Source organism: Burkholderia sp. AW49-1 (assembly GCF_053427845.1).
The window spans coordinates 57,672-113,016 of the sequence record NZ_JBSAXF010000009.1 but is presented as its reverse complement, the minus strand read 5'-3'; the positions used below and the strand labels follow the sequence as shown (position 1 = coordinate 113,016).

The window sequence follows — 55,345 nt, the reverse complement described above, 5'->3', positions numbered from 1 at the left end:
CGACCGGACGGTCCAGCGACGGCGTGAGGGCTTCGACGAGCGTCGCATGCTCGCGAATCACGCCGTGCAGGATCGCGTCGAGCAGTTCCTTGTCGGCCTTGTCGTAACCGAGCGCGCCGCGCAGTTGCGCGTCGATCTCGCCGGAGGCCGCGTTCGACAGCAGCCACTGATACAGGCCCTGCGTCGCCAGCTCGCGCGATTGTCGGCGGGCGCTCTTCTTCATGCGCGCTCCTCTTCGTCGTCCTCTTCTTCCTCGTCCTCGTCGTCGCCGAGCTGGTCGAGTGCCATCGTCAGGTTGGCCATCTCGACCGCGACGCGTGCGGCGTCACGACCCTTTTCGGTCATGCGCGCGACGGCTTGCTCGTCGTTTTCGGTCGTCAGGACCGCGTTGGCGATCGGCAGGTTGAAGTCGAGGCCGATCCGGGTGATGCCCGCGCCGCTTTCGTTCGACACGAGTTCGAAGTGGTACGTCTCGCCGCGGATCACCGCGCCGAGCGCGATCAGTGCGTCGAACTGGCCGCTTTCTGCGAGCTTTTGCAGCGCGAGCGGGATTTCCAGCGCGCCGGGCACAGACACGAGCAGCACGTCTTCACCGGAGACGCCGAGGCGCTCGAGTTCCTCGACGCACGCATCGGCGAGGCCGTTGCAGACGGGTTCGTTGAAGCGGGATTGCACGATGCCGATACGCAGGCCGTCGCCTTCGAGATTCGGTTGGTATTGTCCGATTTCCATGATCTGGTCCGTGGTGTGGATGAACGGTTATAGGGCGAAAGCGTCGTGGCGGGTTACGCGTGGGACGCCGGGCAGGACTTGGCTTCACCGCCGGGCATCGGAATGAAGCCCGTGACTTCGAGGCCGTAGCCGGACATGCTGCCCAGCTTGCGCGGATTCGACAGCACCTGCATCTTGCCGACGCCGACGTCGCGCAGGATCTGCGCGCCGATGCCGAACGTCTTGAAATCGACCGGCCGGCGCTTCAGCGCAGCGGCCTTTTCTTCCTCGTCGAACGCCTTGAAGACGTCGATCAGATGTTCCTTCGTGTCGCCGCAGTTGAGCAGCACGATCACGCCGAGGTCGCGTTCCGCGATCTCGTGCATCGCCGCGTCGAGCGTCCACGAGTGCGTCGAGATGCTCGTCTCGAGCAGATCGAGGACCGACAGCGGCTCGTGCACGCGCACGGGCGTATCGGCGTCGGGCGACGGCGTGCCGCGCACCAGTGCGATGTGCGGCGAGCCGCTCGGCTGGTCGCGGTACAGCACCGCACGGAACGTGCCGTGCGCGGTCTGCATCGTGCGCTCGGCGATCCGCTCGATGATCGATTCGGTGCGGCTGCGGTACTGGATCAGGTCGGCGATCGTGCCGATCTTCAGATCGTGTTCCTTCGCGAACTCGAGCAGGTCGGGCAGGCGCGCCATCGTGCCGTCGTCCTTGATGACCTCGCAGATCACCGCGGCGGGCGTGAGCCCGGCGAGCGCGGTGAAGTCGCAGCCGGCCTCGGTGTGGCCGGCGCGCACGAGCACGCCGCCCGGCTGCGCCATGATCGGGAACACGTGGCCCGGCTGCACGATGTGCTCGGGGCGGACGTCGTGCGCGACCGCCGTGGCGATCGTGTGCGCGCGGTCGGCGGCCGAGATGCCGGTCGTCACGCCTTCGGCCGCTTCGATGCTGACCGTGAACGCGGTGCCGTATTGCGTGCCGTTGCGGTAAGTCATTAGCGGCAGGTGCAGCTGCTTGCAGCGTTCCTGAGTCAACGTCAGACAAATCAGGCCACGGCCGTACTTGGCCATGAAGTTGATCGCTTCCGGCGTGACGAATTCGGCGGCGATCACGAGGTCGCCTTCGTTTTCGCGGTCTTCTTCGTCGACCAGGATCACCATCCGGCCGGCTTTCAACTCCGCGATGATGTCGAGCGTGGAGGCGAGCGTCATAAGGGGGCGAGAAAGAGGAAAGTGCGTATTTTACGCCAGCCGGACCGCGTTTCGGCTGGCACCGGCTGCGCGCGGCCGGCGAGCGCGCCGGAAAGCGGTGCGGCCGGCCGTTGGGACGGCCCTGCCCGGGCCGGCTCGGGCCGCCCGAAGACGGGCCGCCGCAGGCCGGCCGAGGCCCGGCCGTGCGTCACGCCTGGTCGTTACGGCCGCCGAGGTAGTCGAGCTTGCCGAGCTCGACGCCGCTATGGCGCAGGATGTCGTACGCCGTCGTTACGTGAAAGAAGAAATTGGGCAGCACGAAGTTCAGCAGATACGACTGGCCGGTGAACTCGATCGGGCCGACGCGCATCTTGAGCACGACCTGGCGCGCTTCGCTGCCGTCGATCTGCGCGGCGTCGAAGCCTTTCAGATAGTCGATCGTCTTCTGGATGCGCGCGTGCAGTTCGTCGAATGTCTGCTCCACGTCGGGATAGCTCGGGATGTCGACGCCGGCAAGCCGCGCGGCGCAGCCCTTGGCCGTGTCGGTCGCGATATACACCTGGCGGACGAGGGGCAGCATGTCCGGATAGAGGCGTGCGCCGATGAACACCGACGGGTCGATCTGCTTCTCGGCCGCATGCGCCTGCGCCTTGCCGAGGATGTGCTGCAGGTTGGTGAGGCCACGGATCAGGACGGGCAGCGAAGCCTGGTACATCGAGATGGACATGGGGACGACTCCTGGAGGAAAAGGGGCAGCCGGTACGCGGCGCACCGCGCGCCGCGGCGCCGAAACCGCTGCCGTTGCATCTTAGCGCGACGGGATGACCCGTGCGCGTCGTTGGCCATCAGGCCAGGTGCCGGGCCACGCCGCCGGGCGCCATTTCCCACTCGGCGGGCGGAACCGCCTGGTCAGTCCTGATGCACGCCCTGCGATGCCGACATCATCCGCTCCACATACCGCGCGATCATGTCGATTTCGAGATTGACCTTGTCGCCGGCCTTCACGTGACGCAGCGTCGTGACTTCGACCGTATGGGGGATCAGGTTGATCGAGAACTCGCAGCCGTCGGCGCGATCGTCGACCGTGTTGACGGTCAGGCTCACACCGTTGACTGTGATCGAGCCCTTGTACGCGAGATAGCGGCCGAGCTCGCGCGGCGCGACGATCCGCAGCTCGTGCGATTCGCCGACCGGCGCGAAGCGCGTCACGGTGCCGAGGCCGTCGACGTGGCCCGACACGATGTGCCCGCCGAGACGGTCGTGCGCGCGCAGCGCCTTCTCGAGGTTCACTTCGCCGGGCTGCGCGAGGCCGACCGTGCGGTTCAGGCTTTCGCGGGACACGTCGACGTCGAATCCGGTGTCGGTCTTTTCGATCACCGTCATGCACGCGCCCTGGATCGCGATGCTGTCGCCGAGCGCGACATCGGCCAGGTCGAGCCCGCCGGCCTGCACGGTCAGCCGCACGCCCGCCTCGGGCGACGCGCCGAGCGGGTTGATCGCTTCGATGCGGCCGACGGCCGCGACAATTCCGGTAAACATCGTGACGGCTCCGTTCAAAGAGTGGCGGAGGGCGGCGCGACGCGCGCCAGGATCCGCAGATCGTCGCCGATCCGCTCGACGCTGTGGAACGCGAGTCGCGTGCGGGCGTCGAGGCTCGCCGGCGCGGCGAGGTCGAACATGCCGGCCGCGTCGCTGCCGAGCAGGCTCGGCGCGAGGTAGACCAGCAGCTCGTCGACGCACTGCTCGCGCAGCAGCGAGCCGTTCAGCTTGTGACCGGCCTCGACGTGCAGTTCGTTGACGCCGCGCGCGCCGAGCGCCGCCAGCATCGCGGGCAGGTCGACCTTGCCGTACGCATTCGCGAGCGGCACGATTTCCGCGCCGCGCGACTTCAGCACGTTCGCGCGCACTTCGCCGGCGGCGTCGAGCCGGCCGCAGAAGATCAGCAACGGCGCGCCTTCGAGCAGGCGCGCATCGAGCGGCAGGTCGAGGCGGCTGTCGACCAGCACGCGCTGCGGCTGGCGCGGCGTGTCGATGCCGCGCACGGTCAAGAGCGGGTTGTCCTCGCGCACGGTGCCGATCCCGGTGAGGATCGCGCACGCGCGCGCGCGCCATGCATGGCCGTCGAGGCGCGCGGCCTCGCCGGTGATCCACTGGCTTTCGCCGGACGGCAGCGCGGTGCGTGCATCGAGCGACGCGGCGGTCTTCATCCGCACCCACGGGCGGCCGCGCGTCATCCGCGACACGAAGCCGATGTTCAGTTCGCCCGCTTCGTTCGCGAGCAGCCCGCAGCGCACGTCGATGCCCGCGTCGCGCAGCATCCCGAGGCCGCGCCCCGACACCTGCGGATTCGGGTCTTCCATCGCCGCGACGACCTTCGCTACGCGCGCGTCGATCAGCGCGTTCGCGCACGGCGGCGTGCGGCCGAAATGGCTGCACGGCTCGAGCGTCACGTACACGGTGGAGCCGGCGACGTCATGGCCTCGCGCACGCGCGTCCTTCAGCGCCTGCACTTCCGCGTGGTCCTGGCCGGCCGGCTGCGTGAAGCCTTCGCCGATCACGTCGCCGTCCTTGACGATCACGCAGCCGACGCGCGGGTTCGGCGCGGTCGTATACATGCCGCGCGCCGCGAGCGTCAGCGCGCGCTGCATGTGGGCGAAATCGGTATCCGAGAACATGCGTGCGGACCCGGGTCAGGCGGCGAGGGCCGCGAACGCGCGGCGTGCGGCGGCGAGCGTCGCGTCGATCACCGCGTCGTCGTGCGTGCTCGACACGAAGCCGGCTTCGTACGCGGACGGCGCGAAGTACACGCCTTCGTCGAGCATCAGGTGGAAGAAGCGGTTGAAGCGCTCGACGTTGCTCTTCGTCACTTCCGCGAAGCTGACCGGCACGCGCTCGGCGAAGTACAGGCCGAACATCGCGCCGATCGAGTCGGCGGCGAACGGCACGCCGGCCGCGCGCGCTTCGGCCGCGAGGCCGTCGGCGAGGCGTTTCGTCTGCGCGGTCAGCGCGTCGTAGAAGCCGGGCGCCTGGATCAGTTGCAGCGTCTTCAGGCCTGCGGCGACCGCGATCGGGTTGCCCGACAGCGTGCCGGCCTGGTACACGCCGCCGAGCGGCGCGAGGTGGGCCATGATGTCGCGACGGCCGCCGAACGCGGCGGCCGGCATCCCGCCGCCGATCACCTTGCCGAGGCAGGTGAGGTCGGCCGCGATCCCGTAGTACGCCTGCGCGCCGCCGAGCGCGACGCGGAAGCCGCACATCACCTCGTCGAAGATCAGCACGGCACCGTGCTTCGTGCACAGCGCGCGCAGCGCGTTCAGGAATTCGGGCGTGCCGCGCACGAGGTTCATGTTGCCCGCGACGGGCTCGACGATCACCGCGGCGATCTCGTCGCCGAACGCGCCGAACGCTTCTTCGAGCGCGGCGACGTTGTTGTATTCGAGGACGGTCGTGTGTTTCGCGATGTCGGCGGGCACGCCGGCCGACGTCGGGTTGCCGAACGTCAGCAGGCCGGAGCCGGCCTTGACCAGCAGGCTGTCCGCGTGGCCGTGATAGCAGCCCTCGAACTTGACGATGCGGCTGCGGCCCGTGAAGCCGCGCGCGAGACGCAGCGCGCTCATCGTGGCCTCGGTGCCGCTCGACACCATCCGCACCTGCTCGATCGACGGCACGAGCTTGCAGATTTCCTCGGCGATCTCGATTTCCGCCTCGGTCGGCGCGCCGAACGAGAAGCCGTCGGCGAGCACGTTCTGCACGGCCGACAGCACTTCCGGATGAACGTGGCCGACGATCATCGGGCCCCACGAGCCGATGTAGTCGATGTACTGCTTGCCGTCGGCATCCCAGAAGTACGGGCCCTGCGCGCGCGAGACGAAACGCGGCGTGCCGCCAACCGAACGGAAGGCGCGCACCGGCGAGTTGACGCCGCCCGGAATGGTCTTCTGGGCGCGTTCGAAGAGGATCTGATTGTTGGACATGTGCGAAACCTGCGAGAGAAGGGCGCGGGGGGCCTGTGCACGGGCCGCGGCGCCTGGGCGGAACGATCGTCCGATTGTACCGGAGACGCGCAGGACGGGCCCGCCGCGCGGTCTGCGGCCTTTCGGCGCGCGGGGGATTGGCCGGCGCGCATGGCAGGCGTCCGATCCGGCCCGTTTATCGCGGCGGCTTGCGCTTGCCGGTCAGTTCGGCCCAGCGCTTCTCCAGCGGGCCTTCGACCATCGGCTTGATCGACGTGCCGGAGGACTGCGCGTCCCAGGTCTGCACCGAGTATGGATGCACGCGCAGCGCGTCGCGCGGGATCACGACGTCCTGGTGGGCGTCGACCAGCCAGTCGTAGACGAAGTCGATGCACAGCCGGTAGCCGCGCTTCGTCGCCGGGTCCGGCACTTCGTAGGGCGCGCGCGTCACGTAGCCCGAGCCGAACACGCCCTTCGGCTCCTTCGCGACGCGGTGCAGGAACACGCGATCGCCCGGCAGGATGCCGCGCGCGAAGCCGCAGCCCCACACGTCGTGCACGGCCTCGCCGGCCTTCACGCGCGCGGCGACGTCGGGCAGCTCGGGCCACGGCCATTTCTTGGGGCTCCAGATCAGCAGGAAAGCGGTCATCGGTTCGGTCGTGCGTCGATTGGGTCGGACAAGAAGAGCGGGCAGCCGCAAGCTTAATCGAATCCGCGTGCGGCCTCGTGCCGCCTCGTGCGACAGCGGCAGTGATCGGCCGTACGGCGCCGTCCGGCCGTGCGCGGCACCCGGGCGCCGGCACGCGAAAAAGTTGCGCGTACAATCATGGACCTGAGCGCCGTCCGCGGCGCGGCCTCCCGTCTTCACCGCCATGCGCGCCCCGATGCGCGCGGGCCTCCATTCCGGATATCCATGTCCCACGTCGTCCGGCGCCGGCCCGATGCCCGGCTGATCCTGTTGCTTGGCGCGCTCGCCGCTTGCGGGCCGATCGCCACCGACATGTACCTGCCGAGCCTGCCGTCGATCGCCGACGGCTTTTCCGTCAGCCCCGGCGCCGCGCAGCGCACGCTGACGAGCTTCATGGCCGGCTTCTCGATCGGCATGCTGCTGTACGGTCCGATGTCCGACACGTGGGGCCGCCGGCCCGTGCTGCTCGGCGGCATCGCGCTGTTCACGCTCGCGAGCATCGGCTGCTTCGTGTCGAACTCGATCGACATGCTGATCCTCGTGCGGTTCCTGCAGGCGCTCGGCGCCGGCGCGGCGTCGGTGCTGTCGCGTGCGATCGCGCGCGACGCGCACGAGCCGACCGATGCGGCGAAGGTGCTGTCGATGGTTGCGATCGTCACGGCGGTCGGGCCGCTGCTCGCGCCGCTGATCGGTGGGCAGATCCTGCGCTTCTCGGGCTGGCGCGGCGTGTTCGTCGTGCTGGCCGTGTTCGGCGCGGTGTGCGCCGCGACCGCGTACCTGCGCGTGCCCGAAACCTGGCCGAAGGAGCGGCGCAAGAGCGCGGCCGTGCTCGCGTCGTTCGCATCGTACGGGCGCATCCTGTCCGATCCGGTCGCATGGGGGCACATGCTGTGCGGCGGGATGGCATTCGCGTCGATGTTCTCGTACATCACCGCGACGCCGTTCGTGTACATCGAGTACTTCCACGTGTCGCCGCAGCACTACGGGTTGCTGTTCGGCCTGAACGTCGTCGGCATCATGATCGGCAATTTCGCGAACACGCGGCTCGTCGGCCGCATCGGCTCGCTGCGCATCATCGCGGCCGCGTCGCTCGTGAGCTGCGTCGCGTCGCTCGCGGTCGCGCTCGTCGCGCTGACCGGGTGGGGCGGGTTGTGGTCGATCGTCGTGTGCCTGTTCTTCGTGGTCGGCGTGGTCGGGATCCTGTCCGCGAACTGCACGACCGACCTGATGCATCGCTATCCGCACAACGCGGGCGCGTCGGCGGCCGTGTTCGGCGCGATGCAGCTCGCGCTCGGCGCGATCGCGAGCGTCGCGATCGGCGCACTCGCGGACGGCACGCCGTTCGCGATGGGCGTGACGATCGGCGTCACCGGCGTGCTGTGTTTCGTCGGCCGCTCCCTCGTGCTGCGCTGGCATGGCCGGCCGGTGAAAGCGGGCGCCTGAGCCGCCGCGGCATGAAAAAACGCCACCGCGCGATGCGTCGGTGGCGTTCTTTTTTTCGGGCCGGCGGAAGGCGGCCGCCGTGCCGTGTCGGGCGTCAGTCCCGCGCGACGTCCTTCGCCGCCGGCGACGCACCGTGGCTCAGCCATTCGAGCACGTCGGCCGTCTCGTCGTCGCTCGCCCGAGCGCGCGCCTGCGCGACGGCCTCCGGCAGTTCGCCGTTGGTGGACGCGCGACGGATCGCGACACCGACCGCGAGGATGTCGATCATCAGCAGATGCAGGATCCGCGAGATCATCGACAGCTGCGATTCGCGCATTTCGATGTGGTCGGTCTCGAGCGCGACGGTCGCGCGCTTCGCGAGCGGCGTGTTGCTCGACGTGATCGCGATCACCTTCGCGCCGGCCTGCATCGCGACTTCGAGCACGCGCAGCAATTCCGGCGCGCGTCCCGACTTCGACACCGCGACGATCACGTCGCCCTTGCCGAGCAGCGCGGCCGATGCGGCCTGCATGTACAGGTCGCCGTACGCGATCGTCGGAATCCCGAAGCGGAAGAACTTGTAATGCGCGTCCTGCGCGACGATGTTCGAGTTGCCGAGCCCGTAGAACTCGATGCGCCGCGCGCCGTTCAGGATCTCGATCGCGTTCTCGACGTGCTCGAAGTTCAGGTGTTCGCGCAACTGCAGGATCGCGGACACCGTGTTGTCGAGCACCTTCGCGCCGAAGTCGGTGGCCGTGTCGCCGAGATGCACCTGGCTGTGGCTCATCGGAATCGTGCCGGTGAGGCCGGTCGCGAGCTTCAGCTTGAAGTCCGACAGCCCCTGGCAGCCGAGCGAGCGGCAGAAGCGGATCACCGTCGGCTGGCTCACGTCCGCCTTGCGTGCGATGTCGACGATCGGGTCGTTGATGATCGAGCGCGGATGGTTCAGCGCGAGATCGGCGACGCGCCGCTCGGCCGGCGTCAGCGCGTCGCGCATCTGGCGGATCCGCTCGAACACGGCCGACGACGCGCCGCCCGACCGGTTCGACAACTGCTCCGCGAGGATCGCCGACACGCCGAGGAACGCCGGATATTCGGCGGTGATCAGGTAGGTCGGGATGTTCTGGAGATAGTGCGCGAAGCGGCCCTTCGCCTCGAAGCGCGCGCGGAACGACGAGCGCGTGAACAGTTCGCCGAGCTTCAGCGCGACGCCGCCGCCGATGTACACGCCGCCGAGCGCGCCGAGCGTCAGTGCGAGGCTGCCGGCGAACGAGCCGAGGATGCCGCAGAAGCATTCGACCGCCTCGAGCGCGAGATCGTCGCCCGCATGCGCGCGCTCGACGATCTCCGCCGTGTCGACGGTCGCGGCCACGCGCTTCTTGTCGCGCGCGGCGAGCGCGCGGTAGATGACCTCGATGCCGGGGCCCGCGCACACGCGTTCGAACGACACGTGCGGAAACTTCTTGCGCGCGTATTGCAGCACGAGGTCCTCGCGCTCGTCCTGCGGCGCGAACGATGCGTGACCGCCTTCGCTGCCGAGCGCGATCCAGCGGTCGTCCGCGGGAATCAGGCCGGAGACGCCGAGCCCGGTGCCGGGCCCGAGCAGCCCGATCACGCTGTTCTGGCGGCGCGTGCCGCCGCCGATCTGCACGCGCTGCGCATCGGTCAGGCCCGGCAGCGCCATCGCGAGCGCGGTGAAGTCGTTCACGACGAGCAGCGTGTCGAAGCCGAGCGCGCGACGCGTGGCCTCGATCGAGAAGCTCCAGTCGTGATTGGTCATCGTGACCTGGTCGCCGTCGACCGGGTTCGCGATCGCGATCGCCGCGTGGTTCACGCGGCTGATCTTCACGTCCTTCAGATACTTGCGGATCGCGTCGGTGAGCGTCGGGTAGTCGGCGCCGGGGTAGACGCGGATCTGCGTGATCTCGCCGGGGCCGGTTTCCAGCGCGAAACGCGCGTTCGTGCCGCCGACGTCCGCGAGCAGGCGCGGGCCGTCGGCATGCTGGCCCGCGACGACAGCCTTACTTTGCGCACCAGTAGACATCGAGCTTGGTCCCCTTGTCGTTGGCCAGTTGGGAAATCGCGTTCTTCTGCAGCGATGCGGCCGCTGCGTCGAGCACCGCGCGCTTGCGTTCGCCCGCGATCAGCAGGAACAGCCGGTCGACGCGCTTGAGCGCATCGAGCGAGAAGCTCACCCGCGCATGCGGCGCGGCGCCGGGATGCACGGCGACGAAGCGCTCGGGCGTCGCGATCGCGTGGTCCCATTCGGGCGCATCGGCGAAGATCGACGCGGTGTGGCCGTCCTCGCCCATGCCGAGCACGGCGACGGTCGGTACGCGATAGTCGGCGTTTGCATTGAGCGCGGCGACGTGCGCGTCGAGCGACACGCGTGTGTCGACGAGCGGCAGGAAGCGGGCAGGGGCTGCCGCGTGCTGCAGCAGCGTGTCGCGCACGAGCTGCGCGTTGCTGGCTGCATCGTCCTCCGGCACCCAGCGGTCGTCGACCAGCGTGACGTCGACGCCGGCCCAGTCGAGCGCCGCGTGCGACAGCGTTTGCAGGAACGGGCGCGGGCTCGTGCCGCCGGACACCGCGAGCGTCGGGCGCGCGGGGGCGCCGAGCGCGGCGCGCAGCGCATCGCCGACGGCGCGCGCGAGCGCTTCGCCTTGCGCTTCCTGGGTGTCGAAAGCGTGGATCTCGATCACATCTCCTCCGGACTGCTTTGTCTGTTCAATTCGTGCGAATCGTGGGGCACGTTGCCGCGCGCTTGCGCGCACGACAACGGTTTGCTTCAGTTTTCTTCTTCGAGCCAGCAGGTGCCGTGCTGCGCGAGCATCGCGCTCGCCGCGGCCGGCCCCCACGTGCCCGCCGCATACGGCTTCGGCGGCTTCAGCGAGCGGGCCCATTCGTTCAGGATCGGCTCGACCCAGCGCCACGCGGCCTCCTGCTCGTCGCGACGCACGAACAGCGCGAGGCGGCCGTTGATCACGTCGAGCAGGAGGCGCTGGTACGCCTCCATCTGCCCTTCCTTGAAGAAACGGTCGAACGCGAGGTCGAGGTGCACGCTCGCGAGGTTCATCCCTTCGCCGGGCTGCTTCGCGAGACAGTACAGGCGAATCGTCTCGTTCGGCTGCAGCCGGATCACGAGGCGGTTCGAGCCGGCGCGCAGCGCGGTCGGTCCGAGGGCCGAGTGCGGCACCGGCCGGAAGTTGACGACGATCTCCGCGACGCGATCGGCGAGACGCTTGCCGGTGCGCAGGAAGAACGGCACGCCGGCCCAGCGCCAGTTCTCGATCTCGACCTTCAGCGCGACGAAGGTTTCGGTCGGGCTGTCCGGCTTCACGCCCGGCTCGGTCGCGTAGGCCGGCACCTGCGCGCCCTTGATCACGCCCGCATGATACTGGCCGCGCACCGCGACCTTGCCGATGTCGCGCGAATCGACGGGCTTCAGCGCGCGCAGCACGCGCAGCTTTTCGTCGCGCACCGAGTCTGAGTCCATCGAATGCGGCGGCTCCATGGCGACGATCGACAGCAGCTGCAGCAGGTGGTTCTGCACCATGTCGCGCAGCGCGCCCGTATTGTCGTAGAAATCGCCGCGCGCCTCGACGCCGAGCTCCTCGGCGATCGTGATCTGGATGCTCTCGACCCATTCGCGGCGCCACAGCGGCTCGAACAGCGCATTGCCGAAGCGCAGCGCGAGCAGGTTCTGCACCGGCTCCTTCCCGAGGTAGTGGTCGATCCGGTAGATCTGGTCTTCCGCGAAGATCTCGCCGACCGCGTCGTTGATCGCGTTCGACGAGCGCAGGTCGTAGCCGAGCGGCTTCTCGAGCACGATGCGCGCGCCTTCGTTCAGCCCGACCGACGCGAGCGCCTTGCAGATCGGCACGAACAGCGACGGCCCCGTCGCGAGATAGAACACGCGGATGCCGGGAAGTTGCGCGACCGCGTCGCGCAGCACGACGTAGTCCTCCGCGCGACCGAGGTCGAGCTTCACGTATTCGATGCGTTCGAGGAAGGATTTCCACGCGGTGTCGTCGAAGGCCTTGCCGGCCGCCTTCGCCGCGTGCGGCTTCACATGCGTGTCGACCCACTCGAGATAGCCGGCCCGATCCGATTCGTGCCGCGCGACGGCAACGATCCGGCCGCTTTCCGCGAGCATGTTGCCGCGGTGCGCTTCGAACAGCGCGGGCAGGATCTTGCGCATCGACAGGTCGCCGGTGCCGCCGAAAAGTACGAAGGTAAAGCTGGAATCGGTATGCATGTGTCTCCGCCGGTTGGGGTGCTGGGAAGCGATCCGTAGTGCGATAAAAATATTTTTGACACTGAATTGTAGTTTAACTACAATCCGCCGCAAGGGGTAGCACCTGGGTGAAGAAAAAAAGAAGTGCGGTCGATGAACTGCGCGAGCTTCGCCTTCGGGAACGCCTTGTGCCGAATGTTATCGGACATTGATGGTGCGCATCGTCCGCGCCCCGTCGCCCCCGGGCTCGCGCCGCGGCATCGCGGCGGGCCAGAAACACAAAGAGGAGACACGCCGTTGAATCTCGATTCACGCTTTCTGTAAGAGCCCGGCCGGTCATCGGCCCCGTACGCTGCATGCGTCCCGCGGCTCGATTTCCCCGTCGTTTATCAAGAAGCCGGTTCCCCCTCAGGGAACTTCACGAGTTGATTCAGTCTGGAGGAGATAAGTAATGAAAGTTCGCTCGATCATGGGCGCGCTCTGCGCCGCGGGTCTGATGGCTGGCGCCGTGGCGGCGCAGGCGGCCGAGAATGTAACCGTGCTGCACTGGTGGACCTCGGGCGGCGAGTCGAAGGCCGTCGGCGTGCTGAAGGACGACGTGCAGAAGCAGGGCTACGTGTGGAAGGACTTCGCGGTCGCGGGCGGCGCCGGCGCCGCGGCGATGACCGCGCTGAAGACCAAGGTGATCAGCGGCGACGCACCGTCGGCCGCGCAGATCAAGGGCCCGCTGATCCAGGACTGGGCAGACCAGGGCGTGCTCGTCAACATCGATTCCGCCGCTGGCGACTGGAAGCAGAACCTGCCGCCGGAAATCGACAAGATCATCAAGTACAAGGGCCACACCGTCGCCGCGCCGTTCTCGGTGCACCGTGTGAACTGGCTCTATATCAACAAGGCCGCGCTCGACAAGGTCGGCGCGAAGGTGCCGACCACCTGGCCGGAGTTCTTCGCGGTGGCCGACAAGCTGAAGGCCGCGGGCATCCAGCCGGTCGCGATGGGCGGCCAACCGTGGCAGGACCTGACGCTGTGGGAAGACGTCGTGCTGTCGCAGGGTCCGGCGTTCTACAAGAAGGCGCTGGTCGATCTCGACCAGGCGACGCTGACGTCGCCGCAGATGCTGTCCGTGTTCGACACGGTGCGCAAGATCCAGGGCTACTTCGATACCGGCCGTAACGGCCGCGACTGGAATCTCGCGACCGCGATGGTCATCAACGGCAAGGCCGGCATGCAGTTCATGGGCGACTGGGCGAAGGGCGAGTTCGAGAACGCCGGCAAGAAGGCGGGCAAGGACTACATCTGCGCGCCGGTCCCGGGTACGGCGAATTCGTACACGTTCAACGTCGACTCGTTCGTGTTCTTCCAGCAGAAGGGCCAGAAGGACGCGACGCCGGGCCAGATCGCGCTCGCGAAGACGATCATGACGCCGGGCTTCCAGGAGCAGTTCAGCCTGCTGAAGGGCTCGGTGCCGGTGCGCCTCGGCGTGAAGATGGACAAGTTCGACGACTGCGCGAAGAAGTCGTACGCCGACGAGCAGACCGCGATCAAGTCGGGCGGCTTCGTGCCGTCGCTCGCACACGGGATGGCGCAGGGCGACGCAACGGCCGGCGCGATCACCGACGTCGTGACGAAGTTCATGAACTCGCAGCAGGATTCGAAGAGCGCGGTCGCCGCGCTCGCGAAAGCCGCGAAGGTGAAGTAAAGCGCGACAGGCGCCCGGCCGGAAACGCTTCGTCGGCCGGGCGTTTTTGCAAGTGCAGCAAACGGGCTCGCCCGCGGGCCCGTGCCGTACCCGGCGCCGGCCCGGCCTGCGCACCCTCGTTCCAGGAGTCGAATCAAGTGGCTGCCCCTCTTAGCGGAAACGGATCCGGCGCTGCCGCCGCACGGCGCACGTCGCCGCTGTCGGCCTTCGCCGATCGCTGGATCCCGAAGCTCGTGCTTGCGCCGAGCCTCGCGATCGCCGTGGTGTTCATCTACGGCTTCATTCTGATTACCGGCTATCTGTCGCTGACCAACTCGCGGCTGTTGCCGAACTATGAATTCGACGGCTTCGGCCGTTACACGGACCTGTTCCAGAACGACGTGTGGTGGACCTCCGCCGCGAACCTCGGCTGGTTCGGGATTCCATTCATTGCGATCTGCGTCGCGCTCGGGCTGTTCCTCGCGATCCTGCTCGACCAGCGGATCCGCAACGAAGGCGCGCTGCGCGCGATCTTCCTGTATCCGATGGCGCTGTCGTTCATCGTCACGGGCACCGCATGGCAGTGGATCCTGAACCCGGGCCTCGGCCTGGAGAAGGTGATGCACGACTGGGGCTGGACGAGCTTCTCGTTCGGCTGGCTCGACGATCCGGACAAGGCGATCTTCTGTATCGTGATCGCCGCCGTGTGGCAGTCGACCGGCTTCGTGATGGCGCTGTTCCTCGCCGGGTTGCGCGGCGTCGACGCCGAGATTTTCAAGGCCGCGCAGGTCGACGGCGCGACGCTGCCGACCATCTACCGCAAGATCGTGATCCCGAGCATGCGCCCCGTGTTCTTCTCGGTGCTGCTGATTCTCTGCCACATCACGATCAAGACCTTCGACCTGGTGGTCGCGTTGACGGCGGGCGGCCCCGGCACATCGTCGTCGCTGCCGGCCATGTTCATGTACACGTTTTCGTTCAACCGCGGCCAGCTCGGGCTCGGCGCGGCGTCGTCGGTGATGATGCTCGCGACCGTGGTCGCCGTGCTGGTGCCGCTGATGTATATGGAATCGAGGAGCACCCGCAATGCAGCCTAAGATGACGATCAGCCGGGCAGTGATCTATGCGGCGCTGATCCTGTTCGCGCTGTATTTCCTGTTCCCGATCTACGTGATGCTGTCGACGTCCTTCAAGGATCTCGACCAGTTGCGTACCGGCAACCTGCTGACGCCGCCGACGCACTGGACCGTCGATCCGTGGGTGAAGGCGTGGAGCGGCGCGTGTACCGGCGTGCGCTGCGACGGCATGAAGCCGTTCTTCCTGAATTCGCTGCAGATGGTGATCCCGGCCGTGCTGATCTCGTCGCTGATCGGCGCGTTCAACGGCTACGTGCTCACGCACTGGCGCTTTCGCGGCGCGGATGCGCTGTTCACGATGATGCTGGTCGGCTGCTTCATTCCGTTCCAGGTGATCCTGCTGCCGATGGCGCGCCTGCAGGGGATGCTCGGCCTCGCCAACACGATTCCGGGCCTCGTGTTCGTGCACGTCGTGTACGGGATCGCGTTCACGACGATGTTCTTCCGCAACTTCTACGTGAGCGTGCCTGCCGAGCTGGTGAAGGCCGCGCGCATCGACGGCGCGGGCTTCTTCACGATCTTCACGAAGATCCTGCTGCCCGTGTCGCTGCCGATCTTCATGGTGTGCCTGATCTGGCAATTCACGCAGATCTGGAACGACTTCCTGTTCGGGATCGTGTTCTCCGGCGTCGACTCGATGCCGATCACGGTCGCGCTGAACAACCTCGTCAACACGTCGACGGGCGTGAAGGAGTACAACGTCGACATGGCCGGCGCGATCATCGCCGCGCTGCCGACGCTGCTCGTCTACGTGGTCGCCGGCCGCTACTTCGTGCGCGGGCTGACGGCGGGCGCGGTGAAGGGGTAAGCGCGGATTCATCCGATACGACGAACCGGCCGCGCACGACGCGCGGCGCATCGAAACGAACCCGACGCGGCGCCGCAGTGCGCCGCGCGAGACGAGACAGAGGATTCACAGCATGGCAAGCCTTTCCATCCGTGACGTGTACAAGACCTACCCGAACGGGGTGCCGGTCCTGAAGGGTGTCGACATCGAGATCGAGGACGGACAGTTCCTGATCCTGGTCGGCGGGTCGGGCTGCGGGAAGTCGACGCTGCTCAACATGATCGCCGGCCTCGAGACCGTGACGAGCGGCGAGATCTGCATCGACGGCAAGGTCGTGAACGACCTGTCGCCGAAGGATCGCGACATCGCGATGGTGTTCCAGTCGTACGCGCTGTATCCGTCGATGACGGTGCGCGAGAACATCTCGTTCGGCCTGAACATCCGCAAGGTGCCGAAGAGCGAGCAGCAGCAGATCGTCGAGCGTGTGTCGGCGATGCTGCAGATCCAGCATCTGCTCGACCGCAAGCCGGGCCAGCTGTCGGGTGGCCAGCGCCAGCGTGTCGCGATGGGCCGTGCGCTCGCGCGCGATCCGTCGCTGTTCCTGTTCGACGAACCGCTGTCGAACCTCGATGCGAAGCTGCGCATCGAGATGCGCGCGGAAATCAAGCTGCTGCACCAGCGCCTCGGCACGACGATCGTCTACGTGACGCACGACCAGATCGAGGCGATGACGCTCGGCGACCGGATCGCGGTGATGAAGGACGGTGTGGTCCAGCAGTTCGGCGCGCCGCAGGAAATCTACGATTCGCCGTCGAACCTGTTCGTCGCGGGCTTCATCGGCGCGCCGCCGATGAACTTCATCAACGGCAAGCTGGTCGAGCAGGGCAGCGGGATCGCGCTCGAGATCGACACGGGCCTCGCGCGTGGCGCGCTGAACCTGCCGTTCGACGCGAAGCGGATGAACGGACACGTCGGCCGCGAGGTGATCCTCGGCCTGCGTCCGGAGCGCATCACCGACGTGCGTAACGCGCACCACGGCGAGACGTCGCAGCTGCAGCCGATCGACGTGCGCGTCGACGTGACGGAGCCGACCGGGCCGGACACGCACGTGTTCGCGCAGGTCAACGGCAAGCGGATCGTGAGCCGCGTGCATCCGGCCGCGAATCCGCAGCCGGGGCAGACGCAGTCGCTGCTGTTCGACGTGTCGAAGGCGGTGCTGTTCGATCCGGCGTCGGAAGAGCGGATCGCGTGAGGTCGCGTATGCGCTGAACGAAAGAGAAGGGGCCGTCTCGAACGGCCCCTTTTCGGTTTGGCGTGCCGGCGATGCGCGGCGGTATCGCGGTGTCAGTGCGGTGTCAGTGCGGCAACCGCACGTCGAACTTGAACGTCGCGAGCCGCGCGACGAGGATGAAGCCGGTCGCGAGCAGCACGCTGTACACCGAATCGAACTGAAGCCACGCGAGCAGCAGGTAGAACCAGCAGCCGATGAACGCGCAGGTCGCGTACGGCCGCGAATCGCGCAGGATCAGCGGGATGTCGTTGCACAACACGTCGCGGATGATCCCGCCGACCACGCCCGTGATCACGCCCATCATCACCGCGATGAAGCGCGGCATCTCGGCATCGAGCGCGATCGCGGTGCCGGAGATGCTGAAGATGCCGAGCCCGATCGCGTCGGCCACCAGCAGCAGCCGCTCGGCCGACAGCCGCGACAGCATCCGCAGCACGAACGGCGCGAACAGCGCGAGCACGAAGATCGCGATCACGTAGTCGTCGTGCACGACCCAGTAGAACGGCCGGCGCTCGAGCAGGATGTCGCGCAGCGTGCCTCCGCCGAACGCGGTGGCGAGCGCGACGACGAACGTGCCGACCGAGTCGAGCCGGTTCTTGCGTGCCTCGATGAAGCCCGAGATCGCGAACGCCAGCGTCGCGATCGCTTCCAGCACCGCGATCGCGAGCGTCAGCCTAGGATGCGGCACGCGGCCCCCGATCGGCGGGCGCCGCGAGCGGCTGCAGCAGCACGAGCACCGCGCCCGCGCCGCCGTCGTGGCTGCGCGCCTCGCAGAACGCGATCACTTCTTCCTTCTGCACGAGCCACGCGCGCACCTTGCCCTTCAGCACGGGTTCCTTGCCGATCGAGCCGAGCCCCTTGCCGTGAATCACGCGCAGGCACCGCAGCCCCTTCTTGCCGGCCTCGCGGATGAATTCCGCGAGCGCGTCGCGCGCTTCGTCGCGCCGCATCCCGTGCAGGTCGAGCTGCGCCTGCACGATCCATGCGCCGCTCCTCAGCTTGCGCACGACGTCGCGGCTGATGCCGGGGCGGTGGTAGTACAGCGATTCGTCGCTGTCGAGCAGCGTCTCGGGATCGAATTCGTCCGACAGCGTCGCATTCAGCACGTCTTCCTCGTCGCGCCGAGTCTGCTTCGGCACCGGGTCGGGCGGAGTGCGGCCGGACTTCGCGCGCGGCGGCGCGTTCAGCGGCCGGATCGCGCCGATTTCGTTGCGGAACAGGTTCGCGTCGGCCTCGGCCTGGCGGGCGGCCTTCGCGGTTTCGACGCGGGTGCGCTCGCGGCGGTCGGCTTCGCCTTGCAGCGACTTGCGCAACGCGCCGAGGCCGGCCAGACCCTGGCCGCGCAGCGCGGCTGCGTCGGGCGCGGGCGGCGGCGCGGCGGGCGCTGGGTTCGACGGACGGGCGGCGATCTGCCGCTTCGCGGGATCGCTCGGATGGGGCTGGTTCTTTGCCATGATTCGGTAACCGGGCAGGCGCGTTCGGACGCGCGGGCACAAAAAAGCCGCTGCACGGCGGCAGCGGCTTTCCGGTCGAGCCCGCTTCGCGGCAGCGGACGCCATTGTAGCGCCCGGCGCGTGAAGGCCTGGCGCTTACTTCTTGTCGTGCAGGCTTTCGAGGTAGCGCTGCGCGTCGAGCGCGGCCATGCAGCCCGTGCCGGCGCTCGTGATCGCCTGACGATACACGTTGTCCTGCACGTCGCCGGCGGCGAACACGCCCGGCACGCTGGTCGACGTCGCGTTGCCTTGCAGGCCGCTCTTCGTCAGGATGTAGCCGTCCTTCATCTCGAGCTGGCCCTGGAACAGGTCGGTATTCGGCTTGTGGCCGATCGCGACGAACACGCCCTGCACGCTGAGGTCCTGCTTCTCGCCGGTCTTCACGTTCTTGATGCGCAGGCCCGTGACGCCCGATTCCTCGCCCGTCACCTCGTCGAGCACGTGGTCCCACTTGATGTCGACGACGCCTTCCTTTTCCTTCTCCAGCAGACGGTCGATCAGGATCGGCTCGGCGCGGAACTTGTCGCGGCGGTGGATCACCGTGACCTTCTTCGCGATGCCCGTCAGGTAGAGCGCTTCCTCGACGGCCGTGTTGCCGCCGCCGATCACCGCGACTTCCTGGTTGCGATAGAAGAAGCCGTCACAGGTCGCGCAGGCCGACACGCCCTTGCCCATGAATGCTTCCTCGGAAGCCAGGCCGAGATACTGCGCGGACGCGCCGGTCGCGATGATCAGCGAGTCGCACGTGTATTCGCCGGAGTCGCCGATCAGTCGGATCGGCTTTTCGTGCAGTTTCGCGGTGTGGATGTGATCGAATACGATTTCGGTGTTGAAACGCTCGGCGTGTTCCTGGAAGCGCGCCATCAGTTCCGGGCCTTGCACGCCCTTCGCGTCCGCCGGCCAGTTTTCGACGTCGGTCGTGGTCATCAGCTGGCCGCCCTGCGCGATGCCGGTGATCAGCACCGGGGACAGGTTGGCGCGTGCCGCGTAGACGGCAGCCGTGTAGCCGGCGGGGCCGGAACCGAGAATCAGGACTTTGGCGTGTTTGGGCGTGGACATGTGCGAATCCGTAAAAGGCGGCCGCGGCGGGCGGGGTAGGCCCGCCGTACGATCCGGGTTGACCGGGATGCCGTCATAGATGGGTATCAGACGCGCATTATAAAGGCCCCGTTGCTGCGCTGCCGAACGAGAGTTTCAATCGTGGCGATAGCATTGCCCGGCGGTCGCTTCGGCGCCCCGGCCCTCTTATGTAACCGTCATTTACACTTGACGCCCCGGTGCAGCGTTTACAATAAGCGCGATCGAACGACAGGCGGGCGCGCGGCCCGTCCTCTTTATACGGATTCATGGCAAAAGCTCCTTATTCCGCCCAGGCACAGGCGTTGCCGCACCGGATGTCGAAGCTCCTCACGGAGATCCGCTGGATTCTCCAGGTCGCGCTCTGCGCCTTTCTGGTGATGGCCCTGTTGAGCTACAGCCGGCGCGATCCGAGCTGGACGCACGCCGCGCAGGTGGACCACATCTCGAACTGGGCCGGCCGCGTCGGCGCGTGGACGGCCGACATCATCCTGCTGCTGTTCGGCCTGTCGGCCTACTGGCTGATCGTGCCGCTCGGGCGGCGCATCGCGGTCAACTACCGGCGCATCACGCGTCATGAGGCGGTCGCCGACGAGCCCGAGCGGCCGATCGGCTGGCTCACCGAGATCTTCGCGTTCGTGCTCGTCGTGCTCGCGTGCGACGGCATCGAGGCGCTGCGGATGTGGTCGCTGAAGGTGCAACTGCCGCGCGCACCGGGCGGCGTGATCGGCGAGGCCGTGGCGGGTGCGATGTCGCATGCGTTCGGCTTCACCGGCGGCACGCTGCTGCTGCTGATCCTGCTCGCGATCGGCCTGTCGCTGTATTTCCGCTTCTCGTGGCTGTCGGTCGCCGAGCGCGTCGGCGGCGCGATCCTGTCCGCCGTCAACGTCGCGAAGCTGCGCCGCGAGGCCGAACGCGACCGCAAGCTCGGCGAGGCCGCGGCCGTGCGCCGCGAAGGGAAGGTCGAAGAGGAGCGCGTGCGCATCGAGGATCACGAGCCCGTGACGATCGTGCCGCCGGTCGTTACGCCGGCGAAGTCCGAGCGCGTCGAGCGCGAGCGCCAGGTGCCGCTGTTTACCGACCTGCCGGGCGATTCGACGCTGCCGCCGGTGTCGCTGCTCGATCCCGCGCCGAAGACGCAGGAAGCGATTTCCGCCGATACGCTCGAATTCACGTCGCGCCTGATCGAGAAGAAGCTGAAGGACTTCGGTGTCGAGGCGAGCGTCGTCGCCGCGTATCCGGGCCCGGTCGTCACGCGCTACGAAATCGAGCCGGCCACCGGCGTGAAGGGCAGCCAGATCGTCAACCTCGCGAAGGATCTCGCGCGTTCGCTGTCGCTCGTGTCGATCCGCGTGGTCGAGACGATCCCCGGCAAGAATTACATGGCGCTGGAGCTGCCGAACCAGCGCCGCCAGACGGTCCACCTGTCCGAGATCATCGGCTCGGAAGTCTATGCGGCGGCGTCGTCGGCGCTGACGCTGAGCCTCGGCAAGGACATCGGCGGCAAGCCGGTATGCGCGGATCTGGCGAAGATGCCGCACTTGCTGGTCGCCGGCACGACCGGTTCGGGCAAGTCGGTCGGGATCAACGCGATGATCCTGTCGTTGCTTTACAAGGCCACCGCGGAGCAGGTGCGCCTGATCCTGATCGATCCGAAGATGCTCGAAATGAGCGTCTACGAAGGCATTCCGCACCTGCTGTGCCCGGTCGTCACCGACATGCGCCAGGCCGGCCATGCGCTGAACTGGACCGTCGCGGAGATGGAGCGCCGCTACAAGCTGATGAGCAAGCTCGGCGTGCGCAATCTCGCGGGCTACAACAACAAGATCGACGACGCGGCGAAGCGCGAGGAAAAGATTCCGAACCCGTTCAGCCTGACGCCGGACGATCCCGAACCGCTCGGCCGCCTGCCGAACATCGTCGTCGTGATCGACGAGCTTGCCGACCTGATGATGGTCGTCGGCAAGAAGGTCGAGGAACTGATCGCGCGGATCGCGCAGAAGGCGCGCGCGGCCGGCATCCACCTGATCCTCGCGACGCAGCGTCCGTCCGTCGACGTGATCACCGGCCTGATCAAGGCGAACGTGCCGACGCGGATCGCGTTCCAGGTGTCGTCGAAGATCGACTCGCGCACGATTCTCGACCAGATGGGCGCCGAATCGCTGCTCGGGATGGGCGACATGCTGTACCTGCCGCCGGGCACCGGGCTGCCGGTGCGCGTGCACGGCGCGTTCGTCGCCGACGACGAAGTGCATCGCGTCGTCGACAAGCTCAAGGAGCAGGGCGAGCCGAACTACGTCGAAGGGCTGCTCGAGGGCGGCACCGTCGACGGCGACGAGGGTTCGGCCGGCGCGGGAACCGGCGAAGGCGGCGGCGAGTCTGATCCGTTGTACGACCAGGCGGTCGAGATCGTCATCAAGAACCGCCGCGCGTCGATTTCGCTCGTGCAGCGCCATTTGCGGATCGGCTACAACCGCGCGGCGCGGCTGCTCGAACAGATGGAACAGTCGGGGCTCGTATCGGCGATGTCGTCGAGCGGCAACCGCGAAATTCTTGTGCCGGCGCGCGACGCGGAATGAGTCCGCGGCGCCTGCAGCGCCGGCCACCCAGGGAGAAAACCGCAACATGCAGCAACTTTCGTTCGTCCCTTCCCTTCGTTCGACGCGGCGCTGGCTCGGCGCGGCGTTCGCCGGCGCATCGCTGATGCTCGCGGCGACGCACGCGTTCGCGGGCGGCACCGAGCAACTGAAGGCCTTCGTGTCGCAGGTGCGTTCCGCGAAAGGCGATTTCACGCAGCAGATCGTCAATGCGCCGGCCAAGGGCGCGAGCGCCGCACAGGCCACGCCGAAGCCGAACGACAACTCGAGCGGCACGTTCGTGTTCTCGCGTCCGGGCAAGTTCATCTGGACGTACCAGAAGCCGTACCAGCAGGTGCTGCAGGCCGACGGTGACAAGCTCTTCGTGTACGACCGCGACCTGAACCAGGTCACCGAGCGCAAGCTGAATGGCGCGCTGGGCGCGAGCCCGGCTGCGATCCTGTTCGGCAGCAACGATCTCGACAAGAACTACACGCTGCGCGACGCCGGCGAGAAAGGCGGCATCGAGTGGCTGGAGATGCTGCCTAAGGCGCAGGACACGCAGTTCCAGCGGATTGGCATCGGTTTCCGCAACGGCACGCTCGCCGCGATGGAATTGCACGACGTGTTCGGCAACGTCACGCTGCTCACCTTCACGAACATCCAGACGAACCCGCCGCTGAAGAGCGATGCGTTCAAGTTCGTCGTGCCGAAGGGCGCGGACGTGATCAACGGCTGATCGGTACCGCACCATTTTCCCGACACGGGCCTGCCGGCGACGGCAGGCCCGTGTTGTTTTGGGGCGCGGGCACTGGGCGCGGGCATCCGGCCCGGCGGCGCCGTCGTGCGGCTGTCATAATGTCGGGTCCGGCGGCCGGTTCGGCCGCCATCGTTTGATCTGGAGCGAGGGTTCATGTCCGACCTGTTTCAAGTCGAGCCGCGCCGGCCGCTCGCCGAGGCGCTGCGGCCGAAGACGCTCGCCGAGGTGATCGGCCAGACGCATCTGCTGGGCGAAGGCAAGCCGCTGCGGCTCGCGTTCGAATCCGGCAAGCCGCATTCGATGATCCTGTGGGGGCCGCCCGGCGTCGGCAAGACGACGCTCGCGCGCCTTACCGCGCTCGCGTTCGACTGCGAGTTCATCGCGCTGTCCGCGGTGCTCGGCGGCGTGAAGGACATCCGCGAGTCGATGGAGCAGGCGAAGGACACGCTGAACCGCACCGGCCGCCACACGATCCTGTTCGTCGACGAAATCCACCGCTTCAACAAGGGGCAGCAGGATGCGCTGCTGCCGTTCGTCGAGTCGGGGCTCGTGACCTTCATTGGAGCGACGACCGAGAACCCGAGCTTCGAAGTCAACTCGGCGCTGCTGTCGCGGGCGCAGGTGTATGTGCTGCAGTCGCTGAACGACGACGAGATGCGTCAGCTGCTCAAGCGCGCGCAGGAAATCGCGCTCGACGGCCTCGCGTTCGACGACAAGGCGATCGATACGCTCATCGGTTATGCCGACGGCGACGCGCGGCGCTTCCTGAACCTGCTCGAGCAGGCGCAGACGGCCGCATCGTCCGCCAGGGTCACGACCATCGATGCCGATTTCGTCAGCAGCGCGATGACGCTGAACGCGCGGCGCTTCGACAAGGGCGGCGACAACTTCTATGACCAGATCTCGGCGCTGCACAAGTCGGTGCGCGGTTCGAGCCCGGACGGCGCGCTGTACTGGTTCTGCCGGATGATCGACGGCGGCGCGGATCCGAAATATCTCGCGCGCCGGATCGTGCGGATGGCGTGGGAAGACATCGGCCTCGCCGACCCGCGCGCACTGCAGGTGGCGAACGACGCGGCCGAGACCTACGAGCGGCTCGGCTCGCCGGAAGGCGAGCTGGCGCTCGGGCAGGCGGTGATCTATCTCGCGTGCGCGGCGAAGAGCAACGCGGGCTACAACGCGTTCAACCAGGCGATGGCGTTCGTGAAGCAGGACAAGTCGCGCGAGGTGCCCGTGCATCTGCGCAATGCGCCGACCAAGCTGATGAAGGAACTCGGCTACGGTCACGCATATCGCTACGCGCACGACGAGCCGAATGCCTATGCGGCCGGCGAGTCGTACCTGCCGGAAGGGATGCGCGAGCCGCGCTGGTACAAGCCGGTGCCGCGCGGGCTCGAATCGAAGATCGCCGACAAGCTCGCGTGGCTGCGCGAACTCGACCGCGAGGCCGGCAAGAAGGACTGACCGGCCGCGCGCGGCCTGGAGCGCGTCAGCGCTTGCGGGGGCCCGGCCGGCGCTGCTGTCCCACGCTGGGCAGCAGCGCCGCGCAACGCGCTTCGCGGGCCGTCGACGCGCAACCGGCGAAGCGATATTCCCACGCCCGTCGCGCGTTTGCGGCACTGTCCATCCGGCCAGTGCCGTGGCGGCCCCGCGGTGCGTTAGAATTCCCGTCTTACACAACGATTTTCCAAGTCCTCCCATGCTCGACATCCAGTTGCTGCGCAAAGACCTCGACGGCGTCGCGAAGCGCCTCGCCGATCGCGGCTACACCCTCGACGTCGCCGCGTTCTCCGCGCTCGAAGCGGAACGCCGTGCGATCCAGACCCGTACCGAAGAGCTCCAGGCACGCCGCAACAGCCTGTCGAAGCAGATCGGCGCGATGAAGGGGAAGGGCGAGGACACGTCGGCCGTCATGGCCGAAGTCGGCGGGATCGGCGACGAGATGAAGGCGTCGGAGGCCAAGCTCGGCGAGATCCAGACGCGCCTGTCCGACCTGATGCTGGGCATGCCGAACATCGCGCACGAAAGCGTGCCGGTCGGCAAGGACGAGGCCGACAACGTCGAGGTGCGCCGCTGGGGCACGCCGCGCGAGTTCGACTTCGAGGTGAAGGATCACGTCGACGTCGGCACGCCGCTCGGCCTCGATTTCGAAACCGGCGCGAAGCTCGCCGGTGCGCGCTTCACGATGCTGCGCGGCTCGATCGCACGCCTGCACCGCGCGCTCGCCCAGTTCATGATCGACACGCACACGCTGCAGCACGGCTACAGCGAGACGTACACGCCGTACATCGTGAACCCCGAAATCCTGTACGGCACGGGCCAGCTGCCGAAGTTCGCCGACGACATGTTCCGCGTCGAGAAGGGCGGCGCCGAAAACACGATCACGCAGTACCTGATCTCCACGTCCGAGATTTCACTGACGAACACCGTGCGCGAATCGATCGTCGAAGGCGCCGCGCTGCCGATCAAGCTGACCGCGCATTCGCCGTGCTTCCGTTCGGAAGCCGGTTCGTACGGCCGCGACACGCGCGGCATGATCCGCCAGCACCAGTTCGACAAGGTCGAGATGGTACAGGTCGTCGCGCCGGACGCTTCGTACGCGGCACTCGACGAGATGGTCGGCCACGCGGAAGCGATCCTGCAGAAGCTCGGCCTGCCGTACCGCGTGATCACGCTCTGCACGGGCGACATGGGCTTTTCCGCCGCGAAGACGTTCGACCTCGAAGTGTGGCTGCCCGCGCAGAACACCTATCGCGAGATCTCGAGCTGCTCGAACACCGAGGCGTTCCAGGCGCGTCGCATGCAGGCACGTTTCCGCAACGCGCAGGGCAAGCCGGAACTCGTGCATACGCTGAACGGTTCCGGCCTCGCGGTCGGTCGCACGCTCGTGGCCGTGCTGGAGAACTACCAGAACGCCGACGGTTCGGTCACGGTGCCGGAGGCACTGCGTCCGTACATGGGCGGCATGGAGCGAATCGAAGCGCCTGCGCAGGCGTCGTGAGATCGCTCCGCGATCGGTCTTCGAATGCCCTGCAAAAAATTTGCAAAAAGGGCTTGTGAGTTTCAAAGAGATCGTTCTATAATCTTTTCTTTCCCGGACACGACCAACCGGGAAATGAGGCAGCAAGGAAGGAGAGGTGGCAGAGTGGTCGAATGTACCTGACTCGAAATCAGGCGTACGGTTTCCCCGTACCGTGGGTTCGAATCCCACCCTCTCCGCCAAAATACGAAGCCCCGTGATCCGGAAGGATCACGGGGTTTTTCGTTTGGGCCGCGCGTGGGTGAGCGCTGTGTCGATGGCGGTGTACGATAGCGCGCAGGCGTTGGGGGCGGCCACACGAACCACAGAAAAGCCACGATGAGAGCGAGCACGCGAATCTGGGGGATGCTGACCGGGGCGGTATTGCTGACGGCGCTTGCCGCCGGCATGTGTGTCATGCACGCGGATTGGGTCGTGAATCCTGGCAGCGTCGTCGAGTTCGCGCAGCACGTCGCGCTCGGGTTTGCGGCAAGCGCGTTCCTTGCCGTGCTGTCTCGTGTGCGCCGCTATCGCGACATCACGCGAACGCTGCGCTGTCGCGAATTCGCATTCGCGCTTTTGAGCGTGGCGTTGCTCGCAACGCTCAGCGCGGCCGTCGCCGTGCTCGATTATCTTTGCGTGGCGATCGCGCCGCCGTCGATCGAGAGCCATCTCGTTCGCTTCGATGCGATGCTTGGTTTCCATTGGCCGGACCTGTACCAATGGGTGACGGCGCAAGCCGGCCTGCACCGTGTGCTCGACCTCGCGTATCGCAGCGGCATGCCGCAACTGCTTGCGGTGCCGTTCATCCTCGCGGCGGTCCGTCGCGTCGACGATCTCGTCGAGTTCGTCGCGCAGTTCATGTTCGCGGTGATCGTGGTCGTGCTCGTCTCCACGCCGTTCCCCGCCGCCAGTGCGTTCATCCATTTCGGCATCACCGACCCGGGCACCGCATCGACGGTGACGCACTACGGCCTGTTGCGCAGCGGGCAGCTCCGTCAACTGAATCTGGCCGACGCGCAGGGGCTCGTGTCGTTGCCGTCGTTTCACGTGATGCTGGCGCTGCTGTTCGCGTATGCGGTGCGGCATGTCCGCTACGTGTTTCCGGCTGCGATCGTGCTGAATGCGGTGATGATCGCGTCGACGCCGACGCAGGGCGGCCACTATCTCGCCGACGTGCTCGCCGGGATCGTGTGCGGCGCGCTGTCGATCGCTGCGGTGCGTCGCTGGATGGGCGGTCGACGCGCGATCGAGGCGGCCGGACCGCACGCGGCAAGCCCGACCTGATTGCGCGACGCCACAGTCGCAACCTCCCCTTGCTTGCCGGGGGGGGGGGGGCCGGTTCATCACGCGTCGCCGAACCGCCGCCCTCCTCGCGGCCGCTCCGGCGGAATCTCGCTGCCGATGTCCTGCTTCAGCCTTGGTTTCGCGCGCCGTTAACAGTGGGCGGCGGCGAGTGCCTTTTGCGTCGTCGCCGTTTCCCGTCGATTCAAGGTCCCATGAAGCTGAGCTACAAGATTCCCCTCGCATTCGCCGTTGCGCTGCTGCTGATGTTCTGCGGCGCGCTGTACGGCATCCGCATCCTCAATCGCTCGATCGATACGTTCGCGAACGACGTGCAGACCCGGGTCGCCGACGAGCGGCTCGTGTCGGCCACGCTCGTGCAGTTCAAGCTGCAGGTCCAGGAATGGAAGGACACGCTGCTGCGCGGCAAGCAGCCCGACAAGCTCGACAAGTACTGGCAGGCATTCCAGACGCGCGAGCGCACGGTCGATACGCTCGCCGCGCGGCTCGTGAACCAGTTGCCGCCCGGCGAGAGCCGTACGCTCGTCGAAGAGTTCATGCGTGCGCATGCGGCGATGGGCGACGGCTACCGGCGCGGGTTCGACGCATTCAAGGCAGCTGGCTTCGAGCCGACGGCCGGGGATGCGGCCGTCGCGGGCGTCGACCGTGCACCTGCCGCGCTGCTCGAGCGCGCGGCGAAGGCGATTGCCGACGAGAGCGCCGCCGTGTCGGCGCAAGCGAGCCGCGATGCGAGCCACGCCACCGCGGCGAGCGTCGTGCTGATGCTGATCGTACTCGGCATCGCGATGATCGGTGCGTTCCTGTTCAGCCGCGCGATCCTGCGGCCGCTCGATCGCGCCGTGGCCTGTGCGCAGGCGGTAGCGGGCGGCGACCTGACGCGCGATGTCGACGCGGCCGGTCGTGACGAGATCGCCGATCTGCTGCGGGCATTGCGGACGATGCAGGCCAGCCTGTCGGGCGTCGTGCTCGAGGTACGGACGCATGCCGAAGCCGTCGCGACCGCGAGCGCGCAGATCGCGGCGGGCAATCATGATCTGTCGTCGCGCACCGAGGCGCAGGCTGCGTCGCTCGAGGAAACTGCCGCCAGCATGACCGAACTGACGGGTAGCGTGCGTCAGTCGGCCGAGCACGCGCAGCACGCGGCGCAGCTGGCGCAGGATGCATCGGACATCGCGTCCGCGGGCGGCGGCGTGATGACCGACGCCGTCGACACGATGAGCGGGATCGCCGCCAGCGCGGCGAAGGTCGGCGAGATCATCGCGGTCATCGACGGCATCGCGTTCCAGACCAACATCCTCGCGCTGAACGCCGCGGTCGAGGCGGCGCGCGCCGGGGAGCAGGGGCGCGGCTTCGCGGTCGTCGCGTCGGAGGTGCGCACGCTCGCGCAGCGCAGCGCGGCGGCCGCGAAGGAGATCAAGGCGCTGATCGAGCAATCGACGCGGCGGGTCGACGAGGGCGCCGTGCTGATCGCGCGCGCGGGCGAATCGATCCACGAGATCGTCGGCGCGGTGCAGCGGGTCACGTCGATCGTCGGCGAGATTTCATCCGCATCGCAGGAGCAAAGCGGCGGGATCCAGCAGGTGAACGTCGCGGTCACGCAGATGGACGAGGCGACACAGCGCAACGCGGCGCTGGTCGAACAGGCGTCGGCCGCGACGCAGGCGCTGGCCGAGCAGGCGAGCGCGCTGCGACACGCGGTCGCCGTGTTCAGGCTGCCGCAGGCCGCGTGACGATATCGCGGACCGCGACCGCATCGTCGAGCATCACGCCGCGGCCGAATACTGCGCGAGCACGCGCGCGCGGATCGACGGCTTGATGTTCGATTGCGCCATGTTGCCGCCGTAATGCGCGACGACACGCGGATTCATCACGCGATACCAGAGCGGCGGCACGTACGCGAACAGGATCATCGTCGCGTAGCCGGCCGGCAGCTGCGGCGAGTCGTCGAAGTGGCGCAGCGCCTGGTACGAGCGAGTCGGGTTCGCGTGATGGTCGGCGTGCCGCTGCAACTGATACAGGAACAGGTTGGTGACGACGTGATTGCTGTTCCACGAATGCTGGGGCGTGCAGCGTTCGTAGCGGCCGCTCGGCAGCTTGCGGCGGCCGAGCCCGTAGTGTTCGACGTAGTTGACGACTTCGAGCAGCGACGCGCCGTACACGGCCTGGATCACGAGGAACGGGATCACGGCCTTGCCGGCCATCGCGATCGCGATGCCCCACACGACGACGGTCATCGCCCACGCATGCAGCACCTCGTTGCGCCAGGTCCACGGCGAATGCCCGAGGCGCTCGAGGCGCACCGTCTCGAGCCGCCAGGCCGAGCGGATGCTGCCGGTCACGGTGCGCGGCAGGAATGCCCAGAACGATTCGCCGTAGCGCGCGCTCGCCGGATCCTCGGCCGTCGCGACGCGCACGTGATGGCCGCGATTGTGCTCGACGAAGAAGTGCCCGTACGCGACCGGCGCGAGCGTGACTTTCGCGAGCCAGCGCTCGAAGCGGTTGGTCTTGTGCCCGAGTTCGTGCGCGGTGTTGATCGAGATGCCCGTCGCGGCGCCGAGCGACAGCGCGAAGCCGACGTAGTCGTACCACGCGAGCGCATGCGTGCCGACGATCCACACGCACATGAAGAACGCGATGTATTCGACCAGCGTCGCGAGATAGACGATGTAGCGGTAGTAGCGCTCGCGTTCGAGGTGCGGGACGGCGGCTTCGGGCGGATTGTCGCGATCGTCGCCGATCAGCGTATCGAGAACCGGGATCACGCCGAACGCGAACAGCGGGCCGAACCACCAGAACACGTGAAGGCCCGTCGACAGTGCGAGCTGGGCCGAGAGGATCGGTAGCGTGATCGTCACCGCTCCGAGCAGCCATAGATAACGTTTGCCATCCGACCAGCCCGAGGCCGATGCGTCGGTCATTGCCATTGTCTCCCTCCTTGTCGGGGCCGGCTCCCGCGTGTGCGGGCGCGGCGGCCGGGTGACGCGTTTGTCGTCCTTCGAATCGTCGTGGGTCCGCGGCGCGGCGCGCGGCACCGGATCGGTGGTCCGGTTGTGCCAGTTATACGACCGTCGCGCGCGCTTTCCAAACCCTCGCGCTAGGCGTGCAACTCCAAACGGTGGACCGTGCATGACACCGGTCGGGAAGGGCCGGCATGGGGCGATTGAAACAGGCCGACGTGCGCCGATCCGCCCGCGCGGCCTCCGTTCTCATCAGATGAATGCGTGGTGCGACGCGCGCATGCATTCAGCGGCGACGTCCGCAACGAATGTTGCGATGCAGCAGGGGTGGCGCGACACCGCCCGGCCGCGCGGTTCTTTTGCATACATATGTAACGAACCATTACGGCCTCGACGACGAAATGCGGCACCCTTGCCGCATGAGCCCCATGCATGGCAAGGCAAGCGAGGCGACGCCTCCTGTCTCGCAATTCGGGTTGCATGCGTTGCCGCACGTCGACGCATTGATGCTGCACCTGCACACCGGTGCGTGCGCGACATCTGTTGCCTTTCGATCGGCGCTGCCATTTGAAAATTACGATTTGACTCATGCCCCGCTTTCGGTTGAAGCTAGTAGCTTGCTGTCCGAAGGGGGCTGTGCCTGCATGAGTTCGACCTTGACCGTTCGTCGTATCGCTGCCGACCAAGGCCGCGTGTATCGCGAACTCCGCGCCGCATCGCTGCGCGAGCCCTACGCGCCCGGCGAAGCGCCGGAGGCCGAATTGCTGAACGTCGATTCCGACGCGGCGGCGGCCGTCGCCGCGCTGCGTGCCGCGTCCGACGAGTCGACGACTTTCCTGCTGTATACCGAAGGCCATCCGGCCGGCATGATCGGCGCGTATTTCGACAATACGCCCGAGCGGCGCGCGTTCGTCAGCGAGCTGTGGGTCGCGCACGCGGTCCGTCACCTGCGCGGCGGCGTGCTGTTGCTCGAAACGGCCACCGCGTGGCTGGCCGAACGCGGTGCGCAGGACGTCTACGCATGGATCGCCGACGCGAACCGCAACGCGATCCGTTTCTACGAACGCGCGGGTTTCGGCAACACGGGCGAACATGCGCCGATCGCGCGGATGCCCGGCGCGATGAAGTCGTTGTTCGTGTCGCACGTCAACACGCCGTGACGCATGAATCCGCCGGTCGCACGGTGCGATGAAGGCCCGGCCGCCCGTTCGACTGCCCGCCTGCCGGTTGCGCGTTCGCCGCGACCGTCGCCCCTCGGTTCCCCAAAAATAATGGCTGCACGCGTGGACGCCTGTAAAATACGCAAAAATTTTTTGCAGAGTGTCCATGTCGCTTAAAAAATCGCCATTCTTCGAGCTGCGCAGCGGATCGGTCGATACGTTGCTGTTCACCGTGAAGACGACCGATCTCGACGCGTTGCGTACCGAACTGGTCAAGCGCTTCGAAGCGACTCCCGAGTTTTTCGCCGACGATGTCGTCGCGATCGACGTCCGCCGCCTCGCGGACGGCGAACGCGTCGCGCTTGCCGACATCCGCCAGATGCTGAACGACGTGCGGATGCGCCCGGTGGGCGTCGTCGCGCTTGCCACGCAGGATTGGGCGGGGGAAGCCGGCCTGCCGTTGCTCGAGGCGCGCGACCGCCGCGTGTCGACCGCGAAGCCGGCCGAGGAAGCGGAACCGGCGCCTGTCGTTGCCGCGGCCGCTGCCGTGGCGGGCGAACCGGCACCGGAACCCGCGCCGACGCCGATTCCGGCGGGCGGACAGACGCTGGTGATCGACCGGCCGCTGCGTTCGGGGCAGCAGATTTACGCGAAAGGGGACCTCGTGGTGCTCGCGCCGGTCAGTCACGGCGCCGAGATCATCGCGGAAGGCAACATCCACATCTACGCGCCGTTGCGCGGCCGCGCACTCGCGGGCGTGCACGGCAATCACGACGCGCGCATTTTCTGCACGTGTCTGGAGCCGGAACTGATTTCGATCGCGGGTATCTATCGAACGACCGAGAACCCGTTGCCCGCCGACATACTGGGCAAATCGGTGCAGATCCGGCTCGAAGAGGAAAAACTGATGATCGAACCGCTGCGCCTGACGTGATTCACGCGGCACGCTCCGGATCGATCGGCTCTCATTGACGAACACAGGGTATTGGGTAAATGGCAAAAATCATCGTGGTGACTTCGGGCAAGGGCGGCGTGGGCAAGACGACGACCAGCGCGAGCTTCGCGTCCGGCCTCGCGCTGCGCGGCCACAAGACGGCCGTGATCGACTTCGACGTCGGCCTGCGCAACCTCGATCTCATCATGGGCTGCGAGCGTCGCGTGGTGTATGACCTGGTCAACGTGATCCAGGGCGAAGCGAACCTGAACCAGGCGCTGATCAAGGACAAGAAGTGCGAGAACCTGTTCATCCTGCCGGCGTCGCAGACGCGCGACAAGGATGCACTCACGCGTGACGGCGTCGAGAAGGTGCTGAACGACCTGGTCGCGATGGACTTCGAATACATCGTCTGCGATTCACCGGCCGGTATCGAGGCGGGCGCGCTGCACGCGATGTACTTCGCGGACGAAGCGCTGATAGTCACGAACCCGGAAGTGTCGTCGGTGCGCGACTCGGACCGCATTCTCGGCATCCTGTCGTCGAAGACGAAGCGCGCGGCCGAAGGCAAGGATCCGATCAAGGAACACCTGCTGATCACGCGCTACAGCCCGAAGCGCGTGAGCGAAGGCGAAATGCTGTCGCTCGAGGACATCAGCGAGATCCTGCGCATCAAGCTGATCGGCGTGGTGCCGGAATCGGAAGCCGTGCTGCACGCATCCAACCAGGGTCTGCCGGCGGTGCATATCGACGGCACCGACGTTGCGGAAGCGTACAAGGACGTCGTCGCTCGCTTCCTCGGCGAGGACAAGCCGCTGCGCTTCACCGATTATCAGAAGCCGGGCCTGCTGCAGCGCCTCTTCGGCAGCAAGTAACGGAGGCCGCCCATGTCCATCCTTTCGTTTCTCCTCGGCGAGAAGAAGAAGTCCGCGTCGGTCGCGAAGGAGCGCCTGCAGCTCATCATCGCGCACGAGCGGGTCGGCGGCCGGCCGCCGGCCGATTACCTGCCGGCGCTGCAGAAGGAGCTGGTCGCGGTCATCTCGAAGTACGTCCATATTTCGAACGATGACATCCGCGTGAGCCTCGAGCGCCAGGACGATCTCGAAGTCCTCGAAGTGAAGATCGAGATCCCGCAAGCCTGACGCTTCCCTGTCCCCCCGCACGGCGGCGCATGCCGTCGTGCGCGTCTTACGCCCTGTTGCACTTTCGGGCTCGCCGTAACACGGCGCCTGTCGGCCGTTGGTCGACCTCCCGCATTGAACGGATACGCTCGCGTCATTTGTTAATCAGGAGGTTGTAATGGCTGTCTCTACCGTTCGACGTCGTATCGTTTCGCTCGCGCTGTTCGCCACGGGCCTGTCAGCCATCGCCGCGCCGCTCGCCGCACGAGCGGACGAAATTCTCGTCGGTGCGCCGGTGATGGTGCAGTCGGGCCGGATGGTCGTCGCCGAGCCGGTGGTCGCGCCCGCCGAGGAAATCGTCGTCGTCGCGCCGAACGCGCCGCCGCCCGTGCGCTACGAGGTCGTGCCCGACGCGCGCGTCGGCTATGTGTGGGAGCGCGGGCACTGGCGCTGGGATCACGGCCGCTACGTCTGGATCGGCGGCCACTGGGAAACCGAGCGCATCGGCATGCACTGGGTGCCGGGCCACTGGGATCAGCGAGGCCCGAACTGGTTCTGGAGCCGCGGCCACTGGGCCTGACGGAGGCATGCGATGAAGCGAACCGCCATTGCCATCGCGCTCGTCGCGATCACGCTCGCCGGCTGTATCGTCGTGCCGGCCCGTCCCGTCTACTATCGGCCGGCGCCGGTGGTGATCTACTGAGGGTCACGCGGGCCCGTGTGCGCCGGGCCGTTCGCACCGGATGCCGATGAGCCGGGCTCGTGCGGCGTCGCCGGCGTGTGCGTGGCGACGTTGCCGGCCTCTGGGGCCTCCGGCTCGCCGCCCTCCTGCTCGCGCAGCGTGTCGAGCGGATCGGCGGGCGCGGCGGCTGCATCCTGCGGCTCGACGACATCGGTCGCAGCCGCCGGTGCCGCGACGGGTGCGGCGGTGGCCGCAGGCGGCGTGAGATAGCGCTCGGCGAGTGTTTCGTAGAGGGGTGGTGCGAAGAAGCGCGCCATGCGGCTCGATACCAGCGCGGTCGCCATCAGCGAAATCACGAGCGCGTGACTGTTGATCATCTCCATCACGATCACGAACGACGTGATCGGCGACTGCGTGACCGCGGCAAGGTAACCGACCATCGCGAGCGCGATCAACATCGGCAGGCTCATGTCGCCGAACACGACGTGCAGCAGGTTGCCGAACCCCGCGCCGATCGACAGCGAAGGCGCGAAGATCCCGCCCGGGATGCCCGGCAGGTACGACGCGACCATCGACACCATCTTCAGGAACGGATAAAGCATCGACAGCCGTTCATGGCCGTCGAGCAGGCCGCGCGCCTCGGCATAGCCGCTGCCGAACGTCGTCCCGCCCGACACGAGGCCGACGACCGCGATCACGAAGCCGCACAGCGCCGCGAACGCGATCGGGTGCTCGCGATACAGGCCAAGCAGGCGCGCGGGCAGCCAGCGGCCCGTATTGAGCAGCAGCCAGCTGAAAAGGCCGCCCGCGATGCCTGTCACGATCGCGGTGACGAGCACGGCGACGGCAAGCATCTTCGGAAAATGCTGGCCGGCGTCGATCGTGCCGAAGTACGTGTAGTTGCCGTTCAAGCCCAATGCGACGACACCGGCGAGGATGATCGCGGTGATCAGCACGCCGCTTGCGCGGGCGGAGAAGCTGCGGGTCAGTTCCTCGATCGCGAACACGATCCCGGCGAGCGGCGTATTGAACGCGGCCGACAGGCCGGCCGCCGCGCCGGCGAGCACGAGTTGCCGCTCGATCTGCGCGTTCGAGCGCGGGTAGAAGCGCCGCAGGTTGAACATCAGCGCAGCGCCGACCTGCACGGTCGGGCCTTCGCGGCCGATCGTGAAGCCGCCGAGGATCCCCAGGAACGAGATCAGAACCTTGCCGAACAGGATGCGCAGCGTCAGCAGCCGCGCACCGAATGCGCTCGGGCTCGCGTGCAGTGTCGCAATGACCTGCGGGATCCCGCTGCCCTCGGCGCCTCGGAAGAAGCGGCGCGTGAGCCAAGCCGACGCTGCGGCGATCGACGGCGTCAGCAGCAGCGGCAGCCACGCGGCGTGGTCGCGCATCGCGCGGAAGGTGTCGTAGCCCCAGTCGATCAGCCGCGCGTACAGCACGGCCGCGAGGCCGACGGCGATCGCGCCGAGCCAGAATACGCCATACTGGCGCCAGATCCGCAGCGAGCGGCGGGTGAGGGCGGGAAACAGGGTGGGGAGGGTGGGGCGTTGCATCGGCAGCGGGCCGGAAGGGCAAAGAACGCATTATAAAAAGAACGGATATGTCCGGCGCTCGACAAATATTTACAGAAACGTCGCATTTTGTTGCAAATGTAATGTCTGCGTAATGTTCGCGCACCGCAAGCGTCGTTAGCATGGCGCAATGGCCAGCCATTCCTCATAACGAACGTGAAACGCATTCTCATCGTGAAAGTGACGTCGCTCGGCGACGTCGTCCAGACGCTGCCCGTCGTCGCGGACCTTCATCGCGCCTTTCCGGGCGTGACGGTCGATTGGGCCGTGGATGAATCGTGCGCGGAGGTCGTGCGCTGGCACCCGGGTGTGAGCAACGTGCTCTGCGCGCCGCTGCGGCGGTTCAAAAAGCTCCGCAACGGCGGCGACCTGAAGGCGATCTCGGCGTCGATCGGCGCGCTGCGCGCGCACCGCTACGATGCCGTCATCGACCTGCACGGCGTCTACAAGAGCGCGATCATCTCGGCACTCGCGCGCGCCGCACGCCGTGTCGGCTACCAGACGCAGGATCTCGGCGAGACGGGTGCCCGTTTCGCGTACTCGCATCGCTTCGGCCCGCGGCCGGACTGCGACGCGTGGCACGGGATGCGTGTGAGCGCCGGCGAGGCGCTGGGCTATGTCCCCGAAGGCATCGCCGTCTACGGGATCGTCCCGCCGGAAGATGCGAGTCTGCCGCCCGCCGTGACTGACGGCGCGCCGTTCATGCTGCTGTTTCACGCGACGTCCAATCCGGACAAGAAATGGCCGGCCGACGACTGGGCCGCGCTGGCCACCCGGATGATGGCGCGTGGCGTGCGCGTGCTGTTGCCGTGGGGCTCGGCCGCCGAGCACGACGATGCGAAGGACATTGCCGAGCGCGCGCCGGGCGCGATCGTGCTACCCGCGATGTCGGTGCGCGAGCTGGGCGCGGCCATCGGCCGGGCTGCGCTCGTGGTGGGGGTCGATACCGGCTTCGTGCACATGGCACACGCGCTGCAGCGGCCGACCGTGATGATTTTCGTCGCGACCTCGCGCCACCATTGCGGCATCGGCGGCGCTCCGAATGCCCTGTCGATCGGCGAGCCTGGCGTGCCGCCGTCGGTGGCGCAGGCACTCGAGGCGATCGATGCGGTCGGGCCGGCCTACGGCGCGCAGCGCGAGCGGCTGACGGCCTAGGGCGTGCACCGGCCCGCGATCGGCGTGAAGGGGGCCCCGGAAACGGGGCCGGCCGGTTCAGGCGAGCAGCGCTTCGACCGTGACGACCGCGGCGATGGCGGCCAGGTTGGCGAGCAGCGCCTCGAACAGGAGGCCGCGCCAGGTTTTCGGCCGGAAGCGTGCCGCGAGCAGCAGGGCGCCGCCCAGCGCGAGCGCCAGGATCAGCACGAGGTCGGCGTTGTCGAGGCGGATATTCATCGCGGCGGCTCCTTCGAGGATCCGGTGGGCGCGCGACGGCGCCCCCCGATCGAGTATAGGCAGCGCCAGCCGCCGCACAACCCGGGGCGCCCCGGAGGTTCAGACGAGCGATGCGTCACGGGTTTCGCGCATCAGCAGCACGCCGATCAGGCTGATCACCGCCGCGACCGACACGTAGCCGCCGACCCATGACAGGCCGCCGCGCGCGGCAAGCAGCTGCGCGATGTACGGCGCGATCGACGCGCCGAGGATCCCGCCGAGGTTGTACGCGACGCCCGCGCCGGTATACCGGACGTTGGTCGGGAACAACTCGGGCAGCAGCGCGCCCATCGGCGCGAACGTCACACCCATCAGGAACAGCTCGAGCGTCAGGAACAGCGCGACGAGCGGCATCGAGCCGCTGCCGAGCAGCGGCTCCATCGCGAAGCCGGACAGCAGTGCGGCGATCGCGCCGACGGCCAGCACCGGTTTGCGGCCGAAGCGATCCGACGCCCACGCCGACAGCGGTGTCGCGAGCCCCATGAACACGACAGCGAAGCACAGCAGGCCGAGGAAGCTCTGGCGCGGAATATGCAGCGTCGACACGCCATATGACAGCGAAAACACCGTCGAGATATAGAACAGCGTGTAGCAAACCACCATCGCGAGCGCGCCGAGCAACGTGGGCTGCCAGTGTTGCGAGACGAGCGTCGCGACCGGCACGCGCACGCGTTCGTTGCGGTCGAGTGCGGCCTGGAACGCCGGCGTCTCGGTGATCTTCAGCCGCACGTACAGGCCGAGCGCGACGAGCACTGCGCTGACGAGGAACGGGATGCGCCAGCCCCAGCTGCGGAATTGTTCGTCGGACAGCGACAGCGCGAGCGCGAAGAACAGCCCGTTCGACATCAGGAAGCCCACCGACGGGCCCAACTGCGGGAACATCCCGAACCAGCCGCGCTTGCCTTGCGGCGCGTGCTCGGTTGCGAGCAGCGCCGCGCCGCCCCATTCGCCGCCGAGGCCGATCCCCTGGCCGAAGCGCAGCACGCACAGCAGCACCGGTGCGAGTGTGCCGATCGTGTCGTAGCCCGGCACGAAGCCGATCGCGGTAGTGGACACGCCCATGACGAGCAACGACGCGACGAGCGTCGACTTGCGGCCGATGCGGTCACCGAAGTGGCCGAACAGGAACGAGCCGATCGGTCGCGCGATGAATGCGATGCCGAACGTGACGAATGCGGACAGCGCCTGTGCGGTCGCGGAGCCGTGCGGGAAGAACACGGGGCCGATGACGAGCGCCGCGGCGGTCGCATACACGTAGAAGTCGTAGAACTCGATCGCGGTGCCGATGAAGCTCGCGAACACGATGCGCCGGTGGCTGACGGCGCCGGCCGAACCGGTTGCGTGTGCAACGGCCGGGGGAGATGCGGACATGGATGTCTCCGTTTTATCGTTGGGGCATTCGACTGAGCGTGCGCTCGGGCAGGCAGGTCGACGCCTGCCGGGAGAGAGCAGCCGGGCGGATGATGCGGTAGCGGCGTGGACGCGCGTCGTGGCGCGGACGTCACCCGCCGGTCGACGATGGAGACGGATAGGTCGCCGCCGCCCGGTGCCGGCATGGTCGGCTCGCATGCCGGGTGCGGCGCGCGAACGCGCGCGCGGGAGGGTGGCCGCGCGATTGCGGAAAATTATAGCCAGCGCCGCGACATAGCGGCAATCGCGGCCGGGCGCGGGCTCAGTCGAGCGATTGCGCCTGTGCGGATGCGGTGCTTTGCAGCTGGAAATGGCCGTCGTCGTTGAACAGCCAGCCTTCCATCATCTCGAGCCTGCCGTTGCCGTCCAGCAGTTTCGACGGCGGTGGCGGCAGCGGTGCCGAGCGGCGCAGCGACGCGAGCGCGAGCCCTTCCGCTTCGCTGTCGCCGTTGCTGCGATAGACGGACGCGTTGACGAGGCGGCCGCTGCCATCGACGGTGTACGCGACGACGACGAGCGAGCGCAGCATCGCCTGCGGCGTACCGCGCGAGACGCCGGACGGATTGTGCTCGGCGACGCACCGCGCGACTTCGACGCGATACTGGTCGCGATTCGCGCTTCGGATGACGGACGGGATCGTCAGCACCGAGCGCAGCGACGGCGGCGGTGTGATCGTGCAGGCGGCAAGCAACGAGGCGGCGACCAGCGCGGCAACACGCAGCCGGCTGGCGCACGGGAGGGGAAGAGGGGACATGGCGGAGTGCCGGAGGGTGACTATAAAAAAAATGATAGGCGTCCGGGCGCGACCTGTTATCGGGAGAAACACATAGTGCGCGAAGCGCGACGTGGCGATTCGCGGATGACCGCGCGGGCGCGATATGTGCACGCGCATCGCGCGCCGTGGCGGTGGGCGTGGCCCGACCGCCCCGCTTAGTAGCCGTGCGTGACGAGCGACAGAACGGACAGGTCCGGATGCGTGCCGTCGATGATGCTCTTGCCGATGTGCACGGCTTCCTGAACCGCTTCGTCGACGCTCGCGAAGCTTTCCTCGCCGTCCGCGTGGAAGGGCACCGCATGATCGGGCAGCGCGGGATTCACGCCGGGATGGCAGACATAGCCGGTGTAGGTGTAACGCGTGTCGCTGCCGGGAGCGAGGCCCGGCACCACATGGATCTCGAAGCCTTCGTAATCGACGTGATCCGTCGCTGTCGACAGTTCGGTCATGGCGGTCTCCGTGGGCCGCACGCACGGATGGCGCGGGCGGCATCGAGTCGCGGCGGCGGTCGTGTCGCCGTGCTGATCGAATTCTAGGCGATGGCGGCCCGGCTCGTGAGGCTCGCGCGCGTCGTCGGCTGCCACGGTGTGCGTGCCGTGTCGCGGGTTACCGCGTGCAGCGCGCGTCCTTGCGCTGCACCACGAGGATCACGGGATACTTCTCGCCGTGCTCGAGTTCCACCGGCGCGACGACCGTCAGCGTCGCCGGGTCGGAATCGTCGTACACGCTGACCTGTTCGTTGCGGATATAGGTCACACCGGTGCAGTTCGATGCGCGCCCATCGTCCGACACCTTGCACTGGATCTCGTTTTCCTTCAGGTAGTTGTACGGCGTCGGGCTCGCGAGATATTCGCGCAGGCTGCGCGGCGAGCCGCCGACGCCCTTCACGTACGCGATCGCGCACGATGGTGTTTGCGCATCGGTGCCGGAGGTGGAATCGGCGGCCGCGGCGTGCGTGCCGACGGCAGCCAGCAGGGCGACGAGCGACGAGGCGATGAAGGGCTTCATGACGTGGTTTCCCGTTTCGCGAATCGGAGCGCCGGATTGTAACGGCATCGGGCGAGATGCGTCGGCACGCGGGGCGGGCACCGTGCGCGGCCCGCGGCGGACAAACAAAAAACCCCGTCATTCGATGAATGGACGGGGTTTGGCGAACTTCCTGGCGGAAGCGGTGAGATTCGAACTCACGGACAGTTTCCCGTCGCCGGTTTTCAAGACCGGTGCCTTAAACCGCTCGGCCACGCTTCCACACGAGGCGGCATTGTAACCGAAATGCCGCCTCGTTCCGCCTCAATCGTCGCGCAGGAACAATTCCTGCAAGTCGTTGAGGAAACGTTGACCAAGTGGCGTCGGTGCGATCTGCGCAAAATCGCGCGTGATCAGTCCGCGCTGCTCCGCTTCCTTGAGTGCCGGTTCGATCGTGCCGATCGGCAGGCCCGTGCGTTCGACGAAGCTGTGCACGGGGAAGCCCTCGACGAGCCGCAGCGTGTTCAGCATGAACTCGAACGGCAGGTCGCGCGCACCGACTTCACGTTCTTCCTGCACCGGCGTGCCGGCTATCGCCTGTTCGATGAAGGTGGCCGGGTGCTTGTAGCGTGCCTGCCGCAGGATCCGGTTCGGGAACGACAACTTCGTGTGCGCACCCGCGCCGATCCCGAGATAGTCGCCGAAGCGCCAATAGTTCAGGTTGTGCTTGCACTGATGATTCGGCTTCGCGTAAGCGGACACTTCATAGCGGTCGTAGCCGGCCTCGGCCGTGCGCGCGTGGATCCATTCCTGCATGTCGGCCGACGCGTCGTCGTCGGGCACCGCGGGCGGAAACTTCGCGAACAGCGTGTTCGGTTCGAGCGTCAGGTGATACAGCGACAGATGCGGCGGCGCGAACGACAGCGCGGTCTCGATGTCCGCCCGGCATTCGTCGAGCGTCTGGTTCGGCAGCGCGAACATCAGGTCGAGGTTGAAGTTGTCGAACGTCTTCGCCGCGATCTCGACGGCCGCACGTGCCTGCGCGGTGTCGTGAATGCGGCCGAGCGCCTTCAGATGGCCTTCATTGAAGCTCTGGATGCCGACCGACAGGCGGTTCACGCCGCTCGCGCGGAACTGCGCGAATTTCGCGGCTTCGAACGTGCCCGGGTTCGCCTCGAGCGTGATCTCGGCGTCGGCATCGAGCGGCAGCAGCGCGCGCACGTCGGACAGCAGCCGGTCGAGACCGGCCGCGGACAGCAGGCTCGGCGTGCCGCCGCCGATGAACACCGTATGCACCTGCCGACCCCAGACGAGCGGCAGCGCCTGTTCGAGATCGGCGCGCAGCGCGTCGAGGTACTCGGTTTCCGGAAACCGCTCGCCCTTCCACTCGTGCGAGTTGAAATCGCAGTACGGGCACTTGCGCACGCACCACGGAAAATGCACGTACAGCGCGAGCGGCGGCAGCGACGTGAGCCGTACCTGGCCGGGCGACGTGAAGGCCGCGACGACGCGCGCGCCGGTTTCCGCCGCCTGGCTCATGCGGCCTCCGGTTGCGAATGCGTGACGAAGACGATCATGCCAGTTCCTCCGCGAGCCGCGCGAGCAGTGCCTTCAGCGCGAGCGCGCGATGGCTGTGCGTGTTCTTCACGGCCGGCTCGAGTTCGGCCGCCGTCGCGCCGAGCGACGGCAGGTGGAAATACGGGTCGTAGCCGAATCCGTGCTCGCCGCGCGGCGTGTCGACGATCTCGCCCGCCCAGCGACCTTCGGCGAACAGCGGCTCGGGATCGTCCGCGTGGCGCACCAGCGCGAGCACGCAGCAGTAGTATGCGCGCCGGTCGTCGACCCCGCGCAGCTGCTCGACGAGGTACGCATTGTTCGCCGCGTCGCCCTTGTCGCCGCCCGCGCGCTGCGCGTAGCGCGCCGAATAGACGCCCGGCGCGCCGCGCAGCGCGCGCACGCACAGGCCGGAATCGTCGGCGATCGCCGGCAGGCCGGTGAGCCGCGACGCGTGCCGCGCCTTCGTCAGCGCGTTCTCGATGAACGTGCCGAACGGTTCGTCCGCCTCCGGCACGGCCAGGTCGCCCTGCGGCACGATCTCGATGCCGACCGTCGAGAACAGCGCGGCGAACTCGCGCAGCTTGCCGGCGTTGTTCGACGCGAGCACGATGCGCGACAGCGGCGCGAGGGTGCGATCGTCAGACATGGCCGGCGCCCAGCACGTCCTGCTGCAGCTGCACGAGCTGGCCGATCCCGCTTTGCGCGAGGTCGAGCAGCGCGTTCATCTCGGCGCGCGAGAACGGCACGCCTTCGGCGGTGCCCTGGACTTCGACGAAGCCGCCGGCGCCCGTCATCACGACGTTCATGTCGGTGTCGCAGCGCGAATCTTCCGCGTAGTCGAGATCGAGCACGGGCGCGCCTTCGTACACGCCGACCGAGATCGCGGCGACGTGGTCGGTGATCGGCGAGCGCGCGAGCTTGCCGGCCGCGATCAGCTTCGACACGGCGTCGTGCGCGGCGACGAAGGCGCCGGTGATGCTGGCCGTGCGCGTGCCGCCGTCGGCCTGGATCACGTCGCAGTCGATGTGGATCGTGCGCGGGCCGAGCGCTTCGAGATCGAACACGGCGCGCAGCGCGCGGCCGATCAGGCGCTGAATTTCCTGCGTGCGGCCCGTCTGCTTGCCGCGCGCGGCTTCACGGTCGCTGCGCGTGTGCGTCGCGCGCGGCAGCATCCCGTATTCGGCCGTCAGCCAGCCCTGGCCGCGATCGCGCAGGAATTCGGGCACGCGTTCGGCGACGCTCGCGGTGCAGATCACCTTGGTATCGCCGAATTCGACGAGTACCGAGCCTTCGGCGTGTTTCGTGTAGTTGCGCGTGAGCGCGACCTTGCGCAGTTCGTCGGCGCGGCGGCCGCTCGGGCGGGACAGGGAAGACGTCATGGGGGAATCGTGGACGGAAGAGGAAACCCCGATTTTAGCGCCGAACGGCTGCCTTGCCCGGCGGGGTGGGGCGCAAAAATGGGATAATGCGCGCTTCCCGCCCCGCGCCTTGCAATGCGCCGGGCGCCTCGACATATTCCCGCCCGAGAAGGGCACCCAGACGGCGAGACGAACCATGATCTACAGCATGACGGGCTATGCGAGCGCGACGCGCGAACTCGCGACGGCTACCGGCAACGGCGGCACCAGCGTGTCGGTCGAACTGCGCACCGTGAACTCGCGCTTCCTCGATCTGAATTTCCGCATGCCGGACGACGTGCGCGCGTGCGAGCCCGCGCTGCGCGAGATGCTGATGAACAAGCTGTCGCGCGGCAAGGTCGACGTGCGCATCAACCTGCAGCGCGGCGAGCAGAGCATCGGTGCCGGTGCGCTGAACCAGACGGCCCTCGGCCAGCTTGCCGAACTCGAGCGCTCGGTGCTCGATTCGTTCCCGGGCGTCGGCCGCCTGCGTGCGGGCGAGATCCTGCGCTGGCCGGGCGTGCTCGCCGAGAGCGGCGTGTCGGCGGAAGCGATCCGTGACGCGGTGCTCGCGTGCGGCAAGGAAGCGATCGGCGAGCTCGTCGTCGTGCGTTCGCGCGAGGGCGCGCAGCTGGCGACGATGCTGCTGTCGAACGTCACCGAAATGGAAGCGATCGTCGCGCGCATCACGCCGCTCGTGCCGGAGCTGATCGCGAAGCATCAGCAGAAGATCGTCGAGCGGCTGCAGGAAGCGCTCGGCCTCGCGGTGCCCGAAGGCAGCGCGCCGATCGTCACGCGCGAGGAAGCCGCGGAACGCATTCGTCAGGAAGTGACGATGTACGGCATCCGGATCGACATCGCGGAAGAACTGTCGCGACTCACCGCGCACCTGAACGAAACGCGTCACGTGATCGAGAAGGGCGGCCGCGTCGGCAAGCGTCTCGACTTCATGATGCAGGAACTGAATCGAGAAGCAAACACGCTCGGCTCGAAGGCGGCGGCGAAGGAACTGGCCGACGCATCGATGGCGCTCAAGCTGTTGATCGAGCAGTTGCGTGAGCAAGTGCAAAACCTGGAGTAACGCAACATGACCCATCCCACTCACGACGGCCACGCGTCGCATGCGCTGCACGGCGGCGTCTATCCCGGCAACCTGTTCATGGTCATCGCGCCGTCGGGCGCCGGCAAGTCGACGCTCGTGAACGCGCTGCTGTCGAAGGACAGCGACATCTGCCTGTCGATTTCGTACACGACGCGCAAGCCGCGCCCGGGCGAGCAGGACGGCCAGCACTATCACTTCACGACCGTCGAGGATTTCCGCGCTCGCCACGCCGCGCACGAATTCCTCGAAAGCGCGGAAGTGCACGGCAACTACTACGGCACGTCGCGCGTCTGGATCGAGGAGCAGATGATGAGCGGCCACGACGTGCTGCTCGAGATCGACTGGCAGGGCGCGCAGCAGGTGAAGAAGCAGTTCCGCAACGCGGTCGGCATCTTCATTCTGCCGCCGTCGCTCGACGCGCTCGAGGAACGTCTGAAGAAGCGCGGCCAGGACGAGCCGAACGTGATCACGCGACGCCTGCTCGCCGCAGGCAGCGAGATGGCGCACGCGTCCGAAGCGGAATACGTCGTGATCAACGAGAATTTCGATCGTGCGCTGGCCGAGCTCGAATGCATCGTCGCCGCAACGCGCCTGCGCTTTGCTTCGCAGTACGCGCGACATTCCGAGCTGTTCATCGAGCTCGGCATCCATTTGCCCCACGCGGAATGACGCGGGGGTAGAGGGACATAAGGTAGAATAGGGACTATATTCAGAAGGAATTACCAACATGGCTCGCATTACCGTCGAAGACTGCCTGAAGCAAATCCCCAACCGCTTCGAACTGGCGCTCGCCGCCACTTACCGCGCGCGGCAGCTCGCGCAAGGCCATACGCCGAAGATCGAGAGCCGCGACAAGCCGACCGTCGTCGCGCTGCGCGAGATCGCCGCCGGCCAGGTCGGCGTCGAGATGCTGAAGAAGGTGCCGGTGTAACGCGCATCCGGCCCGTTCCAGCCATGTAGTCCACGCGCGCAACGACTCGACCTGGAGGCGAATATGAGCACCACCCCATCGTCCGCCTCCGCGGATTCGACCACCGAAGCCACGGCCCAGTCACCTGCGCGCCAGTACATCGACGCGGTCCTCGAACAGTCCTTCCGACATCTGTTCGGGCCGACCGCCACTCCGGAGCAGCCGCGCAAGCACGGCGTCGTTTCGATCGCGAAACTGACGGCCGCGCTTGCCGAGTATCTTCCTCCGGAAGAAATCAAAGAGGTCAAGGCGGCGTTCCACTTCAGTGACGAAGCCCACCTCGGTCAATATCGCCAGAGCGGCGAACCCTACATTACTCACCCCGTCGCCGTCGCCGAAATCTGCGCCGGCTGGAAGCTCGACGCGCAAGCCGTGATGGCAGCGCTCCTGCACGACGTGATGGAAGACCAGGGTGTGACCAAGAGCGAGCTGGCCGAACGGTTCGGCCCGAAGGTCGCCGAACTGGTCGACGGCCTGTCGAAGCTCGACAAGATGGAGTTCCGCAGCCGCGAGGAAGCGCAGGCGGAAAATTTCCGCAAGATGCTGCTCGCGATGGCGCGCGACGTGCGGGTCATTCTCGTCAAGCTCGCCGACCGTCTGCACAACATGCGCACGCTCGGCGCGGTGCCGATGGAAAAGCGCCGCCGCGTCGCACGCGAGACGCTCGACATCTACGCGCCGATCGCGCACCGCCTCGGGTTGAACAACACGTATCGCGAGCTGCAGGACATGAGCTTTGCGAACTTCAACCCGCATCGCTACGCGACGCTCGAGAAGGCCGTGAAGGCTGCGCGCGGCAACCGCCGCGAAGTGATCAGCAAGATCCTCGAGGCCGCGCAGCGCGCGATGGGCGACGCGAAGCTCGACGCCGAAATCACCGGCCGCGAAAAGACGATCTACAGCATCTATCGCAAGATGCGCGACAAGCAGCTGTCGTTCTCGCAGGTGCTCGACGTATACGGCTTTCGCGTCGTCGTCGAGAATCCGCTCGACTGCTACACGTGCATCGGCGCGCTGCACGCGCTGTACAAGCCCGTGCCCGGCAAGTTCAAGGACTACATCGCGATCCCGAAGATCAACGGCTACCAGTCGCTGCACACGACGCTCGTCGGCCCGTTCGGCGCGCCCATCGAGTTCCAGGTGCGCACGCGCAAGATGCACGAGATCGCCGAGGCGGGCGTGGCCGCGCACTGGCTGTACAAGAACGGCGGCGCGGATCTGAACGACGTGCAGAAGCGCGCGCATCAGTGGCTGAAGTCGCTGCTCGACATCCAGAGCGAAGCCGGCGATTCGAGCGAATTCCTCGAGCACGTGAAGATCGACCTGTTCCCGGATGCGGTCTATGTGTTCACGCCGAAGTCGAAGATCATGGCGTTGCCGCGCGGTGCGACGGCGCTCGATTTCGCGTATTCGATCCACAGCGATCTGGGCAACCAGTGTGTGGCCGTGAAGATCAACAACGAGTTGCTGCCGCTGCGTACCGAGCTCAAGAGCGGCGACATCGTCGAGGTCATCACCGCACCGTATTCGAAGCCGAACCCCGCGTGGCTCGGCTTCGTGCGCACCGGCAAGGCACGTTCGGCGATTCGTCACTACCTGAAGACGATGCGGCTGAACGAGTCGGTGCAGCTCGGCGAGCGGCTCGTCGACCAGAGCTTGAAGGGTTACGGGCTCGCGCTCGCCGATGTCGCGCCGGAGGTGTGGGAGAAGCTCGTCCAGTGGACGGGCAACAAGAGCCGCCAGGAAATCTTCGCGGACATCGGCCTCGGCCGCCGCGTCGCCGCGGTGATGGCCAAGCGCATCGAGGTGCTGATGAGCGGCCGCGATGCGGACGACGATCTGCCGAAGTCCGAGCGGCATCCCGCGCACAATGCGCCGCCGGTCGTGATTACCGGCACCGAAGGGATGTCCGTGCAACTGTCGGCGTGCTGCCGGCCGATTCCGGGCGATGCGATCATGGGCTATATCGGCATCGGCCTCGGCATGGCGATTCATACGACCGATTGCCGGGTCGCGCAGCGCATTCATCGTCGCGATCCGGGCCGCTGGATCGACGTCGAGTGGGCGCCGCAGCCGGGTCGTTTGTTCGACGTCGCGGTGAAGGCGCTCGTGAAGAACACGAAGGGCATCTTCGCGCGCGTTGCGGCGGACATCACGTCGGCCGACGCGAACATCGTGCACATCGCGATGGACGAGGATCTGACGCACGAATCGACGGTGCTGCGGTTCGTGATCCAGGTCAGCGATCGCGTGCATCTCGCGAATGTGATGCGGCGCGTGCGGACCAATCCGGACGTGATGCGGATCATGCGCGAGCGCTCGACCGACGACAGCGTGCATGCGCGTCACGACGGCGGCATGCGCATCGAGCGCGAGCGGCAGGATTACTGACGCCGCGCGTTGGTTTGCGGCGGGATACGACGGCGGCCACGGGCCGCCGTTTTCGTTTGTGCCGCGGGTCGGGCGGTGTCGTGCAGCGGCAACCCGGCTCGAATCGAGAGGGCGGCTGATGAAGAGAAGAGGGGGCGGAAAAGAAAAAGGGCCTTCCCGGAGGAAGGCCCTTCTGAGGTGGCGCGGCTGGCAGGATTCGAACCCACGACCCCTTGGTTCGTAGCCAAGTACTCTATCCAACTGAGCTACAGCCGCACGCAAAGCGGTACTGCTTCAACTGTCGGAACCTTCTACGATGGGAAGGCCCCCAAAAAGGTGGCGCGGCTGGCAGGATTCGAACCCACGACCCCTTGGTTCGTAGCCAAGTACTCTATCCAACTGAGCTACAGCCGCACGCAACAACAAAACGCTACAACATCGAACTGAAAGGGCCTTCGGTTTGGAAGGCCCTCGAAAAAGGTGGCGCGGCTGGCAGGATTCGAACCCACGACCCCTTGGTTCGTAGCCAAGTACTCTATCCAACTGAGCTACAGCCGCACGCAGAAGCGGAAGTATAGCAGGGTTGTATAAAAAGGGAAGCCTTATTCGCAAAAAATGTCACCCGATCTTGGGCGGCCGCGTTCGTGTACCCTTGATGCATCAATCATCCATGTGTTGAATCTGCATCATGAACAAGGCGTTTGTCAAAGAGTCGGACGGCGACGACGACGATCTCGACCCGAGTCAACCCGCGATTCCGGCGGGCACGAAGAACTACATCACTCCGGCCGGCCACAAGCGGCTCAGGGACGAACTCCTGAACCTGATCGACGTCGAGCGTCCGGAGGTCGTGCGGCTGGTGTCGTGGGCCGCGTCGAACGGCGATCGGTCGGAGAACGGCGACTACATCTACGGCAAGCGGCGGTTGCGCGAGATCGACCGCCGGATCCGCTTCCTGACGAAGCGGCTCGATCTCGCCGAAGTCGTCGACGCGAGCCGGCAGGAGAATGTCGACCAGGTGTTCTTCGGCGCGACCGTCGATTACGCGACGCCGGACGGCGAGGATCACACCGTCACGATCGTCGGGATCGACGAGGTCGATCTCGATCGCGGTTGTGTCAGCTGGATCTCGCCGGTCGCGCGGGCCCTCATCAAGGCGAAGATCGGCGACACCGTCACGCTGATGACGCCGGCCGGTCCCCAGCCGATCGACGTGCTCGACGTTCGCTATCCGGCACCGGGCAGCGCGTGAGCAGCGAGCGGCGCATCCGCGCAGTGCCGCGCTGAAACGACGAGCGCCCCGGGGTGGGGCGCTTGTCATGATGCTCCTGGCAGAAGGGCCCGGACCGATTAACGTTGCTCAGAAGCGGTGGCGCATGCCGGCCGTGACCGCAATCTGCTTGTTCGTCGACGACGCGGTGCCGAGCCCGTTGATGTTCGCGCCGACCGCCAGGCCGTCCGCATTGACCCGCTGGTACTCGCCCTGCAGATACAGGTCGGTGCGCTTCGACAGCGCATAGTCGGCCTGCAGGTTGAACTGGTGCCAGCTCGGCGTCTGGCCGTCGAGGCGGCCGTCGGTGTACGTGTACGAGCCCGCGAGCGAGAACGCCGGTGTCAGCGCGTAGCGGCCGTTCACTTCGTAATTGTTGAAGCGCGTGCCGCCGGCGAGCGGGATGCCACCCGACACACCGGACTGCCCGGCGCTGATCCTGGCCGAATCGGTCAGGCGCGTCTGCGTGAACACGAAGCCGGCCGTCGCGGGCCCGAACGTGTAGTTGAGGCCCGCGCCCCAGGTGCGCTGACGGCTGGCGGCGAACGTCCAGTCGCCGGCCACCGCGCCGGGGTCGCTGGCTGCGAGCGACAGCGCGTTGATGTTGTTGTTGAGCTGCATGTACGCGGCCGCGACGTTGAAACCCATATAGCTGTACGACGCGCCCACGCTGTATGCGCGGTTGTTCGAGAAATCGCTGGAATTCGAGAAGCCGTACAGCGCGCCGAACTTCAGGCCGCCGTAATTGGCACTCTGATACTTGACCGAGTTGTTGATCCGGAACGAGTTGTTCAGGTTGTCGTTGTCGAACGGGTGCGCGAACTGCGTGCCGCCGTATTGGGTGCCGGTCAGCGACAGCGGGCCGAGGAAATCGACGACGCTGTCGTACTGGCGGCCGAGCGTGAGGGACCCGTAGCTCTCGTGCGCGAGGCCGACGAATGCCTGACGGCCGAATTCGCGGCCGTTCTGCTTGAGCGAACCGTTGTTGATGCCGAAGCCGTTTTCCAACGTGAAAATGGCTTTCAGTCCGCCACCGAGATCCTCGGTGCCGCGCAGGCCCCAGCGGCTGCCGTTGATCGAGCCGCTCGTCTCCTGCCACGCGCTGTGGCCACCCTGGTTGTTCGTATAAGTGATGCCGGCGTCGATCAGGCCGTACAGCGTGACGCTGCTTTGCGCATGGACGGCAGTGGCGCACACGCCGGTCAATGCGGCGACGATCAGGGGCTTTTTCATGATCTGTCTCCAAACAGGATGATGTCGATCGAACCTGCTGCGGGCATCGGCGGCGTCGCGGGTCGGCGACGCCGTGCGCGTGGAGCGCGGCACCCTCGTCGTAAATCCATTTGCAGTGTACGGATGGGGCCGGGTGCGGAAGAAAACTGCTTCCGGCAATACTGTATTTTGAATCCCGCAAGAATGAGTGTAGGCGCCGGAAGCCCCGGCCATCAAGACTTTGCGGCAGTGCAGAAGATTGAGTAAGTGCTCAGGACTACATAAAGGGTGTCGTGGACGTTGCGCGATCGCGACAGGCAATCAATGGCGAGCGGAAGTAGACCTAGCGCGATTATTGACACATCGGCAATAGAGGTTTGTGTGGAGCATGGATAATGAAAGGATGTTCTCTCGCTATACTGCGATCTCTGCTTTCCGAAGCAGACTTTTTCGTTGACGGAAAAGATCTCCAAACCTTTGTCGGCGCGACTTCCCAGTCGCGCTTTTTTTTGCCCGCTTCCCGGATCCCTACTGCGTATACGAGCGTCGCTTGCGCTTGCCCGTCGGCTGAGTGTCGTCGGCTTCGGTCTGCAGTGGCGTGTACGTCCAGTCTTCCATCACATAGTGACGGGCGTCCAGCGGCGACGCCAGCAGGTTCTGCCAATGATCGCCATGCCAGGTCGGATCGAACTCGGTGTCGCACGGCGTGTCACGGGACTCGGCCAACGCGCGGGACTTGCGGCGTACGCGTGCGAGCCGGCTCGCGAAGCGTTTGATTCCGTCCAGCCACATGACCTTCTCCTTCCTTTGCCTTGCACCAGCATCGCAACGTCACTCGTTCTTGGCAATCCGGAATAAACCCGAGGATTTTACCGATCCGATTTGTCCCCGGTAGATTTTCCACGAGCTGGATTATGAGTGATTCGATCCCGGTAATATTGACAGGTTTTTGATGCGGATCAATTAATAAAGGATGATCGTGTACCGATTCCAGTGCTATTGACGTTTTTTTGATAAAGAAGGCGCCAAAAATTCCCTTGACGCACCCGGATTGTCCAATTTATAAAGTCAGCACTCCGTCCCCGGGCGGAGCGCTGGGGGTGAGTGTCGGCGCGCCGTTGCGGGATTTCGGGAAGCGGCTATAAACAGTAGCTTTTTTGATCTAAACGAGTGGGGAACGAAGGTATGGATACCGGTATCGTAAAATGGTTTAACGATGCTAAAGGTTTTGGCTTTATTACGTCCGACAATGGCGGCGAAGATTTGTTTGCACACTTTTCCGAAATCCGCATGGACGGCTTCAAGACGCTGAAGGAAAATCAGCGCGTTTCCTTCGACGTGAAAGTCGGTCCGAAAGGCAAGCAGGCAGCGAATATCCAGGCGGTCTGACGCGCCACGCATTGCCGATCACGTCCGGCCCCCGCATCGCGGGGGCTTTTTGCTTTTTGGGGCACGAAAACCCGAGACCGGTGAATCGAATCCGCTTCGGACTGGTCGCGAACACGCCCGCCGGTGCATACTTCACGGAAGCATCGTTTCTCCCGCCTTTTATGTCCGATTTCAGCCCGTCAGATCCCGCCTGCGAACAGCCGCTCGTCTTCGTCGACCTCGAAACCACCGGTGGTTCGTCCGCCGAGCACCGCATCACTGAAATCGGCGTGGTCGAAATCGGCCCGCTGGGCATATCGACATGGACGACGTTGGTCAACCCGGGGCAATCGATTCCGCCGTTCATCCAGCAACTGACGGGCATTTCCGATGAGATGGTGCGCGACGCGCCGTCGTTCGCGTCGCTTGCGCACGCGCTGTTCGAGCGGCTCGACGGCAAACTGTTCGTCGCGCACAACGCGAGCTTCGACCGGGGTTTCTTGCGGGCCGAATTCGAGCGCGCCGGCCTCGCATTCAATCCGGACGTACTGTGCACGGTGCGGCTGTCGCGCGCGCTGTTTCCGCGGGAGGCGCGACACGGACTCGATGCGCTGATCGAACGCCACGGTCTCGTCCCCGCCGCCCGCCACCGGGCGCTCGCGGATGCCGATCTCCTTTGGCAGTTCTGGCGGCAATTGCACGAGATCGTGCCACTCGAGCGTCTGCGCGACCAGATTGCGCGCACGACGCGCCACTTCCGTCTCGCGGGCGGCATGACCGAAGCGTGGCTCGATACCGCGCCGGCCGGATGCGGCGCGTACGCGCTGTTCGGGGAGGGCGACGAAGCACTGTACGTCGGCCGCAGCGTGCGCGTGCGGCAGCGCTTGCGTGCGCTGCTGACCGGCGAGAGGCGCTCGTCGAAGGAAATGCGGATTGCGCAGCAGGTGCGGCGTGTCGAATGGCGGGAGACCGGCAACGAACTCGGCGCGATGCTCGCGGAAGCGCAGTGGATCGCTCGCCTGCGTCCGTCATATAACCGGCGTCCCGCGGCCGAAAGTGGCCGTGCCGGCAATGCGCCCTGGCCGTTCGATGGCCCGGTCGCGTTCGAGGCGAGCGGCGAGCGCCGCCTGTTTCACGTGATCGACGGCTGGCGCTACCTCGGTGCGGCCGAATCGCTCGATGCGGCCGCGCGGCTCGTGGCCGACGGCGCGGACGGTGCGTTCGAACCGCATACCCATCGCCTGCTGCAGACGCATCTCGCGCGCGGCCTGCAACTGATTCCGCTAGCGGCGCTCACGCCTGCCGACTGAACACGTCCGTGCTGCCGCGCGCAATGGCCGTGCGCCGTCAGCCGATCGCACTGGCGCCGCCGGCGGAGCAGACGTGCGACAGCGCGATGCCGAGCGCCTGCGTCTGGGTGCGGTCGTAGCGGGTCAGTGTCTTCCAGTTCGCGATGCTGCGTGCGAGCCGCGCCTGGCAGTCGGGTGCGTCGCGCAGCGGTGCGATTTGCGCGAGGCCGGCCAGCATCTTTTGCGTGATCTGATCGAGCGCCGGCCGTGTGCTGGTCGCGAGGTCGGGCGGGGAGCCTTCCGGCGGCCGCGTCGCGCGCCACGTTGCAAAGAGCGCGTTCTGCACGTCCTTGCTCGCGGCGATCTGATCCTCGAAGAACGTGCGCGCGAACGCCGGATCCACGCCGGACTGTGCGGCGCGCTTCTCGACCGATGCGAGCAGTGCCGCTTCGCGCGGCTGGTCCTCGATCGCCTTGTGATTCGCCCATTTCCATCGCGCGACGGGTTCGGCAAGGGCGAGCCGCTGCGATGCGAGTGCGACGAGATTGGTGAGCGCGGTGTCATCGCCGTCCGCGCGTGCGATGTGCGGTGACGAAAAAAAGGCGACGCCGAGCGCGGCGACAGCGACGCTGGCACGAATGACTTGTTTCATCGGAACGATCGGGATAACCGGGCGGGCCGGAGGTGGAAAACCAGAAGGATAGACGAAGACCGTCGCGCGGCGGAACGACGCGACAGAAGAATCAGCGGACGCGCTGATCCGGCACCGTCAGGCCGTTGCAGCCCGGGTGCGAAGCGATCTGCGCCGAAAACGCAGCGATGAACCGCACGATATCGATCGACACGTGGCGGTTACAGAACGGAACGTAGGTTCACTTCGGCGAGTACAGCTTGTGCTGCTCGTCGAAGAATGCCCGGACATACTCGGGCAACTCGGCGAGGAATTCCACGCCGACGGGTTCCGGATCCGGGCTCATCACTTGCTCGGGCGGGGGCATGCGGGTTGGTCTTTCGTCCATGGTCGTTTCTCCAGCAGGTTCAATGATTATCAACCTCGCGCTCGGATTTGTGCCAGAGCCGAATCGTTAGATTTTGTCTCTGTTGTATTAACGGCACATGCGCTGCTGCGCTCCGTGCGATGCCGACTATTGCACCTCGCACGTCGGCAACGATCGGGCCGCTTGTTATACTTGCGCGCACTTTTTTCCCGGACCGCGATGAAACGAACGACGCGATGGATCGGCCTCGTATGGCTGGCGCTCGTACTGAACGTACTGTCGCCCGTCGTCGGCTACGCGCGTCTCGCATCGAACGGTTCCGGCGAGCTCACGCTCGAATTGTGCAGTGCGGCAGGTGCGCGCCAGATCGTCCTCGCGCAGTCGGGCGACGACCGCGGCACATCGTCGTTCGACCATGCCGGCGTGCCGCACTGCGTGTACTGTCCCGGCTTCGCGGCGAACGTGGCGCTCGGCACGAGCCTGCCTGCGTTGCCGGGCTTCGTGCGCACGTTCGCGTACCGGGCGGCCGCGCCCGCCATTCCCGTTTTTCCCCGCAAGGGCATCCGTCTCGCGCAGCCGCGCGGTCCGCCTGAAAACATCGCGATCTGATTGATATCGTCCGCGCGCCCCGATGGCGCGCGTGCCGCCCGCGGCCCGGTCCGCGCGCCGCGCCGTGTGCGCGCGGCGCGTCGGCTCGCGCCCGGCGGCGTCCGGTCACGTTTTCAGGAATTCATCCATGTCGTTCACCTTCGCCGCGCGGTCCTCGCGCGGCCGGCTCGCGCTCGCCTGCGCGGCCGTTTTTGCCTGGCCTGCCGCGCAGGCGGCCACGATCGATCGCGTATCCGCCGAGCCGGTGCCCGGCGGTCCGGGCGACCCGGCCGGCCGTGCCGCACCGGTTGCCGCGCCCGCGCCGACGGGCGACACGCTGACCGCCGTCAACGTCACCGCCCGGCGGCAACCCGTCGATCCCGATACGCCGGCCGTCGTCGAGTCGATCACGCGTGAGCAGATCGACGCGCACACCAACGTCACCACCGAGGACGCGCTGAAGTACGCCCCCAACCTGATGGTTCGCAAGCGCTACATCGGCGACCGCAACAGCGTGTTCGCCGGCCGCGACTTCAACGAACTGCAGAGCGCGCGCGGGCTCGTCTACGCCGACGGCCTGCTGCTGTCGAACCTGCTGGGGTCCAGCTATGCGTATCCGCCGCGCTGGTCGCTGATCGCGCCCGACGATATCGCGCGCGTCGACGTGCTGTATGGTCCCTTTTCCGCGCTGTATCCGGGCAATGCGATCGGCTCGACCGTGCTGCTGACGACGCGGCGCCCCGACGCACTCGAGGCGTCGCTGTCGACGCAGTTCTTCACGCAGCGCTATCACGACGGCTACGGCTTCGCGGACAGCTTCGGCGGCAATCACCAGACCGCGCGGATCGCGAACCGCATCGGCAAGTTCTGGTTTTCGCTGTCGCT

54 protein-coding genes and 5 tRNA genes (2 of these 59 only partly in view) are annotated in these 55,345 nt (G+C 66.6%); 27 read left to right on the top strand and 32 right to left on the bottom strand.

Going from position 1 to position 55,345, the window contains the following annotated elements; genetic code table 11:
• From nusB to ACV22W_RS16290, 8 genes are all read right to left on the bottom strand, one after another.
• Window positions 1–223, bottom strand: the 5' portion of a protein-coding gene (gene nusB / locus ACV22W_RS16325) for a transcription antitermination factor NusB (protein WP_059530215.1). It extends 215 nt beyond the left edge of the window; 223 of the gene's 438 nt are visible here — the first part of the coding sequence; it begins with the start codon at window positions 221–223; its stop codon lies off the left edge, out of view.
• A complete protein-coding gene (ribH, locus tag ACV22W_RS16320; protein ID WP_448020450.1) occupies window positions 220–732 on the bottom strand; it encodes a 6,7-dimethyl-8-ribityllumazine synthase in 513 nt (170 codons plus the stop codon). Before ribH ends, nusB begins: the two co-directional genes overlap by 4 nt.
• A 53-nt stretch (window positions 733–785) precedes the next feature.
• On the bottom strand, window positions 786–1,928 hold the full coding sequence (gene ribBA, locus ACV22W_RS16315) for a bifunctional 3,4-dihydroxy-2-butanone-4-phosphate synthase/GTP cyclohydrolase II (protein ID WP_448020448.1): 1,143 nt from the start codon (window positions 1,926–1,928) through the stop codon (window positions 786–788).
• 187 nt (window positions 1,929–2,115) lie between these two features.
• Window positions 2,116–2,634 carry a DUF1993 domain-containing protein gene (locus ACV22W_RS16310; RefSeq protein ID WP_059530206.1) on the bottom strand — a complete coding sequence of 173 codons (519 nt, stop codon included), beginning with the start codon at window positions 2,632–2,634 and terminating at the stop codon, window positions 2,116–2,118.
• 182 nt (window positions 2,635–2,816) lie between these two features.
• Window positions 2,817–3,446, bottom strand: a complete 630-nt coding sequence (locus ACV22W_RS16305; protein WP_059680800.1) for a riboflavin synthase — start codon at window positions 3,444–3,446, stop codon at window positions 2,817–2,819.
• A 14-nt stretch (window positions 3,447–3,460) separates the two neighbouring features.
• The gene (ribD, locus tag ACV22W_RS16300; RefSeq protein ID WP_448020447.1) at window positions 3,461–4,582 is read right to left on the bottom strand and encodes a bifunctional diaminohydroxyphosphoribosylaminopyrimidine deaminase/5-amino-6-(5-phosphoribosylamino)uracil reductase RibD; all 1,122 of its coding nucleotides are present in this window, start codon (window positions 4,580–4,582) and stop codon (window positions 3,461–3,463) included.
• Window positions 4,583–4,597: 15 nt separating this feature from the next.
• Window positions 4,598–5,881, bottom strand: a complete 1,284-nt coding sequence (hemL, locus tag ACV22W_RS16295) for a glutamate-1-semialdehyde 2,1-aminomutase (RefSeq protein ID WP_059530198.1) — start codon at window positions 5,879–5,881, stop codon at window positions 4,598–4,600.
• A gap of 175 nt (window positions 5,882–6,056) precedes the next feature.
• Entirely contained in the window at window positions 6,057–6,509 is a 453-nt protein-coding gene (locus ACV22W_RS16290; protein ID WP_059448147.1) for a hypothetical protein, read from the bottom strand.
• A gap of 264 nt (window positions 6,510–6,773) precedes the next feature.
• On the opposite strand from ACV22W_RS16290, the gene ACV22W_RS16285 reads away from it, so the two are divergent.
• Window positions 6,774–7,991 (top strand): Bcr/CflA family multidrug efflux MFS transporter, encoded by a 1,218-nt coding sequence (locus ACV22W_RS16285; RefSeq protein ID WP_448020445.1) that lies wholly within the window; start codon window positions 6,774–6,776, stop codon window positions 7,989–7,991.
• A 94-nt stretch (window positions 7,992–8,085) separates the two neighbouring features.
• Here ACV22W_RS16285 and ACV22W_RS16280 read toward each other — a convergent pair whose 3' ends face one another.
• The 3 genes from ACV22W_RS16280 to zwf all read right to left on the bottom strand — a co-directional run bounded on the left by ACV22W_RS16280 (window position 8,086) and on the right by zwf (window position 12,228).
• The gene (locus ACV22W_RS16280; protein ID WP_448020444.1) at window positions 8,086–10,014 is read right to left on the bottom strand and encodes a bifunctional transcriptional regulator/glucokinase; all 1,929 of its coding nucleotides are present in this window, start codon (window positions 10,012–10,014) and stop codon (window positions 8,086–8,088) included.
• A complete protein-coding gene (pgl, locus tag ACV22W_RS16275; protein WP_448020442.1) occupies window positions 9,992–10,672 on the bottom strand; it encodes a 6-phosphogluconolactonase in 681 nt (226 codons plus the stop codon). The genes ACV22W_RS16280 and pgl overlap by 23 nt, the downstream gene beginning before the upstream one ends.
• A gap of 86 nt (window positions 10,673–10,758) precedes the next feature.
• On the bottom strand, window positions 10,759–12,228 hold the full coding sequence (gene zwf / locus ACV22W_RS16270) for a glucose-6-phosphate dehydrogenase (protein ID WP_059530188.1): 1,470 nt from the start codon (window positions 12,226–12,228) through the stop codon (window positions 10,759–10,761).
• A gap of 430 nt (window positions 12,229–12,658) precedes the next feature.
• On the opposite strand from zwf, the gene ACV22W_RS16265 reads away from it, so the two are divergent.
• From ACV22W_RS16265 to ACV22W_RS16250, 4 genes are all read left to right on the top strand, one after another.
• Entirely contained in the window at window positions 12,659–13,906 is a 1,248-nt protein-coding gene (locus tag ACV22W_RS16265) for an ABC transporter substrate-binding protein (RefSeq protein WP_448020441.1), read from the top strand.
• A 137-nt stretch (window positions 13,907–14,043) separates the two neighbouring features.
• A complete protein-coding gene (locus tag ACV22W_RS16260) occupies window positions 14,044–14,982 on the top strand; it encodes a carbohydrate ABC transporter permease (protein ID WP_059530184.1) in 939 nt (312 codons plus the stop codon).
• A complete protein-coding gene (locus tag ACV22W_RS16255; RefSeq protein ID WP_059448153.1) occupies window positions 14,972–15,829 on the top strand; it encodes a carbohydrate ABC transporter permease in 858 nt (285 codons plus the stop codon). Before ACV22W_RS16260 ends, ACV22W_RS16255 begins: the two co-directional genes overlap by 11 nt.
• A gap of 112 nt (window positions 15,830–15,941) precedes the next feature.
• On the top strand, window positions 15,942–17,060 hold the full coding sequence (locus ACV22W_RS16250) for an ABC transporter ATP-binding protein (RefSeq protein WP_059530181.1): 1,119 nt from the start codon (window positions 15,942–15,944) through the stop codon (window positions 17,058–17,060).
• 103 nt (window positions 17,061–17,163) lie between these two features.
• On the opposite strand, the gene ACV22W_RS16245 is transcribed toward ACV22W_RS16250, so the two are convergent.
• From ACV22W_RS16245 to trxB, 3 genes are all read right to left on the bottom strand, one after another.
• Window positions 17,164–17,787 (bottom strand): trimeric intracellular cation channel family protein, encoded by a 624-nt coding sequence (locus ACV22W_RS16245; protein WP_059530178.1) that lies wholly within the window; start codon window positions 17,785–17,787, stop codon window positions 17,164–17,166.
• Complete coding sequence (locus ACV22W_RS16240; protein ID WP_059690782.1) at window positions 17,774–18,553, bottom strand: Smr/MutS family protein; 780 nt, start codon at window positions 18,551–18,553, stop codon at window positions 17,774–17,776. The genes ACV22W_RS16245 and ACV22W_RS16240 overlap by 14 nt, the downstream gene beginning before the upstream one ends.
• Window positions 18,554–18,688: 135 nt before the next feature.
• Complete coding sequence (gene trxB / locus ACV22W_RS16235) at window positions 18,689–19,651, bottom strand: thioredoxin-disulfide reductase (RefSeq protein WP_059530173.1); 963 nt, start codon at window positions 19,649–19,651, stop codon at window positions 18,689–18,691.
• Window positions 19,652–19,938: 287 nt separating this feature from the next.
• Here trxB and ACV22W_RS16230 point away from each other — a divergent pair, with 287 nt between their 5' ends.
• The 7 genes from ACV22W_RS16230 to ACV22W_RS16200 all read left to right on the top strand — a co-directional run bounded on the left by ACV22W_RS16230 (window position 19,939) and on the right by ACV22W_RS16200 (window position 29,059).
• Window positions 19,939–22,248 (top strand): DNA translocase FtsK, encoded by a 2,310-nt coding sequence (locus tag ACV22W_RS16230; protein WP_448020439.1) that lies wholly within the window; start codon window positions 19,939–19,941, stop codon window positions 22,246–22,248.
• Between the two features lie 46 nt (window positions 22,249–22,294).
• The gene (gene lolA / locus ACV22W_RS16225) at window positions 22,295–22,984 is read left to right on the top strand and encodes an outer membrane lipoprotein chaperone LolA (protein ID WP_448020437.1); all 690 of its coding nucleotides are present in this window, start codon (window positions 22,295–22,297) and stop codon (window positions 22,982–22,984) included.
• A gap of 174 nt (window positions 22,985–23,158) precedes the next feature.
• Complete coding sequence (locus tag ACV22W_RS16220; RefSeq protein ID WP_014897797.1) at window positions 23,159–24,469, top strand: replication-associated recombination protein A; 1,311 nt, start codon at window positions 23,159–23,161, stop codon at window positions 24,467–24,469.
• Between the two features lie 235 nt (window positions 24,470–24,704).
• Window positions 24,705–26,006, top strand: coding sequence for a serine--tRNA ligase (gene serS, locus ACV22W_RS16215; RefSeq protein ID WP_223962443.1), 1,302 nt, complete (start codon window positions 24,705–24,707; stop codon window positions 26,004–26,006).
• 130 nt (window positions 26,007–26,136) lie between these two features.
• Window positions 26,137–26,227 (top strand) — tRNA-Ser (locus tag ACV22W_RS16210).
• 136 nt (window positions 26,228–26,363) lie between these two features.
• Window positions 26,364–27,311: a phosphatase PAP2 family protein gene (locus ACV22W_RS16205; protein ID WP_448020436.1), complete on the top strand. Its 948-nt coding sequence runs from the start codon at window positions 26,364–26,366 to the stop codon at window positions 27,309–27,311.
• Between the two features lie 212 nt (window positions 27,312–27,523).
• A complete protein-coding gene (locus tag ACV22W_RS16200; protein ID WP_448020435.1) occupies window positions 27,524–29,059 on the top strand; it encodes a methyl-accepting chemotaxis protein in 1,536 nt (511 codons plus the stop codon).
• Window positions 29,060–29,092: 33 nt separating this feature from the next.
• On the opposite strand, the gene ACV22W_RS16195 is transcribed toward ACV22W_RS16200, so the two are convergent.
• Entirely contained in the window at window positions 29,093–30,253 is a 1,161-nt protein-coding gene (locus tag ACV22W_RS16195; RefSeq protein WP_448020432.1) for an alkane 1-monooxygenase, read from the bottom strand.
• A 614-nt stretch (window positions 30,254–30,867) separates the two neighbouring features.
• Here ACV22W_RS16195 and ACV22W_RS16190 point away from each other — a divergent pair.
• The 5 genes from ACV22W_RS16190 (at window position 30,868) to ACV22W_RS16170 (ending at window position 34,081) form a co-directional block, all read left to right on the top strand.
• Window positions 30,868–31,446, top strand: a complete 579-nt coding sequence (locus ACV22W_RS16190) for a GNAT family N-acetyltransferase (protein ID WP_448020431.1) — start codon at window positions 30,868–30,870, stop codon at window positions 31,444–31,446.
• A gap of 166 nt (window positions 31,447–31,612) precedes the next feature.
• The gene (gene minC, locus ACV22W_RS16185; RefSeq protein WP_448020429.1) at window positions 31,613–32,380 is read left to right on the top strand and encodes a septum site-determining protein MinC; all 768 of its coding nucleotides are present in this window, start codon (window positions 31,613–31,615) and stop codon (window positions 32,378–32,380) included.
• Window positions 32,381–32,439: 59 nt separating this feature from the next.
• Entirely contained in the window at window positions 32,440–33,255 is an 816-nt protein-coding gene (minD, locus tag ACV22W_RS16180; protein ID WP_044849298.1) for a septum site-determining protein MinD, read from the top strand.
• A 12-nt stretch (window positions 33,256–33,267) separates the two neighbouring features.
• On the top strand, window positions 33,268–33,522 hold the full coding sequence (minE, locus tag ACV22W_RS16175; protein WP_006486661.1) for a cell division topological specificity factor MinE: 255 nt from the start codon (window positions 33,268–33,270) through the stop codon (window positions 33,520–33,522).
• Between the two features lie 157 nt (window positions 33,523–33,679).
• The gene (locus ACV22W_RS16170; RefSeq protein WP_448020427.1) at window positions 33,680–34,081 is read left to right on the top strand and encodes a YXWGXW repeat-containing protein; all 402 of its coding nucleotides are present in this window, start codon (window positions 33,680–33,682) and stop codon (window positions 34,079–34,081) included.
• Between the two features lie 116 nt (window positions 34,082–34,197).
• On the opposite strand, the gene ACV22W_RS16165 is transcribed toward ACV22W_RS16170, so the two are convergent.
• Window positions 34,198–35,739: a chloride channel protein gene (locus ACV22W_RS16165; RefSeq protein ID WP_448020426.1), complete on the bottom strand. Its 1,542-nt coding sequence runs from the start codon at window positions 35,737–35,739 to the stop codon at window positions 34,198–34,200.
• A gap of 174 nt (window positions 35,740–35,913) precedes the next feature.
• On the opposite strand from ACV22W_RS16165, the gene waaC reads away from it, so the two are divergent.
• Window positions 35,914–36,912 (top strand): lipopolysaccharide heptosyltransferase I, encoded by a 999-nt coding sequence (waaC, locus tag ACV22W_RS16160; RefSeq protein ID WP_448020425.1) that lies wholly within the window; start codon window positions 35,914–35,916, stop codon window positions 36,910–36,912.
• Between the two features lie 57 nt (window positions 36,913–36,969).
• On the opposite strand, the gene ACV22W_RS16155 is transcribed toward waaC, so the two are convergent.
• The 9 genes from ACV22W_RS16155 to rph all read right to left on the bottom strand — a co-directional run bounded on the left by ACV22W_RS16155 (window position 36,970) and on the right by rph (window position 43,275).
• A complete protein-coding gene (locus ACV22W_RS16155; protein ID WP_057928516.1) occupies window positions 36,970–37,149 on the bottom strand; it encodes a hypothetical protein in 180 nt (59 codons plus the stop codon).
• Window positions 37,150–37,248: 99 nt separating this feature from the next.
• Window positions 37,249–38,559 carry an MFS transporter gene (locus tag ACV22W_RS16150; RefSeq protein WP_448020423.1) on the bottom strand — a complete coding sequence of 437 codons (1,311 nt, stop codon included), beginning with the start codon at window positions 38,557–38,559 and terminating at the stop codon, window positions 37,249–37,251.
• A 301-nt stretch (window positions 38,560–38,860) separates the two neighbouring features.
• Window positions 38,861–39,352: a TonB family protein gene (locus ACV22W_RS16145; protein WP_448020421.1), complete on the bottom strand. Its 492-nt coding sequence runs from the start codon at window positions 39,350–39,352 to the stop codon at window positions 38,861–38,863.
• 176 nt (window positions 39,353–39,528) lie between these two features.
• Complete coding sequence (locus ACV22W_RS16140) at window positions 39,529–39,822, bottom strand: hypothetical protein (RefSeq protein WP_175907476.1); 294 nt, start codon at window positions 39,820–39,822, stop codon at window positions 39,529–39,531.
• 157 nt (window positions 39,823–39,979) lie between these two features.
• Entirely contained in the window at window positions 39,980–40,381 is a 402-nt protein-coding gene (locus tag ACV22W_RS16135) for a hypothetical protein (protein ID WP_448020419.1), read from the bottom strand.
• 152 nt (window positions 40,382–40,533) lie between these two features.
• Window positions 40,534–40,621: transfer RNA gene (locus tag ACV22W_RS16130), tRNA-Ser, on the bottom strand.
• A 42-nt stretch (window positions 40,622–40,663) separates the two neighbouring features.
• Window positions 40,664–41,878: a radical SAM family heme chaperone HemW gene (gene hemW, locus ACV22W_RS16125; RefSeq protein ID WP_448020417.1), complete on the bottom strand. Its 1,215-nt coding sequence runs from the start codon at window positions 41,876–41,878 to the stop codon at window positions 40,664–40,666.
• 34 nt (window positions 41,879–41,912) lie between these two features.
• Window positions 41,913–42,542, bottom strand: coding sequence for an RdgB/HAM1 family non-canonical purine NTP pyrophosphatase (rdgB, locus tag ACV22W_RS16120; RefSeq protein WP_448020415.1), 630 nt, complete (start codon window positions 42,540–42,542; stop codon window positions 41,913–41,915).
• The gene (gene rph, locus ACV22W_RS16115; protein ID WP_448020414.1) at window positions 42,535–43,275 is read right to left on the bottom strand and encodes a ribonuclease PH; all 741 of its coding nucleotides are present in this window, start codon (window positions 43,273–43,275) and stop codon (window positions 42,535–42,537) included. The genes rdgB and rph overlap by 8 nt, the downstream gene beginning before the upstream one ends.
• A gap of 175 nt (window positions 43,276–43,450) precedes the next feature.
• Here rph and ACV22W_RS16110 point away from each other — a divergent pair, with 175 nt between their 5' ends.
• The 4 genes from ACV22W_RS16110 (at window position 43,451) to ACV22W_RS16095 (ending at window position 47,756) form a co-directional block, all read left to right on the top strand.
• Window positions 43,451–44,374 carry a YicC/YloC family endoribonuclease gene (locus ACV22W_RS16110; RefSeq protein ID WP_448020412.1) on the top strand — a complete coding sequence of 308 codons (924 nt, stop codon included), beginning with the start codon at window positions 43,451–43,453 and terminating at the stop codon, window positions 44,372–44,374.
• Between the two features lie 6 nt (window positions 44,375–44,380).
• The gene (gene gmk, locus ACV22W_RS16105) at window positions 44,381–45,064 is read left to right on the top strand and encodes a guanylate kinase (RefSeq protein ID WP_448020410.1); all 684 of its coding nucleotides are present in this window, start codon (window positions 44,381–44,383) and stop codon (window positions 45,062–45,064) included.
• A 58-nt stretch (window positions 45,065–45,122) separates the two neighbouring features.
• Window positions 45,123–45,326 carry a DNA-directed RNA polymerase subunit omega gene (gene rpoZ / locus ACV22W_RS16100; protein WP_006025620.1) on the top strand — a complete coding sequence of 68 codons (204 nt, stop codon included), beginning with the start codon at window positions 45,123–45,125 and terminating at the stop codon, window positions 45,324–45,326.
• 63 nt (window positions 45,327–45,389) lie between these two features.
• Window positions 45,390–47,756 carry a RelA/SpoT family protein gene (locus ACV22W_RS16095; protein ID WP_448020408.1) on the top strand — a complete coding sequence of 789 codons (2,367 nt, stop codon included), beginning with the start codon at window positions 45,390–45,392 and terminating at the stop codon, window positions 47,754–47,756.
• 178 nt (window positions 47,757–47,934) lie between these two features.
• On the opposite strand, the gene ACV22W_RS16090 is transcribed toward ACV22W_RS16095, so the two are convergent.
• The 3 genes from ACV22W_RS16090 to ACV22W_RS16080 all read right to left on the bottom strand — a co-directional run bounded on the left by ACV22W_RS16090 (window position 47,935) and on the right by ACV22W_RS16080 (window position 48,293).
• Window positions 47,935–48,011 (bottom strand) — tRNA-Arg (locus ACV22W_RS16090).
• A 61-nt stretch (window positions 48,012–48,072) separates the two neighbouring features.
• A tRNA-Arg gene (locus ACV22W_RS16085) sits at window positions 48,073–48,149 on the bottom strand.
• 67 nt (window positions 48,150–48,216) lie between these two features.
• Window positions 48,217–48,293, bottom strand: a tRNA-Arg gene (locus ACV22W_RS16080).
• Between the two features lie 130 nt (window positions 48,294–48,423).
• Between ACV22W_RS16080 and greB the strand changes: the two genes are divergently transcribed.
• Window positions 48,424–48,987: a transcription elongation factor GreB gene (gene greB, locus ACV22W_RS16075; RefSeq protein WP_059530120.1), complete on the top strand. Its 564-nt coding sequence runs from the start codon at window positions 48,424–48,426 to the stop codon at window positions 48,985–48,987.
• 108 nt (window positions 48,988–49,095) lie between these two features.
• On the opposite strand, the gene ACV22W_RS16070 is transcribed toward greB, so the two are convergent.
• Window positions 49,096–50,238 carry a porin gene (locus ACV22W_RS16070; RefSeq protein ID WP_448020406.1) on the bottom strand — a complete coding sequence of 381 codons (1,143 nt, stop codon included), beginning with the start codon at window positions 50,236–50,238 and terminating at the stop codon, window positions 49,096–49,098.
• Between the two features lie 507 nt (window positions 50,239–50,745).
• Window positions 50,746–51,009 carry a hypothetical protein gene (locus ACV22W_RS16065; RefSeq protein WP_448020405.1) on the bottom strand — a complete coding sequence of 88 codons (264 nt, stop codon included), beginning with the start codon at window positions 51,007–51,009 and terminating at the stop codon, window positions 50,746–50,748.
• A gap of 393 nt (window positions 51,010–51,402) precedes the next feature.
• Between ACV22W_RS16065 and ACV22W_RS16060 the strand changes: the two genes are divergently transcribed.
• Both ACV22W_RS16060 and ACV22W_RS16055 read left to right on the top strand, forming a co-directional pair.
• Window positions 51,403–51,606, top strand: coding sequence for a cold-shock protein (locus ACV22W_RS16060; RefSeq protein WP_006476615.1), 204 nt, complete (start codon window positions 51,403–51,405; stop codon window positions 51,604–51,606).
• A 161-nt stretch (window positions 51,607–51,767) separates the two neighbouring features.
• On the top strand, window positions 51,768–52,895 hold the full coding sequence (locus tag ACV22W_RS16055) for an exonuclease domain-containing protein (RefSeq protein ID WP_448020617.1): 1,128 nt from the start codon (window positions 51,768–51,770) through the stop codon (window positions 52,893–52,895).
• A 37-nt stretch (window positions 52,896–52,932) separates the two neighbouring features.
• Here ACV22W_RS16055 and ACV22W_RS16050 read toward each other — a convergent pair whose 3' ends face one another.
• Window positions 52,933–53,526 (bottom strand): chorismate mutase, encoded by a 594-nt coding sequence (locus ACV22W_RS16050; RefSeq protein WP_448020404.1) that lies wholly within the window; start codon window positions 53,524–53,526, stop codon window positions 52,933–52,935.
• A 220-nt stretch (window positions 53,527–53,746) separates the two neighbouring features.
• A complete protein-coding gene (locus ACV22W_RS16045) occupies window positions 53,747–53,893 on the bottom strand; it encodes a hypothetical protein (protein WP_167359231.1) in 147 nt (48 codons plus the stop codon).
• A gap of 198 nt (window positions 53,894–54,091) precedes the next feature.
• Between ACV22W_RS16045 and ACV22W_RS16040 the strand changes: the two genes are divergently transcribed.
• Both ACV22W_RS16040 and ACV22W_RS16035 read left to right on the top strand, forming a co-directional pair.
• Window positions 54,092–54,481, top strand: coding sequence for a DUF2946 domain-containing protein (locus ACV22W_RS16040; RefSeq protein ID WP_448020403.1), 390 nt, complete (start codon window positions 54,092–54,094; stop codon window positions 54,479–54,481).
• Window positions 54,482–54,608: 127 nt separating this feature from the next.
• On the top strand, window positions 54,609–55,345 hold the 5' end (the start) of the coding sequence (locus ACV22W_RS16035) for a TonB-dependent receptor (RefSeq protein ID WP_448020402.1). It continues 1,612 nt past the right edge of the window; the window shows 737 of its 2,349 coding nt (coding positions 1–737); its start codon is at window positions 54,609–54,611; the stop codon falls past the right edge of the window.

Coding starts and splice junctions, on each gene's coding strand:
- ACV22W_RS16140 (WP_175907476.1), bottom strand. CDS start 39,822: ATGACCGAACTGTCGACAGCGACGGATCACGTCGATTACGAAGGCTTC.
- ACV22W_RS16070 (WP_448020406.1), bottom strand. CDS start 50,238: ATGAAAAAGCCCCTGATCGTCGCCGCATTGACCGGCGTGTGCGCCACT.
- ACV22W_RS16065 (WP_448020405.1), bottom strand. CDS start 51,009: ATGTGGCTGGACGGAATCAAACGCTTCGCGAGCCGGCTCGCACGCGTA.
- ACV22W_RS16220 (WP_014897797.1), top strand. CDS start 23,159: ATGTCCGACCTGTTTCAAGTCGAGCCGCGCCGGCCGCTCGCCGAGGCG.
- ACV22W_RS16200 (WP_448020435.1), top strand. CDS start 27,524: ATGAAGCTGAGCTACAAGATTCCCCTCGCATTCGCCGTTGCGCTGCTG.
- ACV22W_RS16095 (WP_448020408.1), top strand. CDS start 45,390: ATGAGCACCACCCCATCGTCCGCCTCCGCGGATTCGACCACCGAAGCC.
- hemL (WP_059530198.1), bottom strand. CDS start 5,881: ATGTCCAACAATCAGATCCTCTTCGAACGCGCCCAGAAGACCATTCCG.
- ACV22W_RS16280 (WP_448020444.1), bottom strand. CDS start 10,014: ATGTCTACTGGTGCGCAAAGTAAGGCTGTCGTCGCGGGCCAGCATGCC.
- trxB (WP_059530173.1), bottom strand. CDS start 19,651: ATGTCCACGCCCAAACACGCCAAAGTCCTGATTCTCGGTTCCGGCCCC.
- lolA (WP_448020437.1), top strand. CDS start 22,295: ATGCAGCAACTTTCGTTCGTCCCTTCCCTTCGTTCGACGCGGCGCTGG.
- ACV22W_RS16255 (WP_059448153.1), top strand. CDS start 14,972: ATGCAGCCTAAGATGACGATCAGCCGGGCAGTGATCTATGCGGCGCTG.
- rph (WP_448020414.1), bottom strand. CDS start 43,275: ATGACGTCTTCCCTGTCCCGCCCGAGCGGCCGCCGCGCCGACGAACTG.
- ACV22W_RS16045 (WP_167359231.1), bottom strand. CDS start 53,893: ATGGACGAAAGACCAACCCGCATGCCCCCGCCCGAGCAAGTGATGAGC.
- ribBA (WP_448020448.1), bottom strand. CDS start 1,928: ATGACGCTCGCCTCCACGCTCGACATCATCGCGGAGTTGAAAGCCGGC.
- minD (WP_044849298.1), top strand. CDS start 32,440: ATGGCAAAAATCATCGTGGTGACTTCGGGCAAGGGCGGCGTGGGCAAG.
- ACV22W_RS16290 (WP_059448147.1), bottom strand. CDS start 6,509: ATGACCGCTTTCCTGCTGATCTGGAGCCCCAAGAAATGGCCGTGGCCC.
- ACV22W_RS16240 (WP_059690782.1), bottom strand. CDS start 18,553: ATGGCAAAGAACCAGCCCCATCCGAGCGATCCCGCGAAGCGGCAGATC.
- ACV22W_RS16310 (WP_059530206.1), bottom strand. CDS start 2,634: ATGTCCATCTCGATGTACCAGGCTTCGCTGCCCGTCCTGATCCGTGGC.
- ribH (WP_448020450.1), bottom strand. CDS start 732: ATGGAAATCGGACAATACCAACCGAATCTCGAAGGCGACGGCCTGCGT.
- hemW (WP_448020417.1), bottom strand. CDS start 41,878: ATGAGCCAGGCGGCGGAAACCGGCGCGCGCGTCGTCGCGGCCTTCACG.
- ACV22W_RS16050 (WP_448020404.1), bottom strand. CDS start 53,526: ATGAAACAAGTCATTCGTGCCAGCGTCGCTGTCGCCGCGCTCGGCGTC.
- ACV22W_RS16150 (WP_448020423.1), bottom strand. CDS start 38,559: ATGTCCGCATCTCCCCCGGCCGTTGCACACGCAACCGGTTCGGCCGGC.
- ACV22W_RS16250 (WP_059530181.1), top strand. CDS start 15,942: ATGGCAAGCCTTTCCATCCGTGACGTGTACAAGACCTACCCGAACGGG.
- ACV22W_RS16135 (WP_448020419.1), bottom strand. CDS start 40,381: ATGAAGCCCTTCATCGCCTCGTCGCTCGTCGCCCTGCTGGCTGCCGTC.
- ACV22W_RS16205 (WP_448020436.1), top strand. CDS start 26,364: ATGAGAGCGAGCACGCGAATCTGGGGGATGCTGACCGGGGCGGTATTG.
- zwf (WP_059530188.1), bottom strand. CDS start 12,228: ATGCATACCGATTCCAGCTTTACCTTCGTACTTTTCGGCGGCACCGGC.
- greB (WP_059530120.1), top strand. CDS start 48,424: ATGAACAAGGCGTTTGTCAAAGAGTCGGACGGCGACGACGACGATCTC.
- gmk (WP_448020410.1), top strand. CDS start 44,381: ATGACCCATCCCACTCACGACGGCCACGCGTCGCATGCGCTGCACGGC.
- rpoZ (WP_006025620.1), top strand. CDS start 45,123: ATGGCTCGCATTACCGTCGAAGACTGCCTGAAGCAAATCCCCAACCGC.
- ACV22W_RS16265 (WP_448020441.1), top strand. CDS start 12,659: ATGAAAGTTCGCTCGATCATGGGCGCGCTCTGCGCCGCGGGTCTGATG.
- ACV22W_RS16155 (WP_057928516.1), bottom strand. CDS start 37,149: ATGAATATCCGCCTCGACAACGCCGACCTCGTGCTGATCCTGGCGCTC.
- minC (WP_448020429.1), top strand. CDS start 31,613: ATGTCGCTTAAAAAATCGCCATTCTTCGAGCTGCGCAGCGGATCGGTC.
- ACV22W_RS16170 (WP_448020427.1), top strand. CDS start 33,680: ATGGCTGTCTCTACCGTTCGACGTCGTATCGTTTCGCTCGCGCTGTTC.
- ACV22W_RS16040 (WP_448020403.1), top strand. CDS start 54,092: ATGAAACGAACGACGCGATGGATCGGCCTCGTATGGCTGGCGCTCGTA.
- ribD (WP_448020447.1), bottom strand. CDS start 4,582: ATGTTCTCGGATACCGATTTCGCCCACATGCAGCGCGCGCTGACGCTC.
- ACV22W_RS16145 (WP_448020421.1), bottom strand. CDS start 39,352: ATGTCCCCTCTTCCCCTCCCGTGCGCCAGCCGGCTGCGTGTTGCCGCG.
- ACV22W_RS16060 (WP_006476615.1), top strand. CDS start 51,403: ATGGATACCGGTATCGTAAAATGGTTTAACGATGCTAAAGGTTTTGGC.
- ACV22W_RS16055 (WP_448020617.1), top strand. CDS start 51,768: ATGTCCGATTTCAGCCCGTCAGATCCCGCCTGCGAACAGCCGCTCGTC.
- ACV22W_RS16285 (WP_448020445.1), top strand. CDS start 6,774: ATGTCCCACGTCGTCCGGCGCCGGCCCGATGCCCGGCTGATCCTGTTG.
- rdgB (WP_448020415.1), bottom strand. CDS start 42,542: ATGTCTGACGATCGCACCCTCGCGCCGCTGTCGCGCATCGTGCTCGCG.
- ACV22W_RS16195 (WP_448020432.1), bottom strand. CDS start 30,253: ATGGCAATGACCGACGCATCGGCCTCGGGCTGGTCGGATGGCAAACGT.
- serS (WP_223962443.1), top strand. CDS start 24,705: ATGCTCGACATCCAGTTGCTGCGCAAAGACCTCGACGGCGTCGCGAAG.
- ACV22W_RS16110 (WP_448020412.1), top strand. CDS start 43,451: ATGATCTACAGCATGACGGGCTATGCGAGCGCGACGCGCGAACTCGCG.
- ACV22W_RS16305 (WP_059680800.1), bottom strand. CDS start 3,446: ATGTTTACCGGAATTGTCGCGGCCGTCGGCCGCATCGAAGCGATCAAC.
- minE (WP_006486661.1), top strand. CDS start 33,268: ATGTCCATCCTTTCGTTTCTCCTCGGCGAGAAGAAGAAGTCCGCGTCG.
- ACV22W_RS16165 (WP_448020426.1), bottom strand. CDS start 35,739: ATGCAACGCCCCACCCTCCCCACCCTGTTTCCCGCCCTCACCCGCCGC.
- ACV22W_RS16230 (WP_448020439.1), top strand. CDS start 19,939: ATGGCAAAAGCTCCTTATTCCGCCCAGGCACAGGCGTTGCCGCACCGG.